A 57,671-nucleotide genomic window follows, 5' to 3' on the forward strand; every position below is an offset into this window, starting at 1 on the left:
CAGACAGCGCCGCCCGAACCCAGCGGCAGACAGCGCCGCCCGGGCAGCGCGGCCTCCGACGAGGCGCGCCGCACGGGCGGCGAAGGGGTCTCTCAGGCGGCCCTGCGGCGGGCCAGGATCTGCAGGAGCCGGCCGCCCACGACGAGCAGGACGCCGCCGCCGAGCATCAGGGCCACGTTGTTGCCGGTGACCGGGAGGCCGCCGCCGCTGGTGTTGCCGCCGCCGGTGCCACCGGTACCACCGCCGCCGTGGTGACCGTAGCCGTCATCGTCATCGTCGTCGCCGGGACCGTAGCCGCCGTCCGAGTCGTCGTCGGAGTCGTCGTCGCCGGGGGCGGTGGTGGAGCCGGCCGGCGCCTTCGGGGCCGCGGCGGCCGTCTCCAGGGTGCAGATGCCCAGGTCGATCAGCGAGGTCTGGTCGGCCGGGCCGGAGCCGCCGTGACCGTAGCCGCCGCTGGACTTCCACGTGTTGCGGGAGATGAGCTTCACGCGCACCGAGGCGGCCTTCGCGTAGACGCCCGTCGAGCTGAACTGCTTCTCGACCGACCCCAGCTCGACCCGCAGCACCACGACCCGGCTCGACCCCTGCGTGGAGGAGCTCTCGGTGGCCGCCGACGAGGGTGCACCGCCGCCGCCGAGCAGGCCACCCACGGCCGGCAGGCCGGGCAGCGAGCCGAGCAGGCCGGGCAGGTCGAGGCCCGGCACGACGGCGTCGGCACCGGAGACCGCGCCGCCGACCGTGCCGGAGACCGCGCTGGTGATGCCGGTCAGCAGGTCGATGAGCGACAGGCCGCCGAGGAGCGGGAGGCTCTCGGTGCGGGCCAGGTCGGCGGCGGCCTCGGTGCTCGCGGCGTCGACGGGCACGACCACGTCGACGTGGGAGCCGGCGGACGACACGCGGACCGGCGCCTGGCCGGGGATCGTGATCTCGAGGACCGGGGCGGTGTAGTCGACGGTCTTCTTGGCGCCGGCGAGGACGTGCAGCGTCGGCGGGCTGATCACCCGGACCCCGATGGCGGAGGGGCCGTTGTCCAGGAGCTTGAAGTCGGCGATGCCTCCGGTCGCGGCGGCGGTCGCGGCGGGGCGCCCGCCGGCCGAGCCGACACCGGTGACGGTGGCGCTCTCGACGGCGTTGATGCGCAGCAGCGCGCGGCCGTTACGGCCCGGCAGGACGGTGATCCCGGCGAGCGTCGCGGAGGAGGCGGCCCGCGGGCCGTCGGCGGTGGTGCAGCGGCCGGCGTTCTTCCACGAGGCCTGCGCGCGCAGGCCGCCGGTGCCCAGGCGCAGCGCGCCGAGGTCGACGCCGGCGACGTTCACCACGTCGGGCTGGTCGTTGGAGGGTGGCGCCTGCTGATACGCCCGGGGCCCGAGCACCCCGGCGGGCAGGTCGCCGCTGCTGCGCAGGTAGCGGGCGTCGGCGGCGGCGCGCAGGGTGCCTCCGGCGATGCCGGAGTGGGTGGTGGCGACCCGGAGCTCGGGCAGGACCACGCCGGACAGGCCGGTGGCGCGCAGGTCGACACGGCCCAGCGCAAGGGTGTTGCTGGCGGCGGTGGCACCGAAGCCCTCTGGGCAGGCCGCGTCGGCCGGTGCCGCCACCGCGGGTGCCGCTAACGCGACCGGGCTCAGCGCTCCGACGATCGCCGTTGCGGCGAGGGCGGCGAGGGTCCGGGCTGTTTTTGGGCGTGCGGAAGCAACAGGAGACGTCATGCTTGAGGTCCTCCGAGACCGGGAGTACGGGGGTAGCCCGCCGGGGGGCGTGCCACTGCTGCCCTCAACGAGCCCTTTCCGGCCGGAGTTACGGCCCACGTAGCGGGCTCATCCGCACTAGTAACGACGAAGTAGTTGGAATAGCTACGGGATCCCCTAAAAGAGCCAAATTGGACTTTAAAGGGCGATAGCCGCAGGCCATATAGAACTGCCAGTGATCCGCGTTACTGTGCACGCATGGGCATGCTGTGCGCGGTGAGTTTCAATCGCTACGGGCGGCTGTTCTACTTCGACCCCGGCGAGTTTCGCCCGGGAGTGGGCGACCGGGTGCTGGTGCCGACCGACGACGGGCCCGAGGTCGCGGAGTGCGTGTGGGCCGCGCAGTGGGTGAGCGAGGAGACCGAGGGCTTTCCGCGCCTGGTCGCCATGGCCGCCGACGACGACCTGCGCCGCGACGAGCTGCTGCGCAAGCGCAAGGCCGAGGCCAAGGTCGCCGCGAAGAAGCTGATCCGCGACCATGAGCTGCCGATGAAGGTCGTCGCGGTGGACCATGTGCTGGACGGCTCCGGTGGCCAGGGCGCGCGCACCACGATCTACTTCACCGCACCCCACCGGGTGGACTTCCGGTCGCTGGTCCGGGATCTGGGCGCCACGCTGCACTGCCGGGTGGAGCTGCGCCAGCTGTCGGCCCGGGACAGCGCCCGCGTGCAGGGCGGCATCGGCTCGTGCGGGCGGGACCTGTGCTGCGCGACGTTCCTCAACGACTTCGAGCCGGTCACCATCCGGATGGCGAAGGACCAGGACCTGCCGCTCAACCCGCTGCGCATCTCCGGCGCCTGTGGCCGGCTCATGTGCTGCCTGAAGTACGAACACCCGCTGTACCAGGCGTTCCAGGCCACCGCCCCGGCCGTCGGCACGCGGGTGACCACGCCCGAGGGCGAGGGCCGGGTCGTCGGGCACAGCGTGCCGCGCGACTCCGTCACCGTGCGGATGGACGCCGACGGGTCGCGCTGCTCATGCAGCCGCGCCTCGGTCTGCGGGTCCCGGCAGGCATACGAGGAGCGGTATTAGGCCACCGTCACGCTGACGGAGTGCCAGCCGGTCGCCCCGTCGGGGAACGGCGTGACCCGGTCCGGCGTCTGCACGGCGCCGGTCTTGTCGGTGGCCCGCACCCGCAGCAGGTGGTTGCCGGGCGTCGCGGCCCAGTCGAGGCGCCACTGCACCCAGGTGTCGTTCGTCGGTGAGGGAAGCATGGTGGCGGCCTGCCACGGCCCGTCGTCGACCCGCACCTCGACGGCGGCGATGCCGCGCCCCTGGGCCCACGCGACGCCGGCGACCTGGACCGGGCCGGCGGCCGGCCGGGCGAACGGCAACGGCCGGTCGATCCGGGACGCGGTCTTCACCGGCCCGCGGGCCGCCCAACCGCGCTGCACCCAGTACGCGTCATAAGAAGAGAACGTGGTCAGCTCGATTTCCGCCACCCATTTGCAGGCGCCGGCATAGCCGTAGAGACCGGGGGTAAGCATGCGCACGGGAAAGCCGTGGTCCAGCGGGAGCGGCTCGCCGTTCATACCGACGCACAGCATGGCGTCGCGCCCGTCAAGCACCACCGACAGCGGCGTGCCGATAGTCATGCCGTCCACGGACCGTGCCACCACCTGGTCGGCTCCCGGCCGCACCCGGGCCTCCCGCAGCAGGTCCGCCAGGTGCACGCCGAGCCATCGGGCCGTTCCCACGTATGGGCCGCCGACCTCGTTGGAGACGCAGTTGAGCGTGATGTCCCGCTCGATCAGCGGGCGGCTGAGCAGGTCGTCGAAGGACAGTTCGAGCGGCCGGTCGACCATGCCCTTGACCCGGAGCCGCCAGCCGCCCACGTCGACGCGGGGCACGGTGAGGGCGGTGTCGACGCGGTAGAAGTCGCGGTTCGCGGTGATGAGACCGGCCGGCAGCGGCGGCGCGGCGGAGGCCGGGGCGGGGAGCCGGATCGACTCGCGGGACCGGTCGGCGGCGCTGCGCCCGGCGGCGTGCAGGGCGGCGGCACCCACCCCGGCAACGGCCGCTCCGGCGCCGACGATGGCGGCGGTACCGATGAACGCGCGCCGATCGAGCAGCCGCGCCGGTCGCCGCTCATCGCCCTCGACGCCCCCGGCGGCCCCGACGGCCCCGACGGCCCCGACGCCCTCGACGGCCCCGACGGCGGCGGCGGCCGGCGCCGCAGCGGGAAAGCCGGCCAACCGGCGGAGCAGCAGCAGCAGCGCGCCGGCCGCGACGGCGCCACCGAGCAGGGACGGCAGGCCGTCCAGCAGCCCGGCGGCCGGGCGGCTGGCCGCGGCGGCCGCCCCGGCGAGCCCGAGGAGCGCGGCGCCGGCGAGTCCGTAGACCCGCCGGCGCAGCCCGAGCACGCCCACGATCGCGGCGAAGACGACCAGCCCGGCCGCGATCCCGGTCAGCAGGAGCGGCTTGTCGTTGGTGCCGAAGGTGCGCACCGCCCACTCCTTCACCGGCGTCGGGGTGGCGTCGATGATGACGCCGCCGACGCCGACGACCGGACCCGCGGCGGGGACGACCAGCGCGGCGAACAGCTCACCGGTGGCGATCCCCGCGCCGGCGGCGAGCACCCCCGAGAGGGCGGCCCGGATCCTCACGGGATCAGGCCTTCGGCATGAGGACGGTGTCCACGATGTACACGATGGCGTTGGCGGTCTGCACGTTGCCGCAGACGACCATCGACGCACCGTTGACGGTGAAGCTGGTGCCGCTGCCGGTGACGGTCAGATCGGTGCCCTGCACGGTCTTGTGGGTGCCGGCGAGCTGCGCGGGCGTGAGCTTCTCACCGATCACGTGGTAGGTCAGGATGCTGGTGAGGGTCTTGTTGTCGGCGAGGACCTTGGCCAGGTCGGCCTGCGGGATCTTGGCGAACGCCGCGTCGGTCGGCGCGAAGACGGTGCCGGCGGGCAGGGTGTTGAGCGTGTCGACCAGGTTGGCCTGCTTGGCGGCGGTGACCAGGGTCTTCAGCACCGGGTTGCCGGCGGCGGCGGTGCCCACGGGGACCTTCGCCATGGCGGTGAAGCTGCCCGCGTTGGCCGGGTCGGTCGGCACGGCGGCGCAGCCGGCGCCGAACGGCGCGTCGGCCATCGCGGCGGCGCTGGTGGGCGCGGCCATGGTCGTCGCCGCCCCGGTGGTCATCGCCGGAGCGGCCGTGTCTTTGTCGTCGGAGGATCCGCAGGCGGCGGTACCCGCCAGGACCAGCATCAGGGCGGCGGCGAGCGAAACAGCGCGCATGGTGATTTTTCCCTTCGTAAGCGGATGTACACCATGTCTTCGGAGCGCCCCCGGTGATCGGATTGGTGCGACTTTCGAGGAGGCCCCGGACGGGTGACGCGTCACCCGTCCGGGGCCGGACGATCCCTTATGCCGGGACGACGCCCCAGGCCAGCGCACCGCCGATGAACGCCGGCACGGTGGCGGCGTCCGCGAAGGACGTCCCCGCGCCACGGCTGTAGTCGTTGGCCTCGTTGACCGGCTGCCAGTCGGTGCGGCTGACCCGCAGCTGGATCTCGCCGCTGTTGCCGCCGGGCGCCACGCTGCCACCGGTGAAGGTGACCTCGATGTAGGCGTCGGCGCCGTTGGCCGCGGACGGCAGGTTCACCACGCGGGTGGCGAGGTTGCCGCAGCCGACGACGGCCCAGTCGCACCAGATGCTGTACGAGGCGCCGTCACGGGTGAAGTAGTAGCGGACCGCGACGGTGTTGAGGGCGAGCGCGGTGCTGCCGCCGTTGACGACCTGCAGCCCGGGCTTGATCTCCTGGTCGTTGGTCGGGACGCTGTTGTTGCGGTACTGCACCCGCACGACCCCGGTCGGGTTGGCGGCGGTCGTGCCGCTCACCGCGGCCGAGGCCGCCGAGACGTTGCCGGCCGCGTCGCGGGCCCGCACGGTGTAGCTGTAGGTGGTGTTCGCCGCCAGCCCGGTGTCCACATAGGACGTGCCGGCCGGGCTGCCGACCTTCGTGGTGCCGCGGTACACGTCGTAGCCGGCGACCGAGCCGCTGTTGTCGGTCGACGCCGCCCACGAGAGCGAGACGCTGCTGGTCGTGGTGCCGGTGACGGCCGGGGCGCCCGGGACCGACGGCGGGGTGGTGTCGACCGGCGTGCTGGTCGTGGTGGCGGTGCGGGCGGCCGAGGCCGCGGAGACGTTGCCGGCCGCGTCGAAGGCCCGCACGGTGTAGCTGTACGTGGTGCTCTGCGCGAGACCGGTGTCCGTGAAGGACGGGGTGGCCGAGGTGCCGACCTTGGTGGCGCCGCGGTAGATGTCGTAGCCGGCGACGGTGCCGCTGTTGTCCGTCGAGGCGGTCCAGGTCAGCGAGACGCTCGTGCCGGTGGTGCCGGCCACGGTGAGGCCCGCCGGCACCGACGGTGCGACGGTGTCCGAGGTGCCGCCGTAGCGGTCGTTGAGGCTCAGGCCGTTGGTGCCGAGCTTGACGTTGTGGTCGAGGCCGACGAACTTGTTCTGGTACGACCACAGCGCCGGCTTCAGCATCGCGTACTTGGCCTCGTCCCAGGTCTTCCAGTCGTCCAGCAGCAGGCCGCCGGTGTCGCCGGAGTTGGGGTTGAGCACCCAGAACGTCTGGCTGATGCGCTTCTCGATGATGGTGTCGCGCAGGGCGTACATCCACTTGTCCTGGCGGGCGTCCTGGCCGAGCCGGCCGCCCCACTCGCCGACGAGCAGCGGCGCGGTGTTGTCGTTGTGGATGTAGAGCCAGTTCGGCGTCCACACGTCGGTGGTCAGCGTCGCCTTGTCGAACGGCTTCTGGAACCACGGCTGCTCGTAGACGAGCGGGCCGTAGTCGTGCGGCGAGTAGACGAGGTGGTTGCCCAGGTTCACGGGGAAGTCGCGCACCCCGCGCAGGTTGCCGCCCCACCAGTTGCCGTAGTAGTCGGCCTCGGCGGTCGAGGACCAGTTGGTGCCGTTCTTCGGGAAGATCTCGATGCCCTCGCAGAGGATGAGCATGTTCGGGTTCTTCGCGAGGATCCGGTTGCCGGCGACCTGGCAGGTGTTCTTGAAGTTGTCCTGGTCCGTGGAGTTGTCCCACTTGGCCCGCGGCGACTCCGACCACTTGCCGTGCGGCTCGTTCTTGATGTCGGCCGCGACGAGGGTGTCGTCGTTCTTGTACCGGTCGATCACCCACTCCCACGCCTGGTAGAACAGCTCGGGCGTGATCGAGCCCTTCCACCACACCGGGTAGATGTGCCCGGAGTTGTCGGCCTCGGCGGAGTGCACGTCGAGCATCACCTTGATGCCGTTCTGCTTGCACAGCAGCAGGAAGTAGTCGAAGACCTGCAGCGTGGTCTTGCCCAGCAGCTCGGGGTTGGCGTACGTGTTCACGCCGCTGGGCACGGCGGCCTGGCCGGCCTTCCACTCCAGCAGCAGCTGGGTCGAGATCGGCACCCGGACGATGTTGATGCCGCGGTCGGCCATCGACTTGGTGATCTCGGTGATGTTGCCGCTCCACAGGCCGTGGAAGACCCGCTCGGTGGCGTTGAAGCCGAACCAGTTGGTGCCGGTCAGCCAGACCTCGTTGCCCTGGCTGTCGACGATCTTGTTGCCGGCGGTGTGCAGCCAGTCCGCGGTGTCGGCGGCGGCGGCCGGAGCCGACGAGACGAACGGCGCGAGCGGCACGAGCAGCACGGCCGCGGCGGCGGCCAGGAGTTTTCGATGCAGGCGAAAACGCATGCGCGGAGTCCTTCCAGATGGCGGTCCAGAATTACGGGAGCGCTCCCAAGCGGTGGCGGCGCGCATGGGAGCGCTCCCGGTGACGGGTAGCGTAAGCATGTCGACACCATCGCGAAACAATGGCGAACATCGTTGGCACCTTTGTCCCGCAGCGCGCCGGGACCGGCAGCTGGAGGTCCCGGCAATGACCACAGTCCTCATCGCCGACGACAACAGCGTGGTCCGGGCCGTCGTCCGCGAGATGCTGACCGGCGACCTCCAGGTGGTCGCCGAGGCGGCCAACGGCGCCGAGGCCCTCCGGCTCGCCCGGCTGCACCGCCCGGACGTGACCCTGCTGGACCACCGCATGCCGGTCCGCGACGGCCTGTCCGTCGTCGGGGCGATCAGCGTGCACAGCCGGGTGCTGATGCTGACCCGCAGCGCCGACGACCGCACGGTCCTGGACGCCGTGCGCTCCGGCGCGATCGGGTTCCTGGTGCACGGCCAGTTCGGCCCGGCGGAGCTGCTGCACGCGGTCCGCGCCGTCGCCGGCGGCGAGTCGCACCTGTCGCCGAGCGCCGCCAGGGTGCTGGTGTCCGCGGTGCGCGCGGCGCCGGCCCGGCTCGGGCTGTCCCAGCGGGAGGCCGAGGTGATGGACCTGATCGCCCGCGGACTGTCCAATGGGGACATCGCGGCGACCCTGGTCCTTTCATCGAAGACGGTGGAGAACCACGTGAACCGCATCTTCGCCAAGCTCGGCGTCACCAGCCGCACCGGCGCGATCCGGCGCTGGCGCACCTGAGCCGCGGCCACCGTGCACCCAAATCTGTTGGGTGCGGCCCGCGCTCAGCCTCGAAAGACGGCCCGGGAGCACCCAGCGGGAGTTTCGGGAAGCGTTGCCAACCGGGCCTGCCCGTGGTGTCGTGGCGGCATGCGGGTCCTGGTCATCAGCACCACCGGTAACAGCCTCGCCGAGCTGCTGCGCCCCTGCGCCGGCGGGCTCGACGTGCGCCCGTTGCTGCACGTGCTCAACGGCGGGCGGATCGACGCCGATCTCGTCGTGCTGCACACCCACGCACCGATCCGCGAGCTGACCGCGCTCGCCACGCTGCCGCCGCCACGGCCGCCGGTGCTGGTCGTGGCGCACGCGGTGGTGCCGGGCGACGTGGTGCCGATCCTGCGCTCCGGCGCGCGCAGCCTGCTGGTCGAGGGCCAGTACACCCGGGCGGACCTGCTGGACGCGGCCCGGGCCACCGCCGAAGGTCAGAGCAGGCTGTCACCGCTGCCGATGTCGATCGTGGTCGATCACGTGCAGCACCGCGCCGCCGACCGGTCGCCGGCGCTGCTGCACCAGCCGCTGACCCGCCGCGAGCACGAGATCATGGAGCTGATCGCGGCCGGCGAGCCCAACGCCGCGATCGCGACGCGCCTCGACCTGGCGGAGAAGACGGTCCGCAACCGGGTCAGCCAGATCTACCTGAAGCTGCGCGTCAACAACCGCACCGAGGCGATCGTGCAGTGGCTCAGCCGCACCGAACGCCGTTCAGGCTGAACGCCGTCGGTGCCGGGTTGGCGCCCTGCCAGGTGCCCTGCAGCCCGAACGTGAGCGTCGCGGCGGGCGCCAGCTTCGGCGTGACCCCACCGTCCTCGACGAGGACCGTCGCGCCCGACTGGGTGACGATCGCGCCCCAGTAGCTGGTGAGTTTCTGCCCGGCGGAGAACTCGAAGCGCAGCGACCACCCGTCGATCGCCTTCGTGCCCGTGTTGGTCAGGACCACGTCGGCGATGAAGCCGGGATCCCATTCATTGCGCTTCGAATAGCGCACTTTGCAGGCATTTGCTGCGTCGGTACCGGTAGACCCTCCGATGCCGGTGCCGCCTCCGGCGGCGGGTGCCGGGCCGGACGTGGCCACCGCGGGGCTTTTCGGCGGTTTCGGGCCGGCCGGTGCGGCGCTCGACGGCGCCGGTGACCCGCCGGGCGCGGTGGCGGGCGTCTGTGCGCCGGGCAGCGACGGGCCGGCACCGGCGGGCGGCGCGGCGATCCGGTCGCGGGGCGGATCGTCGGCGCCGCTGAACGGCAGGATCAGCGCCACCGGCAGGGCGGCGGCGACGGCACCGACGAGCAGCCGCAGCCGGCGCGACGGCGGCGCACCGACCGGCGCCGGCTCGGCCGGGACGACCGCGGTGACCCGGGTGCCGCCGCCGGGACGGGACCACACCGTCAGCGTCCCGCCGCACACCCGGGCCCGCTCGTCCATCCCGACCAGGCCGTGGCTGCCGGCGAGCTGCAGGTGGCTCAGGTCGCCGGGCACGGTGAAGCCGGCCCCGTCGTCGCGGACCTCCAGGGTCACCGTGCCCCCGGCGCGGGTCAGCGACACCGCGACCAGTTCGGCGCGGGCGTGCGCGGCGACGTTGCGCAGCGCCTCGCGCAGGATCCAGCACAGCTCGACACCCACCTCCGGCGCGATGTCGATCTTGGGTGCGGTGTCCCCGTCGGCGTTGTGCAGGATGACCCCGACGCCGCTGGTCACCGACCACTCCCGGGCGATCGCGGCGACCAGGTCCGACAGTGGCGCGTCGGCCGGGTTGGATCGCAGCTCATCGATGAGCACCCGGGCGTCGCGGGCCGCGTCGAGCGTGCCGTCGCGCAGCGTCGCCGCGAGCCGGCTGGCCCGGTCCGGCTCGGTGAGGGTGCCCGGCAGGGCCGCCGCGCCGAGCGCGATCGCGTCGAGGGTCTTGCTGAGCGAGTCGTGCATCTCCCGGGCCAGCCTGGCCCGCTCCGCCGCCGCGGCGGCGGCCCGGGCCTCGACCCGCAGCCGCTCGCCCCGCGCCGTCCACGCCCGCCGGACCCGCAGCGCGGCGACCGGCAGCAGCCCGGCCGCGGCGACGACCGCGAACACGGCGAGCCCGGCCCGGCCGGTCCCGGTCGCGGTCCCGGTCTCTGGGCGCAGCCACCACAGCAGCGCCGCCGCCGGCAGCCAGATCACCGCGGCGGCGGGACCGAGCAGGGTGCCCGCAAGGGCGGCGGCGGCCGCCAGGGGGATCACGGCGAGCGCTCCGGGCAGGCCGCCGTAACCCACCCCGGCGATGGTCGCTCCCGTGGCGGCGAGCAGCGACACGACCGCACGAAGACGCACAGAGTCACGCATGGTGCGACGAGTATCACCCGCGACGCCTCAGCCCGCTACTGTCCCGGCGGGCAGCTGGCGTTCGAGGTCACCGGCCGGCACCGGCCCGGAGAAGTAGCGTCCCTGCGCCTTCTCGCAGCCCAGCAGCGTCAGCTCACGCGCCTGCCCCTCGTCCTCGACGCCCTCGGCGACGGTGTCCAGGTGCAGCATCTGCCCGAGCCGCAGCACCGCCTGCGCGACCGCCGAGCCCTTCGAGGTGCCGTCGAGCTCGGCGACGAAGCAGCTGTCGAGCTTGAGCGCGTCGACGGGCAGGCGGGTCAGGTACCGCAGCGACGAGTGGCCGGTGCCGAAGTCGTCCAGGGCGATGCGGATCCCGGCCGTGCTCAGCGCCTCGAGCTGCCGCAGGTCGGGCTCGCCGGCGACCGCGCTCTCGGGCACCTCCAGCACCAGGTGCCCGGCGAAGAACCCGGCCCGCTCCAGGATCTCCAGCACCTGCCCGGTGAAGCCCTGGTTGTCCAGCTGCCGGGGCGAGATGTTGACGTTGAGCTGCAGCGAGGGCACCCGCCGCTGCCACGCCTTGGCCTGCGCGCAGGCCTGCTCCAGCACCCAGCGGCCCAGCTCCTCGATCAGCCCGGCGCGCTCGGCGAGCGGGACGAACAGCTCCGGTTCGAGCAGCCCGCGCCGCGGGTGCTCCCACCGCACGAGCGCCTCCACCCCGGTCACCTCGCGGCTCGGCAGCGCGACGATCGGCAGGTACAGCAGGCGCAGCTGTCCCTCCCCGATCGCGCCGCGCAGCTCGTGCTCCAGCGACAGCTCCGCCTCGCCGGTCAGGCTGCGGTCCCAGCACTGCCAGCGGGGGCCGCCGGTGCGCCGCTTCGCCTGATACATGGCCAGGTCGGCGCGGTGCAGCAGCTCGTCGGTGGTGCACTCGCCGGGGCCGGCGATCGCGACGCCGATGCTCGCCGACGCGCGCAGCGTCTGCTCGCCGAACGGGATCGGCTGCTCCGTCGCGGCCACGATCCGCTTGGCGACGGCGACGGCGTGGTCGACCCGGCCGATGTCGTGCAGGACCACCGCGAACTCGTCGCCGCCGAGCCGGCCGACCAGGTCGCCGCCGAGCACGCTGCGGCGCATCATCTCGCCGAACTCCACCAGCAACCGGTCCCCGGCCTCGTGCCCGAGGGTGTCGTTGACCTGCTTGAAGCCGTTCATGTCGATGAGCAGCACCGCGGTGCTGCGCGCGGTCCGCTCCCCGCGGGCGAGGGCCCGGGCGAGGACCTCGTGCACCCTGGAGCGGTTCGCCAGGCCGGTGAGCCCGTCGGTGACCGCCATCTCGCGGCTCTCCTGCTGGACGAGGCCCTGCCGCAGCACCACCAGGCCGGTGATGCCGAACGCGCCGACGACGAGCCCGGCCCACGGGTACGCCTGCTCCTGCCGCACGGCGGCCAGGATCATCAGCGCGTAGCCGACGCCGATCGCCGCGTACGGCAGCTTCCCCGCGAACCCGCGGCGGGTGGCGTGCGCCTCGGGCCGGTCCGCCACACCCCGGTGCGCCTGCCGGTTCTGCTCGACGGCGGCGACCGCGAGCAGGAAGTGCGTCGTGGTCCAGCAGACGAACTGCCAGGCCGTGCGCTCGACCTCGGCGGCGTGCGCCTGCATGTAGCCGAGGTAGCCGTCGCCGAGGGTGAACACGACCATGGCGACGGCCACGATGCCCAGCGGCCGGCGGGACGTGGGGTCCGCACCGCGCAGCAGCACCTTGGCGATGCCGAACAGCAGGGCGAGGTCGGCGGCGGGGTAGGCGGCCGCGGCGACGACGGTGCCGACCGACGCCCCCTTGGCCAGGATGTACGGGCCGACCACGAAGTACCACATCAGCATCGCCGCGCCGGCCAGGACCGTGGCCGCGTCCAGGACGTGCTTGTGGCGCTCCATGCGGGTCGCCGAGTGCAGCGGGAACGTCTGCACCGCGAACAGCAGCATCAGCACGAACGCCAGGTGCGCGGCGTCGCCCGGGGACGGGAACGGCCGCGGGCCGGTGACGGTGAAGATGCCCACCACGCTGAGCGCCAGCGCGTACCCGAACGACATGAACCGCCACGAGCGCCGGGTCCGCTCGGTGAGCCCGTCGTGCCGGGCGGCGCGGACGGCACCGAACAGCCCGGCGGCGCCGAAGACGAACATCCCGGCTCCGGCGGGCGCGTCGATCGGGACCCGCCCCGTGCTGACCGCGCCGGCGATGCCCGCGAGGGTGAGCCCGTACAGGCCGCCGAGCACCCAGAGCATGGCGGTCCACCGCCTCGTCCGCTGGTCGTCTACCACCGCGATGGCAACCCACTCCCCGAAACCGCTGCTCCTTGTCGATCGTCCTTTCGGCGGGGTACGGGTGCGGCTGAGCGAAACGGCCAGGTCTTCGGCCACGCCTTCCACATCAGCGCGGCCCTGACGCGTCAGCGCAGCCTTGACGCGTCAGCGCAGCCCCTGACGCCGAAGGCCGCCGGAAAGGTTCGGGTCCGATACAGGCCTGCGAATCTTCGCTGATGTCGATACGGTGATCGAGCACAGCACCTGACGGGGGAAGGAGGTGCTCGTGGATTCGCTTGCCCTGAAACAGGTTCCGGTCGTCGACCGGCCCGCTCCGCGCATCGTGCTGCTGGTCGCGGCGACTGCGGGCGTGGTCGCCCAGGGCGGTTTCTACCTACCGGGCCGAATCCTGGTGACCCTGCTGGTCGCGGCCGCGTGCCTGCTGGCCCTGCACGCCCACCGGGACCTCTTCGCCGGGCACGCCGCGGTCCTCGGCACCGCCGCCGCGGTCGCCGGCTGGGCGCTGGTGCGCGGTGCGACGAGCGGCGGGCTGCCGGTCGCCGCCGCCGTCACGGCGAGCCTCGCCACGCTGGTCGTCGCGCAGGCGGTGGTGCGCCGCACCGCACCGGCCGGCCGCGTCTGGATCGCGTCCGGCCTGGTCGCGCTCGGCACCCTCGTCGCCGTCACCGGCTGGGCCGGCGTCGCGTGGCGGATCGGGCGCTGGTCGGTGCTCGTCGAGTCGACGTTGTGGCGGGCCGCGTCCACGCTGACCTATTCGAACGCCGCCGCGGCGGTCCTCGCCGTCACCGCGCTGCTGGCGCTGGCGATGACGCTCACCGAGCCCGGGACCTGGCGGTGGCCCTGCGCCGTCTACCTGACGCAGGTCGGCCTGGCCGCGACGCTGAGCCGGGCCGGGGCGCTCGCGTTCGCCGCCGGTCTGGTCGTGTTCGCCGCCGCGGCCGGGGCCCGGGCCGTGCTCCGGCACGCCGTCCCGGCCGCGTTCGGCGCGGCGGTCGCCCTGGCGGCGCTGGTCCCGTCGTTCCCGGCCGGCGGCCGGCCCGAGCCGCTGCTCGCGGTCGGCGGCCTGTTGGCGGGCGGTGCCGTCGCCGTCCTGGTGCCGCGGCTGCACGGCCGGCCCCTGTTCGCCGCGGTGGCGGCAGCGGCGGCGGCCGTGATCGGCGGCGGCTGGCTGCTGGCCGGGGGCGGGCCACGCCCGGCGGCGCTGGACAAGCTGCTCGACCGGCGGGCGACGTTCGCGTCGCAGGGCCGCTCCGGCGCCACCGACTCGGCGCTGGACCTGGTCGCCGCGCACCCCGTCGTGGGCAGTGGGCCGGGCCAGGCGCGGTTCTTCTGGACCGACCACACCGGCCAGCTGGTGGTGAGCCGGTGGGTCCACAACGAATACCTGCAGTGGCTGGTCGACCTCGGCGCGACCGGTCTCGTCCTGCTGCTCGCGCTGTGCGCCGCACTGTTCGCGCTCATGCGGCGCGGCCGGCGCGACGTCGTGCCCGTCGCGCTCATGCGGGGCGGCCGGCAGGACGGCGTGCCCGCACCGCTGTGGGCGGGTGCCGCGGCCGCCGTCGCCGCGCTCGCGCTGCACAGCGCCTTTGACTTCCTGTGGGAGCTGGCGGTCGTCCCAGTGATCCTCGGTGCCCTGGTGGGCATCGCGGCGCCCTCCCACAACGAAGAGTCCGCACCACCACCCAACGGGGAGGAAACACCTTGAACATCAAGAAGTCGAAGCTCGGCGTGGCCGCGCTCGCGGTCGGCGGGGTGCTCGCGTTCGCCGTGCCGGCCGGCGCCGCGGTCAACCTGCAGTCGGAGTCGCCGGGCGCCCTGGCCATCAAGATCACCAAGAACGCGCAGATCAAGGCCAACGGCGCGGCCACGATCGTGACGCTGACCGTCACCTGCCCCACCAACTGGGTCTTCACCGCCGACGTGAGCGTCACCCAGACCGTCGGCAGCATCACCACCAGCGGCCGCGGCTACACCTACGAGGCGCCCTGCACCGGCGCGGCGCAGAAGGTGAAGATCCCGGTGACGGCGTCACCCGCGCCGTTCCAGCTCGGCGTCGCCTACGCCCTCGGCAACCTGTCGGCGCGCAACCTCTACAACTCCAACTACGCCTACGCGAACACCGGTCGCGAGATCGTCAACGTCCAGTCCTGACCGTCCCTGACCCGTCACCCGGCGCGCCGGCCTTCCAGGCCGGCGCGCTCGGCGTCACCCCAACCGTGCCTCGGTCCACCGCAGCTGGGCCCCGCCGCCGTCGGACGGCATGACGACACTTTCGACCGGGGCGGCATTGACAACGGTGGCTGAAACGTCGAACCTTCACTGCAGGAGAGCGCTTTCTGCTCATGTCCGCGCGGCACGACCCGCGCGGAACCGCCCCTGAGCAGGGAGAGCCAATGCAACCTGTCCCTCTGTTGTCGAGGATCCGGCGCGGTGTCGCCCGCCGGATCGGCACCTCGAGCATCGTCATCACGTTGGTCACCGGGTTGATCGTGGCCGGGTGGACCGGCCCCGCGCGGGCTGCGGCCCGGCCGCTGTCGCAGGGCCGGCCGGTCGCCGCCTCGTCGGTGGAGAACGCCGGCACCCCCGCCTCGGCCGCGGTCGACGGCAACGGCGGCACCCGCTGGTCGAGCGCGTTCAGCGACCCGCAGTGGCTGCGGGTCGACCTCGGGGCCCCGGCCGCACTCACCCAGGTGGTGCTGACCTGGCAGAACTCCTACGCCGAAGGCTTCGCCGTGCAGGTGTCCAACGACGCCGTCACGTGGACGGACGTCTACACCACGAGCACCGGCACCGGCGGCACCCAGACACTCGCGGTCACCGGCACCGGGCGATATGTGCGGATGTACGGCACCGCCCGGCACACCGCGTTCGGATACTCGCTGTGGGAGTTCCAGGTCTTCGGCTCCTACGTCCGGACCGGCTGCGGCGCGGCTGACCTGGCCCGCAACCGTCCGGCGACCGCGTCGTCGACGGAGAGCTCGAGCACCCCGGCGTCGGCCGCGGTCGACGGCAACCCGGCCACCCGCTGGTCGAGCGCGTTCAGCGATCCGCAGTGGATCCAGGTGGACCTCGGCACGTCCCGCGACGTGTGTCAGGTGGTGCTCAACTGGCAGACGTCATACGCCACCAGCTTCACTGTCCAGATCTCCGCCTCCGGCACCGGCGGATGGACGACCGTCTACTCCACCACCGCGGGCGCCGGCGGCATCCAGACGCTCCCCGTCACCGGCACGGGCCGGTACGTGCGCGTGAACGGCACCGTCCGGCGCACCGGTTACGGCTACTCGCTGTGGGAGCTGCAGGTGTTCGGGTCGGCGACACCACCGGTCCGCGGCATCTGGGAGGCCGAGAGCCTCGACGGGTCCGGCAACAACCCCGGCGCCGCGACCCTCGGCACCTCCGGCACCGAGTACCGCCGCGTCGGCGTGGCCCGCTACGCCGACGGGCACAGCCAGCCGGTGGCCGGGCCCAACGCCCGCCTCGTGTCGAACCGGGTGTTCAACGACACCAGCGTCAATGTGTTCTCGGAGCGCGGGGTGACGCAGTGGGGCAATGTGTGGGGCCAGTTCCTGGACCACACCATCGGCCTGCGGCAGGACAACGGCACCGCGGCGGACATCCCGTTCAACGCCGCGGACCCGATGGAGTCCTTCACCGACGACCTGGGTGTCATCCCGTTCACCCGCACCGCCGCGGCACCCGGCACCGGGGTCACCAACCCCCGCCAGCAGGTCAACACGGTCAGCTCTTACATCGACGCCTGGGCGGTGTACGGCGGCACCGACGCCCGGCTGGACTGGCTGCGCGACGGCTCGCAGGACGGCAACCCCGACAACAACAACGCCACGCTGCTGCTGCCCGGCGGCTATCTGCCGCGCCGGGACAGCCGCGGCAACCCGGGCGCCGCGCCGGCGATGCAGGTCGACGGGCGACTGCTCGGCAATCCGAACAAGGCCGTCGTCGCCGGTGACGTGCGGGCCAACGAGAACATCGCGCTGACCGCGACCCAGACCCTGTTCGCCCGCGAGCACAACCGGATCGTGGGGCTGCTGCCGGCGTCGCTGTCGCAGCAGGACAGGTTCCAGATCGCCCGCGCGGTCGTCATCGCGGAGCAGCAGTACATCACCTACACCGAGTTCCTGCCGGCGATGGGCGTCGCCCTGCCGGCGTACCAGGGCTACGACAGCGGCGTCGATCCTTCGGTCTCCAACGAGTTCGCGACCGTCGGGTACCGCGCGCACAGCCAGATCCATGGCGAGATCGAGGTCGACACGAACGCCGGCCGGTACACGGCGGCGACCCTCGCCGCGATCGAGGCGCAGGGAGCGGACGTGACGGTCGACGGCGCCGACGCCGAGATCGGGGTGCCGCTGAACGTGGCGTTCTTCAACCCGGACCTGGTGCCGATGCTCCAGCTCGGACCGCTGCTGCGGGGCATCGGCGCGGAGTCGGAGTACCGCAACGACGAGATGATCGACAACCAGCTGCGCAGCGTGCTGTTCCAGGTCCCGGTCGGCGGCAACCCGGCCTGCCTGGACGGACCCGGGCTGCCACAGTGTTTCGACGGGGTCGTCGACCTCGGCGCGATCGACCTGCAGCGCGGCCGCGACCACGGCATGCCGACCTACAACCAGATGCGGGCGGCCTACGGGCTGGCGGCGAAGACCTCGTTCACCGCGATCACCGGCGAGGCGACCGACGCCTTCCCGGCCGACCCGTTGCTGACCCCCGGCCACGAGATCGACGACCCCGACAGCCTCGACGTGGTCGCCTTGTTCGACATCGACGGCAACCCGACCACCGTCGAGGCCGACAACGCCACCCGGGTCGTGCGCCGCACGACGCTCGCCGCCCGCCTCAAGGCGATCTACGGCGGCGTGGGCAACCTCGACGCGTTCACCGGCATGCTCGCCGAGCGGCACCTGGCCGGCTCGGAGTTCGGCGAGCTGCAGCAGGCGATCTGGCGGGAGCAGTTCACCGCACTGCGCGACGGCGACCGCTTCTTCTACGCCAACGACCCGCTGCAGGCCGCCATCCGCGGCGAGTTCGGCATCGACTTCCACACGACGCTGAGCCAGCTGATCGCCCGCAACACCGACATCCCGCTGACCGATCTCGGGGCAAACGCTTTCCGCATCCCCGGAGCACCGGGAACCGTTGCGGCGACAGCACTCCAGGTCGGCGACGGCGGTGCCGGTACGCCACTGGACAAGACCAATTTGGCAACCTGTGGCAATGCCTACGTGATCGACAGACGCAGATGTTAGCCTCGCCGCAGAGAGCGCTCTCCCGCTCGAATCCGCCGCTCAACGGGGTTCAACCGCCCCGCACGCACACCCGCCGCCGGCCGTCCCGATGCCGCCACCGGGCCGGCCGGACCATCGCATGCTCGCATCCCCTGGAGACAGCATGACCACATCCCGGCGCGGGATCGCCCGCGCCTGCATCGTCCTGCTCGCGCTCACCGGCATCGGTCTCGGCGCCACCCACGCCGCCATGGCCGCCGACGTGCCCGACGCCCCCGAAGAACTCGAACTGGTCGCCGGCAGCGACCTGTCGATCACCATCGAATGGCCCGCCGTCACGGGCGCCACCAGCTACCGGATCTACCGCGGCACCGCGTCCGGCGCCGAGGGCAACACCCCGATCGCAACGACGACCGACACCGAGTACAAGGACAGCAACCTCAGCAGCACCCCGATCTACTTCTACCAAGTGACCGCGGTCAACGCGGCCGGCGAGTCCGCGCGCTCCGACGAGGACGCGTCCAAGACCCCACCGCCCATCGGCACCGGCGGCGACGTGCCCGGCGTGACCGTCGGCGCGGGCAAGGTCTACTACTGCAAGGACGCGCTGCTCGGTGGCTTCGACTGGTTCCAGACGCTGAGCGGCTGGTTCCCGTCGGTGCTGGGCTCCTCAGGCTCCGACGCACCCGGCGACCGGGTCGTCGACATGGCCTACGCGGAGGAGGGCACCATGACGTTCAACAACGTCGTCGTGCCCACCGCCGGCCTCTACACCGTCGACTGGCGCTACGCGTTCCAGGGCGGCCTGTTCCCGGGTGTCAACAACCGCCAGATGGGTCTCAAGGTCAACGGCGTGGTCATCACGTCGACCCAGAGCTTTCCCATCACCGGCAGTTTCGACGTGTACGGCCACTCCGCGCTGCAGGTCCGGCTCAACGCCGGCGTCAACTCGATCCAGCAGTTCGCGGTCTCCGACCACGGACTGTCCAGAGTGGACCTCATGACGGTCACCCCGGCCACCGCCTCGTCCCCGGCCGGACCCACCAACCTGCGGGCCACCGCGGGCGGCACCAGCGCGACGCTCAACTGGAACGCGAGCGCGAGCGGCAACCCGACCTCGTACCGCATCTACCGCGGTACGAAGTCCGACGGTGAGGTCACCACCCCGGTCGCCACCGTCGGCGGCGGCACGACCACGTTCACCGACACCGGCCTGCAGAACGGCAAGCTGTACTTCTACTTCGTCGACGCGGTCAACGCCGTCGGTGGCTCGCCGAACTCCAACGAGGTCTCCGTGACCCCGATGGCCGGCGGGACTCCCAGCGGCACGCCCAGCAACCCGCCCGGCCTGCTGTCACAGGGCCACCCGGCGACGGCGTCGTCGGTGGAGAACGGCGGCCTGGTCGCCGCCAACGCGGTCGACGGCAGCACCGCCACCCGCTGGTCCAGCGCCTTCAGCGACCCGCAGTGGCTGCGGGTCGACCTCGGCGCGTCCCACCCGATCAACCGCGTCGTGCTCAACTGGCAGAACGCCTACGGCAAGGCGTTCGAGGTCCAGACGTCCCTCGACGGCACGAACTGGACGACGGTGTACTCCACGACGACCGGCGCCGGCGGTGTGCAGAGCCTCGCCGTCACCGGCACCGGCCGGTACGTGCGCATGTACGGCACCCAACGGGGCACCCAGTACGGCTACTCGCTGCTGGAGTTCCAGGTCTACGGCACGTGACGACCCGGTGGGGTGTCGGCCCGCAGCGGCCGGCACCCCACCGGCCTGAGGTCGAACGTTCCGGCCACATCGATCACACCGGCGGGAGCGGTCAGCGGGCGGCGTGCCGGCGGGCGGCCCGGATCTGGCGTTCCAACAGGACGAGGGGCTCCAGCACGTTGATCGGGCGGGCGCGGTCACGAAGCACGGGCGGCTCCACCTGGGTGTTCAGGTTGTCGAAGTCGCGGAAGTCGAAGATCCCGCTGCGGTTGAGCCGGAAGCCGATCGCCGAGGTCACGAAGAACGTGACGCGATCGGGATGGAAGTAGGTCCACAACGTCTCCCTGATCAGCTGCATGTTGCCGGGCAGGCTCTTGCACATCCAGGTGAAGAGCTCCTCCGTCCGGCTCGGCGGGACGGCGGGCAGGCGGGCGCCGTCGCGCTCCTGACTGATCAGCGAGGTTTCCCGGACCAGCTGCCGGAGGAACCGGTCGTCGTCGAACTTCGTGACGCAGACCGCGATGTGCTGCGGCAGCTTCCCGTCGCGTGCCTGACCGAGTTGCTGCATCCGCCGGTACAACATGTGCACCTGGGCGTGCAGGTGCTGCGAGCCGCTGTAAGGGCGGGCCTCGCGCGCCGGATCGAGCAGGTAGACCAGGCCGTCGGAGCGGGCCAGGTGCTCCAGGACCGCGGGGTTCTCCCGGTACAGCCCGTCCGGTTGCTCCCAGCACTCCAACACGAACTCGACCTGCTCACGGTCGCCGCCGGCCCGGCGCGGGAACCGGGTCCGCCCGGCGGCGGGCGGCGTCCTGTTGAACACACATCGCACCGGCGCGGCCAGCATGTCCCTGCTGGGGAACCGGCCGGCATCGCGGAGCAGCTCAGCACCCCGGCTCATGTAGTCCGCGGACCGCTGGTCGTTGGCCACCAGGGACCACCGGTCCGCCGCGGCCTCGGCCGCGATCGGCAGGGAGACCAGATAGGTGCTCTTGCCCGAGCCGTCCGGACCGAGCAGCGCGAGTTGCACCGGATCGGTCGGCGCGGGACTGTCGGGCAGCAGCACGACCGGCACGGCCCCGGCCGCCGCCGGAACAGGGCCCGGCGGGGTCCGCGAAAGGACGGCCGGCACCCGAAACGGTGCCAGCAGCAGGTCCAGGTCGTGCCTTTCGTGGCAGACCCGGCACTCGTGGGAGCGCTCGGCACGGTCCCGGGCCGCGCTGAGCTGATCGACGGGGAACCGGCCGGTGCACCGGCGCCCGGCGGCCGGGGCGGTGGGGCAGACCACGAACATCTGGTACGCCGACCCGGGCCAGTGCCGGGCGAGCAGATCCTCGATCTCGCTGCGCAGCTGCAGCGCGGTGCGATCGGGTTGGTCGTCCCAGACCTCGACGACGAGCCGGTCGGAGCCGTGCATCGTCACCGCGGCGAGGGTGCCCGGGCGGCGGGCCACGTCCTGCAGTCGCACGCCGATACGCGACGGCAGCACCGTCGCGTCGTCGCGGTGGCGGACGGCGAGGAACCCCACCATGTCCCGGATCGACGCCCGGCACTGCACGCGAAACTCGGTCAGCCGCGGCAGGACGGAGAGATCCGGCGGGCTGTCCTTCGGCAGGAGGTCGTCGACGAGGTCGAACCGCAGGCTGTCGGCCAGCGGCCGGATGAGCTCCAGCCGGTGCAGCAGCGCGATCAGGTACGGATGGTCGGGCTCCGGGAACCTCGGCGCCGTCCAGATCTGGCCCAGCCGCCGGCGGTCCAGGACACCGCCGGCATACCGGGTGTCCGCGTCCGCGGCCAGCCGCCCGGCGGCGTCCGACAACCAGACCGGTTCCAGCAGCACGGTGTCCTTGAACGCGCCGTCCGGGACGCGCAGCAGCAGATCGACGTCCTCCATCAGGTCGACGACCCGGTCGCTCTCCCCGGGCGGGACGCCGGCGGCGGCACAGTGCTCGCGGACCTTGCCCATGGACATGTGCGGCAGGTCCTCGCGCAGGGCGAGCAGCCGGGAGCGGGCGGCGAGCCACGACTCCGGGACCCGCCGGTGGATCCGCGGCAGCTGGGCGGCGACGGCCGCGATCCGGTCCCGGAGCTCCGGCACGCCCCAGCCGGTCACCTCGTTCACCTTGTGCAGCGGGATGCCCAGCTCGCCGGCGAGGTCCTGGATCTCCGGTCCGAAGGGATCCGGCAGGTCCGCCGCGGTGTGGGTGGCCACGACGATGAGGTGGGCGGTCCCGGGGCGCCGGATCCGGTCCACGGTCTCCAGCAGGTCGCCGTAGGGCAGCGGGACGCTGCCGTCGAACACGTACACGACGACCGCCTCGCGCGCCGGGGCGAGGAACCGGTCGAACTCGGTGACGTTGAGCACCAGCTCGGCCTGCGTGCCGGGCGCCCGTAGCCGCCACCGGTACCGGCTGCCGTGCGTGGCGTCCGGCTGCCCGGGCGGGGCACCGTCGGCCATCAGCCGCATGCCGAGGGTGGTCTTGCCCGAGCGCCGGTCACCGACCAGCATCGCGGCGCCCTCACCGAGCGGGGTCCCGATGACGTCACCGGTGACGCTCTCCGGGCGGACCCGGGTGATCTCGTCGCCGTCCTCCGGGTATGTCGCGTCGCCGTGTTCGTCCGGGACCAGCAGCGAGCCGCCCAGCGAGGCGGGCGCCCGCCGCAGCACGACCTTGAGGTCGTACTCCTCCTGCCTCGAGATCATGTTCTTGAGCAGCGGCCGTACCCCGGCGGCGAAGTCATAGGCGACGGCGTCCGGATCCTCGTCCGGCCGCTGCGGGGTGACCCGTTCGAGCAGGCCGGACAGGAACACCTCGGCCAGGTGCGCGGTCGTGACGTGCGGGAGCGTCCGCTGGATGAGCCGCATCACCGGCAGCGTCAGCTGCACCATGGCCAGGCGGGCGGCCAGGTCGATCGCCGGCTGGCTGGCGAACCGGAACCGGTCGAGGAGCGCCTCGACGCTGACCGGTGGCGGTGCCTGCGGCGTTTCGGGCCCGGGTCCGACCGGCGTGATCAGGGTCGCGCCGGCCACCGTGCCGCCGGAGGTCAGCATGGTGGCCCAGGCGCTGAGGGAGCCGTGGTCCAGGCCCAGCACCGGGACGTCGAGGCTGCGGAAGCCGTCGAACGCCCCGAACGGATCGTCGTCGCAGGGCCGCGCGGCGACCGCGCCGTCGCGGCGATCGGTGCCGCTCCACCACACGTCGCGGGTGGCGAGCGCGCCGCGGCCCCAGAGCCGCTCCGGAAGGAGGTCCAGCACCGCGACCGGGCCGGCGACCCGCCACCGCTCGAGCACCTCCGCGATCGGCCGGCCCAGCCAGCCCCCGTCCACGCCGTCGGTGACGACCAGCATCAGCCGGCGCCCGTCCGGCCTGATCATCTCCTGCGGCCGGTACACCTGGACGTCACCGGAGGGCCGGCGGCCGTAGCGCTGCAGCCGGCCGGTGCGGACGTCCATGGACCAGGCCCGCACGTCGCGGAACGCGCCGTTGCGGGCGGTGACCCTGATCAGCTCGTCGACGGCCTCGCGCCACACCGCCATCGACGGCGACGCGTCGACCACGATCGACAGCTCCAGCCAGCGCTCCGCGACCGGCACGAGCACGGGCACGATCCGCCGGGCGTCGGCGGACTGATGCGCCGTCTGCGACTCGTCGAGGACGGTCCGCCCGCGCACGGGCACGCTGCGCCGGAGTGGCCGCAGCGCCCGGTCGAGCGACAGCGCCTCCGGCAGCGGCGGCGACTCGACCGGCGTCACCACGCTGGCGGGCGCCGCGCCGCGCCGTTCCCCGGGCCCGGCGTACTCGACCGGGATCGCGGGTGGTGGTTCGGGCACCTTGACCGTCGTGTCGGCCGGCGGCTCCCGCTCCGACCCGCCGCTGGGATCGACCGGATCTTCGGTCGCGCCGGGGACCGGCAGCGGCGGCGGCTCGCGGCGCTGCGCCTCGAGCCACAGCAGATCGGCGATCTCCCTGCCCTGGAGACCGTGCGGCCCGACCCGGTCCTCGATGCCCGGGAGCAGCGCCGCGATCCGGTCCATGCGGGTCCGCCCCGCACCGGCCGGCGCCTCGGTCATGCCGGTGGCGTCCGGTTCGCCCGGCCGGGCTCCGTGCCCATCTTGGTCGTCAGGGTCTCCCGCAGGCTGTCGAACTGCGCCGAGCTCCAGTCGATCCCGGGGGTTCGTCCCAGGTACAGCACGTTGAGCAGCTGGTCGATGGCCAGCCGCTGCTCGTCCTGCTGCAGGCCGAGGAACCAGTCGATGCGGTCCTGGGCCGTCTCGTCGACCTCGCCCAGGTGCGCCTCGACGATGGCGGCCAGCCGATCCGCCGACGGCGCCTCCAGCCGCACCCTGAGGCACCGGCGTTGGAACGCCCACGGGAACTCGCGCTCGTTGTTGCTGGTCATCACCACGATCGGGAAGACCCTGGTGCTGACCCGGCCGTCGATCACCTCGCGCTTCTCGTTCGTGTCGGCCGTGTACACCTCGAACCTGCGGGTGCCGTCCTTGCCGTCCACGAGCCGGTCCGGGGAGGCGCGCTCCAGCTCGGGGATGACGAAGGTGCCCTCCTCGAAGACGTTCAACAGGTCGTTGGGCAGGTCCACATCGCACTTGTCCAGCTCGTCGATGAGCAGCACGCGCGGCTTGTCGCCCTCCTCGGACAGCAGGGCGGTGCCGAGCGGACCGAGCCGGATGTAGTCGCCGATGGGCCGGCCGGCCCTGAAGGTCGCGTCGCGGCGCTCCTCGTCGGGGTGCTCCACCCTGGTGTCCTGCAGCCGGCCGATCGCGTCGTACTGGTAGAGCCCCTCGGCGAGCGTGGACCGGCTGGTGATCGGCCAGTGCAGGACGTCACGGAGGCCGAGCTCGTGCGCGATGCTGTAGGCGAGGGTGGACTTGCCCGAGCCTGGCGTGCCGGAGACGAGCAACGGGCGCCGGAGGAAGATCGCCGCGTTGACCGCCTCGACGGTCGACTGGTCCGGCCGGAACGTCGCCGTGCGGTGCTCGCCGATGTGCCGCGAGATCGCGCCGGCGCCGTCGGCGGAGAAGTTCCGCCACGGCGGTGGCTTCGGCAGCCGGTCGATCCCGTCGTGCGGCGTGCCACCGCCGGTGTAGATGGGCCAGGCCGGTTTCGCGTGGTTCACTGCGGCGTCCCCCTGTGACGTTGCGACGGCGGCTGGAGCGGACCCTCGGGTTCGGGCGGCTGGTTCGGGTCGTCCCACACCAGCACCATCGATCGCTGTGAATCATTATCGGCCGCCGCCCGGATCCGGTACTTGCGCACCGCACCGGGCAGTCCGTCGAGGCTGCCGGCCATGCCCGTCTCGCGCACGAGCGCTTCCAGCGGCGCCGGATCGGACCTGTCACGCAGCCAGAGCACCACGGGGACGCCCGCCGCGATCGCCGAGTGCACGCCACCGCCGCTGCTGTCGCGGGCGTGGTTGAACGGATAGGCCAGGCAGAGGCAGCTCACGTCCTCGCGGTCCCTCAGCATGCTGGCCAGCTGCTTGGCGTCGGCCGGCTCGTTGATGTACGCGGCGCCGGGCGGCCGCCGGTGCCCGTCCCGGACCAGCCAGATCGCCGATGCGGTGCGGTCGCGGTTCGCCGCGTCGAACCGGGCCCAGCGGGTCAGCACGCTTTCCCACACGACACCGTCGATCACCCGCTCGAGCGGCCGCACGACGACCGGATGCTGCTCACCGATGGGTGTGCGGTACACCTCGTTCGCCGTCCAGCCCTCGACGGGGTGATCGAGCAGTGTCCACGGCAGCACGAACTCCACGGTCATCGCCGCGGCATCGTCGCGGGGCAGTTTCTGCGCGAGCTGCCCCAGCAGCTTCTGCCCGCAGCACATCGGGTAGCGCGGCCCGCAGTGGGGACCGTGCTCCCGCGACTGGCGCCCCATCACCTTGCCGCTGGACGTCCGGAACCAGCCGTCGAGGCTGACCGGCGCGCCGCTCCTGCGGGTCTGCGCGACGCGGATGACCAGCCGGAGCCGCTTGCCGATCAGCCGGGTCCACGGCTGGTCAGGCAGGCCACCGAACGGTTCCGCGGCCCGCTCCGCCCACCGGCGCAGCGGCTCTCCCCGCGCGTCGAGGCAGGCGCTGAGCGCACCGATGACCAGCAGCACCGGCGGCGTGCTGCGGTCACCGACGTAGCGCAACGGCTCCAGACTGCGCACCAGGCTCGCCAGGTCCGCGATCGGGCCGGGCGGGGTCAACCTGTAGGGGCTCAACACCTGTTCCAGCACGTCCGCGACCTGCGTCAGGTCGACGTGCCGCTGCAGCGGCATCAGCAACTGGTCGAGCTCGTGGATCTGCGCGTCGTCGAACACGAACGCCAGGCCGATCCGCTCGACGGCGTCCCTGAGCCGCTCGACACTGTCCCCTTCCTCGCCGAGCAGCTTGATCATGACGTCCAGCACCACGCCCGGCATCCGCCGCGGCGTGCCGGTCTTCTCCACGCAGGAGTCGACCAACGACCGGCAGCGCGCCTCCCGGTCCCCGGTCCGGGCCGGCGGCTCGACGACGATGCCGAGCTGTTCGGTGAGCAGCAGCGTGAACTCCCGGAACGTCAGCGGGTGCGCCAGCTCCGGGACGCCGGCGAGCGCCCTCGCCAGATCGGCGCTGCCGTCGGCCGTGTCGTGCATGTCAGCGCTCCGACCCGGCCGGGCCGAGCAGCCTGAACCTGGTCACCGCGACCCGCACCTGGGACACCGTGGGATCGTCGGGGCGCAGCGCCTCGAGCGCGCCGACGAACCGCGCCCACGGGTCCAGCGAGGTGTGGTCCTCGAAGAGGCGGAGCAGGCCGAAGATCTCGGGCCGGGCGGCGTTGCCCCAGCCCGCCTGCTGCTGGCGCAGCGCGGGCGGCAGCTCCCCGTAGACCAGGCTCCGGAACTGCGGGTCCAGCATCCCCGGCACGGCCAGGATGGCGTTGACGACCTGGGCCTTGTCGGCGGGCGACAGCGCCGGCCTGAGCCCGGGCGCCGAGGTGTCGTCGGCGGGTTTCCGGGACTCCGACCGGCCGGGACCGGGCTGGGCCGGCACCGGTCCGGACGCCGGTGGGTGGGCCCGCAGGTCGACCTCCGCCAGCGCCTTGAGCAGGTGACCGCGCAGCGCCACGTAGACCCGCTCGCCGGCGTGCTGCGGCCGGACCACCGACGAATGGTCGCCCGGGAACGCACCGATCTCCCCGAACTCCGCCCACGCCGACACGCCCTTGACGACGTTGTCCGACATTCCGGAGTATGTCGAGAACGGAATCCTGGGGCTGCCCACGGGATCGTCGTTCCGGCGCGCAATGTACTGCTGGATGACGCGCCGCGCGTCCTTGTTCTCCCGGTTGAACGGCCGGAGCTCGCGCTCCTGCGGGTGCCGCCAGAAAAAGGCATATTTGCGCATCGCGAGAGCGAGTTCAGAGCCGTCGTTCGGACAGGCGATCATCATGACGCCGCGGATCCGCGCCAGCAGATCGGTCTCGGCGCTGGCCCGGGCGATCATTCGCTGGGCGACAAGACCACCCTGACTGTGCGTCACGAGGAAGAGATGGTCATATGCCGCGAGATCGGACCGCAGGAAGGTGCGCAGGCTTTCCGCAAGGTCGTAGAAGTCCGGAATCCGCCGCAGCGGATTGAGCTGGAAGCGTGGCGAGGGATAGTCACAGAGCGCGGTGCGGACCCGGCCCAGATCCCGGTCGGCGGCGATGAGCCGGGTCATGTTGTCCCAGGTCGCGTTCGACGAGAAAAGGCCATGCACCAACACGACGGCCATCTGATCCAATGCAGCACCAGCTTCGATGTTCGGATGGTCAATGCAGTGAAGAAAAACGTAGCGTGCCGGCCCGATCACCACATCGACTGATCGTCCGACTGAAGACTGCGGATCGGTGAACCCTTCCGGGCCTCCACGGCATTGTGAGAATCATTCCCGGATCACCGTCCGGATTCCGCCGACTCGGCCGCGCCCGCGCCCCGACGTTTTGCCGACACACCGTCACCCGTTCCACCGATGCCTTTGTCGGATGTCGATGCTTCGGGCATCGGTGCGGCATCGTCGAGCATGCGGACCATGCGCGCGTGCATCCCGGCGACCACCGGCCCGAACGCGTCGAGATACGGCAGGAACGTCACCTCCAGCCCGCGGAACTGGCCGGTGACGATCGCGTCGAACAGGGCGCCCGCGAACGCGGCGGTCTTCTCCCGCCCCGGCTCGACGCAGAGCCGGGTCAGCAGGTCCACCACCGCGAACTCCCGCCCCGGCACGAGCCACGGCACGAGCAGCTCGAACAGGGAGTCCGCCGGCGCCCGGGCCGCCAGCAGTCCGCGCAGCCCGACGGCGAGAGCCTCGGCGGATGCGCCGCCGCGGCTCAGGTCGGCGAGCGCGCGGTACTCCTCGATCCACGACGCCAGGAACGGATCCCACTGCGGCCCCAGCTTGAGCCGCTCCCCCGGATGCCGGGCGAGGAAGACGCTGAGGAACCCGCCCACCACCGGCCGCAGGTCCGGGTCGTCGATCGCGTCGACGATGCGGACCATGCGTCCCGCGCCGCCGGCGGTCGACGGCCGGTCCGGCCGGGGGGCCAACAGGTCCACCAGCCCGGCGCGCAGCCGGTCCGCGGCCGGTCTCAGCTCCTCGGAACGCCAACCGTCACGCAGCGCCGCGAGGTACTCCGGGCGCAGCTCCTCCTCCGCGAGCAGCGTCGTGGCCCGGGCGCCGAGGACCAGGAGCAGCAGGTCGATCCGCGCCAGGTGCGGCGCCTCGATGTGATGCCACCTGTCGCGCACCACCACCAGCGTGTGCGCCAGCGCGGCCCGCCGCCCGTCGTCCGCCGCGACGTCGACCGCCCGGATCGTGAGCGCGCGCCGCACGATCGGGAACGCGGCCGGCAGGGTACCGCGGCCGGCGGCGATCGCCAGGACCACGGATATCCCGTCCGGCCAGTGCCGCAGCAGCTCGTCGCCGTCGCGCTCGGTCGCGCCCCGGGTCAGCCCCAGCACGGCCACGACGACCGGCCGCGCCCAGTGCGGCTCGGCGCTGAGCTGGGCCTGCCACAGCGCGAGCACCGGCAGCAACCGGTCGCCGCCGCTCGGCTCGGCGAGCACCCCGATCATCTTCGCGCCCGCCGCCGGCCGGGCCAGGAACCGCCGGTGCAGCACCGGATCCCCGGGATCCGTCGCGGCGGGCGCCTCGGTCAGCAGGTCGATGAACGCGCGGACGCCGGACTCCTCCGGCCGCGCGGTGACCCGGCCCGCCACCCGGTGCAGCAGATCCTGCGCCGCGGCCGCGCCACTGCCCGCGGCCACCTCGAACAGGGTGCGCACCGCACCGGGCTGCCGGGCCGACAGCAGCGTGGTGGCGTGGTCGGCGACCTCGTCCGCCACCTCGTCGGTCCAGTGGGCGGCGAGCACCTGCCCGGCGCCGGCCGATGCCGGTTTCCCGGCGAGCACCGTGCGGACGAGGAATCTCCGGAGGTCCCGCCGGGCGGCGCCCGACTCCAGGCCGTCCCAACCGGCGCGCTGCAGGACCTGGCGCACCCGGTCCGGCTCGCCGTGTCCGGCCCGGACCTGCGCCAGCACCGCGGACTCCTGGGCCAGCTGTTCCAGATTCGCGGCGGCCGCCGCCGCGCTGCCGGCCAGAGGGTCGCGCTGGCTGTCCAGGTGCAGCAGGAGCCTGCCGATCGGCAGCCCGGTGGCGGCCATCCGGGCCAGCAGTCGCGCGTAGGACCGCCCGGCAGAGGTCTGCGGCTGGGGCGGGGTCCGCTCGTCGACCCGCACCTCCACCTGGCCCGTCGCCCGCTCGACGAAGGCCATGCCCGGCTGGGACTTCGCCTGATGGCTGGCCCAGGTCGACGCGCTCACGCCCACGCGCGCGCCGCGCGGCAGCAGCGCGTTGACCGCGTCGAAGATCGCGATCCGCTCGGCGACCTTGGGCGGTTTGCCGGCCGCGGCCGTGAAGGCCACCCGCTGACCCTCGAGGACCAGGGCGGCCACACCGGCGACCCACTCCAGCGTGAGCCGCTCGATCAGGGCCACGGCGGCCGACGGTCCGGTGATCGGCAGCCGGAGGCGCACCGGCCGGCCGTCGCCGCTGCCGGGCGGCGCCGGGTCGGATCGTTTCCAGCCCAGCTGCCGCAGCGCCGCCACCAGGTCGGTGTACGACGCCGCGGCCGTCTCGTCGACGCCCTCGTCGACGACCAGCACGCGGCTCGACACGATCGGCCGGCCCACGGCGTCCACGTCGTCGGTCCAGGCGGTCTCCACCAGCACGTGCGCCGGACGGCCGTCGACGCCGCCGGCGAAACCCAGCCACGGCAGGGAGCCCGGGCCGTCCGGCCGGCGGTCCGGCTGGCCGTTGCGCAACTGCTTGACGTAGTGCTCGGCGACCGCGTGGTCCAGGCTGCCGCCGAGCACGCCGTACTCGCCGGACGCGCCCGGCTGCTTGCTGTACAACGCCCAGCCGGCGGTGACCGTCTTCTCCACGGAGGCTCCCACCGGCTATGGGATGTGCTCGAAGTTCACGCCGTTGATGAGGACGGTCCCCCGGGACGGCAGGGTGCTCTCGTTCTCGTGCCCGGCCCTGCGGTAGCGGATGACGTACTCCAGGCCGTCGACGTTCATCGTGTCGCGGCGCACCCGCTGCGCCACCACCTGGGCCTCGCCCTGCATGTCCTGCCCGGCCAGTCTGGTCCGGCGGCCGCGCAGCGCGAACCGCCCCTGCTCCCGGCCGGTGATCGGCTCGACGACGAGGAGGGTGCCGGACTGCAGTGGACGCCGCCGCCGGATCATGACGGCGGTCACGAGGATCATCAGGGCCGCCAGCGCCACGATCGAGCCCTGGGCGTACCAGGTGCCGACCTGGGCCTCGACCCCGACCGGGGTCATGGGCTCACCGATCGCGGCCGGCACCTCCAGCGCGATCTCGGGTGCCAGCGGTTGGGTCCACTGCGACGAGACCGCGCCCCGCACCGACAGTTGCACGTCCGCGGTCCGCGTCGCGTGGAACGGCACCAGCCCCGCCCCGGGCTTCCACGACAGCCGCAGGTCGAAGCTCACGCTCTGGCCGGGATCAAGGTTCAGCTCGGGTGGCAGCGCACCGGCGAGCGCCGGGCCCCCGGTCGCGTCGACCGTCAACGCGCTCACGGTGAGCGGCACCTTCGTCGCCCCGGACGTCAGGGTGAGCTTCACCGGCAGGTCCCCGCCGCCGAGGTCGGCCTTTGCCGGGACCTCCCACCGCGCGGTCACCCCCTTGCCCTTGTCGGCCGCGAGGGCGAGCGCCGCCTTCTCCAGCCGGGTCGTCGTCTTGCTCCGGTCGAGGTATTCGCCGATGTCCACGATGGACCGGGGATTGAGGGTGTCGGTCGACTTGATGACCTTGCCCAGGAACGCCGCCCCGGTCGCGCCGTCGGTCAACGGCAACGCGTATCCCTTGACCGACTTGGCCTTCAGCTTCGCGGCCCGCTCGGCGAGCGCCTTCCAGGCCGGAGCCTCGGGATCGGGCGGATACACCGACCCGGCCGGCGCGTACTGCTGGCCGTCGGTCATCAGCACCACCGAAGCCACCGGCGCGAAGCCGGGCCGCTCCAGTTCCTCGATGGCCCGCTGGATGGCGGCGCCGATGTCCGTGCCGCCGCCACCCGCGGTCGCGGGCAGGTCCCGCATCATGCGGTCCGGATCCCCGCCGGGCCCGACGTACCGGTCCACGGCCGCGGCGTCAAAGGTGACGATGGCGACGTGATCGGCCGCGGTCATGCCCTTCAGGAAGGTGTACAGCGTGTCGCGAACCCCCGGATACAGCCCGCTCATCGAAGCCGATATGTCCACCAGCACGACGTAGTCCGCGGGCACCTGGTCGACCCGCAACGCCGCCAGGATCTGCCCCCGGTCCGGCGCCGCCGCCGCCGGCGCACCCACCAGCACGGCCAACGCCACCACCAGCGCGCCGACGGCGGCGCCCCAGCCCCGAGAACCTGCGAACCGTCGCGCGCTCATCGACGCACCTCCGAGTGAATGGCCACGATCTGCTGGATGTCCGAAGCACCGCTGAACCTGCTCAAGATCCTCGCTATGACGCCGTCTCCCTTCCTCGCGTACTTGTTGAGGGAGGAGACGGCCGAGGTGTAGTGCTCCAACTCGCGGAGGAAGACCGATTGGGAGAGCCCGCGGTAGTAGGCGCCGGTCTTGATGATGTCGATCAGCAGCAGGGCGAACCTCCTGCTGGCCTCATCGTGAGGGTTGCGCTGCAGGTAGATGAGGAGGTGCATCGCATGCTGCTCCCGGCCCTGCGACAGCCACGGCATGAGTGCCTCCAGCGGGGTCCCCAGGTGGACGGGCTGCACCGAGAGCAGCTCACCGATGGCTCCCGCGATCTCACGGGGCGGGGCGATCTCCCGGGACAACTTCGCCAGCTTGCGATGCTCCTGAAACCCTCGGAGGTGGCCGGTCCAGGAGGAGTCGAGATCCTGCAGTCCGTCCGGCTTCATGGCCAGGAAGCTGCTGACATATGGCCCGGCCAGTTCGCGGAGCCGCTCATCCTGCACCGCGTTGGTGAGATGGACCAGCAGTTGCAGGTCGGTCGCCGGCGGCACCCGGGTCGGGTCCGGCACGCAAATGGTCATGAACGCCATCCGTAACCGTTCGTGCACGGCCTCGACGGCGCCGAAGCGCCAACCTGCGCCCAGCGCCTGCAGGTACGGGCGCGTCAGACCGTTCAACTGCACCAGTCCGGGCATCTGCCCACCGAGGATGAGCAGGATGAGGTCCAGCCGGGCGGCATTCGCGTCGTCGATCTTCCCCCAGCTCGCCCCGATGTCCATGAACCTGTTCCGGAGCTCGGCCGTGCGCTGCTCGTCCTGAGCGACGACGACTTCGACCGCACGCGTCACCGAAGCCGGCCACACACTCTCGAACACCACTGCCAGCGTCTTGGCCCGCGACGCGATGCGGAGCACGGTCCCGAGTCCACGGGGCCAGAGCCGATGCAGCTCGTCCCCGTCCTCTCGCGTGACATTGCCCTGGCTGCCGAGCGCGGCCGCCACGATCGGCCGCGCCCAGTGCGGGCGGTCGCCGAGCTGACCGCGCCAGATCCGCATCACCGGCGAGAGGCGGTCAGAACCCGCGGAGGACAACTGGATGACGAGCCACGCGCCGGCCCGCGAGCGATCCAGGAACAGGCGGTGGATCTCCGGATCGCCGGCATCGATCCGGCCCGGAGCGGCGGTCAGCAACTGCGTGAACGCCGCGATGATCGAGTCGGACGCCACGGCGGTCACCGCATCCGCGATCCTGCGCAGAAGGTGCTGGGCGTTGCCCTGGCCCCCGACGGCAGCAAGCTCGAAGAGCTGGTCCTGCCCGTTCACCACGCCCTGCCGCAGCAGGTCGTACGACCGGTCGACGAGCCATTGGTCCACCAGCTCGGCCCAGTGGTTGCCGAGGATCTTCCGGGCGTGGACGGAGCCGGCCCGTCCCGAGACGGCGGTCTCGCACAGGTAGGTGACGTAGACCCGCCGCATGTCGTCGGACTCCAGGCCGCCCCAGCCGAACGTGTTCAGCACCTCTTCGACGCCGGGCAGGCACTCGATGCGGCGAATGATGTCGCGCTGCACGGCCGCGGGCAGGTCCATCCGCTCCAGGCAGGCGAGGATGTCCGTCGGGGTGCGCACGAGGCGCGGATCCGACACGCCCCAGAGATGGCGGACGATCTGGTCGGCGGAGCGCCCCTTGCTCTTGAGGCTCGCGACGAGCCGGACGTACGCCAGCCCGTCCATGGTCTGCGGGACGGGCGGGACCCGGTGGTCGACGGGGACCTCGACCTGGCCCTCGGCCGCCCGCTCGGCGAAGGTCATGGACACCTTGTGGGCCACGCGATGGCTGGCCCACGTGGACGCGCTCAGGTTCGCCCGGCAGGCGTAGGGCAGCATCGCGGCGACCGCGTCGAAGATCCGGACCCGCTCCACCAGGTCGGGATAGTTCCCACCGGATGCGGTGAACACGACGCGCTGCCCTTCCAGCAGCAGGGCGGCCACCGATCCGGTCCACTCCGGCGTGTACCGCCGCACCAGTGCCACCAGATCGCCCGGATCCACCGGCGGGATCGCCAGCGACAGCGATCCGTCGGCCGCCCGGGGCGGGCCGCCGGTGATGTCGACCCACCCCAGGTCGACGTAGGACGCCGCGAGCGCCTGGTAGGTCACGCCCTCGACCGCGGTCCGCTCCCAGTCCGTGACCAGCAGCCGGGTCGGGGTGATCGGCTGTTTCGTGCCGTCCCGGAAGTCGCTCCACTCGACGGCGGTGAGCGCCGGCGCCGGCTGCCCGCCGAGGCCGCCGATGAACCCGAACCACGGCAGCGAGTCGGGCCGGTCATCGGGCTTCCGGTCGGTGTGGCCGGCCAGCAGCGCACGGATGTACGCCTCCGCGGTGCCCTCGTCCAGGCTCGCGGCCAGCATGCTGTAGTCCAGCTTCTGGTCCGGCACCTTGCTGAACAGCGCCCAGTGCGCGGGCGTCTCGCGCTGAGGGGTTGACGACTCCAGCGCCCGTTGCGTGCGGCCGAACATTCGCCCTCCCGCTATCGACGGTCGGCGCGGATGCGCCGCTCAAGGAAGATCAGTGGTTCCAACACGTTGATCGGGCGGGGCCGATCACGGATCATGACCATCCCGTCCGGGCGCTCCGCGACGTTGGTGAAGTCCCGGAAGTCGAAGATCTGGTTCTGGTTGAGCCGGAACCCGATGGACGACGTGGCGAAGTATTCGATCTTGTCCTCGTGGAAGTACGCGCGGAGCGCCTCCTGGACCATCCCGGCGCCGCCACCCAGGACCCGCGCGCACACCCAGTCGAAGAACTCGCGGGCGCGCTCCTGCGGAACCCGGGGCAGGCGGTGCCCGTCCGGGTCCTGAGTGACCAGGCCGGTCGAGCCGACCAGGTGGCGGAAGAACGTCGGGTCGTCGAACTTGGTGATGCAGACCGCGACGCTGTGCGGCAGCTTGCCGTTGACGAGCTGGCCGGTGCTCGCCAGGCGGGAGGTCAGCATCTGCAGCGCGCCGTAGAAGTACTGGAAACTGACCTCGCCGACCGCGGCGTCGATGACGGGGTCCATCAGGTAGATGAGGCCGTTGGCGTTGGCCAGGTGATCGAGGGCCGTCTCGTCGACGCGACCGGTGGCGTAGAACGAGCCCGGCGGATCGAACAGCTCCAGCGTGAACTCGACGGCGCTGTTGGCGTTGCGGCGCCCGGCCAGACCCGACCTGCGCAGGAACGAGCCGAACCCGGACGGTGGCGGGGTGCCGTGAAACGACCAGCTGATGGGTTCGATGACCCGGTTCGCCCGCGGAAACCCGCGCTCGATCGCGAGCCGGTGCACGCTCTCGTTGAGGTAGCGGGCCGCCTCCTCGTCGGTGCCGGCCACCAGCCAGGTGCCGTGCCGGCCCTGCATCGCGGCCAGGGGTAAGGAGGCCAGGTAGGTGCTCTTGCCGGACCGGCCCGACCCCCACATCCCGATGCGGACCGTGCTGTCCTCGCGGGCGGCGCCCCGCCCGGGGATGGGCAGCGGCGCGGGCTCGGACATGGGCCGGGTGGGCAGGCCCGGCGGCGGGTCGGCCGGGACCGACGGGATCGTGATCTGGTACGAGGACGGCGGCTGGGTGTCGCGGGCCGGTGGTTGTTGCGGCACCACCGGCGGAGACGTGGTCCGGGCCCCGGATCCGTAGACGGCGGTGCCGGCGGACGGTGCCGGCTGGCCGTATCCGTTGCCGTTGCCGGGTGGCGGCAGCGCGAACGGGTTCGAGGGCGTCGTGGCCTCGGTGGGTGCGGCCATGGTGAACGGGTTGCCCCGGCCGGGCGCGGGTGAGGGCGAGCTGGGCGTGGGGTCGTCGGCGTACGGGTCGTTCGGTGGGACGGTCATGGCGATGACTCCTCGTCGGTTCGGTCAGACGCCCAGGCTTTGGCGCAGTGCGGCGGCGGCCAGGTCGACGCCGATGCGTTCGGCCACCTCGAGGACCCATCGGCCGGCGCTGGCCAGGTGGCCACGCATGCCGGCGTCATCACCACGGCGGGCGGCCTCACCGGCCTGGCGGACCCGTTCGATCGACTCCCGCTCATGTGCGTTGCGCGGGCCGGCACCGAGCACCTCGATCAGATCGTTCAGCTGGTCGGCCAGGCGGCGCAGCTCGGTGGTGTCGGCGTGCTGGTGCTGGACCTGCTGCACGGGACCGACCGTGTTGCCGCTGCCGAGAGCACCGGCGACGTTCACCGGGCCGTTGAAAGTGTTTGTGTCGCCCGACATGGCGTCTCCCTGGATCGTGGCATCGGCGTTCGCGCTGGTGATGACGTTGATGTTGCTCAGGTGGGTGCGGTGCAAGGACTCCCGCAGTCCGTTGATCTCGGTGCGGAAGCGGCGGTCGCGGTCGAGCCGGCGCAGGGCGGCCTGCAGCAGCAGCTCCTGGCTGGCGATGTCGGGCCGCTGGGCCATCACCCCGACGTGCAGGTTGCGCAGGCCGAGGCGGGCCATGCTCTCCCAGTGCCGGCGCGCGGTGAGGATGGCCTTCTGCGCGTCGTCCCAGTCCGCGTGGTCCATCGCGATCTCGGCGGTGGCGAGGTTGACCCAGCCCTGGACGTACTCCATCTCCATCTGGCGGATCGCGATCATGTTGCGGTTCGGGCCGCTGCTCCTGGCCGCCAGGATCGAGGTCTCGTAGGCCTGCGCCGCCGCGGTGCCCTGCTCGATCGTCTCGACGAAGCGGCCGGCCTGCGCCGACATCAGCATGTTGTTGACCGCGTCGATGGTCATGACGTCGACGAGCGTCGCGTTCAGCGCACGGATCATCTCGGCGAGGATCGCCTGGCCCTGCTGGTCGACGTCCTCGACCTCCTGGACGTCCGCCAGCAGCTCCTCGTACACGACCCGCACCGCGTCGAGCTGGTCGCGCGCGCCGCGGTAGTTGCCGATCCGGGTCTCCTGCAACGACCGGTAGAGCGCGATGGTGGCGGCCGCGATCCTGGCCCGCAACTCGCCGAGCCACGCCAGCGGCGAACCGCTGGCGTCCAGGTCGGCGTAGTGGTCGACGGACTCCTCGATCAGCTCGATCGCCGCGTCGAGATTGCCGGCGAGGCGGGCCTCCTCGGCCTCGTTGGTGAGCTTCACGCCCTCCAGCAGCTTGATCAGGCCGTCGGCCCCGTCCCGCCACAACGTCAGCTGGTCGACCTGGCCGGGGTCGGCGCCGCGGCCGCGCTCCCGCTCGGCGAGCCGGATCATCGTCCGGTTCAGCTCGATGACCCGGTCGATCAGCTCGTTGGCGGCCTCGTGCTCGCAGTTGATCGACCGTGCCTGCGACTCGGCCAGCAGCATGTTCTCCAGCGCCGTCTCGGCCTGCCCGTACGCGTCGAACTCGTCGACGCCGAAGGCCTCCAGGCTCTCGTAGACGGCGATCTCGTCGGCGAGCTCGACCGCGGAACGCTCCCGCACGGTGTTCGGGTCGACGGTCAGGTCCGGTGTCGTCATTCGCGGTCACCGCCGTAGCCGACCGGCGCCGGGCTGGGCGCCGGCAGGGTGAAGCCGGACCCCGGGTAGACCTGGACGCCGAACGGCGGCGAGGACGCCGTGCGATGGATGAAGATCCGCGTCCCGGGGGGCGGGTTGTTGGCGAGGATCCACCGGTTGAGCGGGACGCGGATCCACTGCTCGAGCAGCGGATCGCGGATCGGGCGGGCGCCCAGCGACGCGCCGGTGTGCATGACACGCTCGACGATCGCGCGGTCGATCGCCGCCTGGTCGAAGATGAGCTCGTAACCGCGGGCCGCCGCGGAGGCGATGATCTGCCGCAGGAACTTGTCGGTGATGCTGCGGATGACGTGCTCCCGCAGGATGTCGAAGACCACCACGCCGCTGCCGAGCCGGCCCAGCAGCTCCGGCCGGCCCAGCTGGTCGGTGAAGAACTCGGTGACCGCGCCGGAGAAGTGCTCCTGGACGAACGGGTAGGGCGGGACGCCACCGGGGTGCGCGCGGTGCAGCGTGGCCGCGCCCTGGTTGGAGGTGAAGATGACGATCGAGTGGGAGAAGTAGGCGGTCCGCCCGTGCCCGTCGGTCAGCCGGCCGTCGTCGATGATCTGCAAGAACTTGTCGAAGATCTTCGGGTGCGCCTTCTCGATCTCGTCGAACAGGATCACGCTGAACGGCCGCTCGTGCACCCAGTTGGTCAGCACGCCGCCCTGCTCATGGCCGACGAAACCGGGTGGGGCGCCGGTGAGCCGCTCGCTCGCGTGCTCCTGGCTGAACTCGCTCATGTCGAAGCGGCGCAGCGCCGACTCGTCCTCGAACACCAGCTCCGCCAGCGCCTTGGCCAGCTCCGTCTTGCCGACGCCGGTCGGCCCGACGAAGAAGAACACGCCCTTGGGCCGGCTGCTGCTCTCGGCGTCGCCGGCCACGAAGTCGACCCCGACGCGCGCGTTGACCAGCGCGTCGGCAACCGCCTGGATCGCCGCCGGCTGCCCCATCACCCGGCTGTTGAGCACCTGCTCGGCCTGGCGGACCTTGTCCAGGTCCAGCTGCTCCCAAGGGTCGTCGCGGACGCCGAAGCGGTGCCGGGCGACCAGGCGCCGCGGCGCGCTCGGACCGATGCCGCTCAGCTGCGAGGTGACCTCGAGCGACTGCAGGTCGCGCACCGTCATGCCGTCGGTCAGGTTGGCGAGCGTGTCGACCGCCCGGCGCTGCGCCTCCGGGGTCAACAGGTCGGCGCTGTGGAACCGGCCGATCTGCCGGAGCAGCAGGTCCGCCCGCTCCAGGGGGCCGGGCCGGTCGGCCAGCACCGCCGACACGGCGGGGTGCTCGGTGAGCCAGGACGGCAGGTCGTTGAGGTCGCGGGCGATCAGCACCATCACGTTGCGCAGCGTGGGCTCGGCGAGCTTGCCGGGGACCTCGGCCGCCTCCTCGATGATGCGCCGCAGATGGGCGACGTTGACCCGATGGTTCTCGTCGAGCTGCCCGCTCGCCCCCACGATCAGGTCGGCCGAGTCGATGATGACCGCACTCGGGGTGTGTGCCTGCGACAGCAGCGTGCGGATCACGCTGAGGGCGTCCGGGGTGCTGCGCGGGTTGACCGGCCGGGTGTTGTTCATCGCCTGGCGCAGGTCCCGGTCGGCCTGCTGGACCCGGCCGCTGCGGCTGTCGGCGGCGGGCTGGGGACCGGCCGCCGGCCCCGCCGACGCGAACGGGTTCCAGCCCTGCTGGCCCGGCCCACCGGCCGGCGCGGCCGGCGCGTCATGACGGTCGGGCGCCGGCCCGCTCTCCGCGGCGCCGCCGGCGGCGATGGCGCGCTCCGCGTCCGCCCGGGTGCGGTCGTCACCGTAGGTCAGCCCGTCGACGATGCTGTACCGGCCGATCACCCGGTATCCGGAGATGCCGAGCAGGCGCGGCAGCACCTCGACGAGCGGCAGGTAGTTGTGGTTCCAGCGGACCAGGTCGTCGATGTTGCCGTGCACCACGAGATGCCGCCGGCGCTGCAGCTCGTGGTTGGCCCGCACCAGCCAGCGGGCGGCCCGCAGGGAGTCGTCGGTCACGAGGCCCCCCGGGCGATGTTGGGTTGCTGGGCGACGGTCGCCGCCGAACCGGGCGGACGCCGGTCCGGGTCGTCGTCGTCCCACCGCACCGCGCCGGGTTCGAAGCCGTCCCGGCGCACCTCGTCGCTCAGCCGGTCGATGATGTCCAGCAGCGGCGCGCAGGATCGGCCGGGCGCACCACTGACGACCTCCCCGCTCATCGCCTCGGTGGTGTAGAGCACCTCGGTCCGGTGCTCGGCGTTGTCCCGCACCATGACCGCGAAGGCCTGCCCGGCCGGGCTGTAGGCGCGCAGCTCCAGCGAGCCGTCCGTCTGCTCCCGGAAGCTGTCCCGGTCGACCTGCAGTCCGGTGTCCGGCAGGGCCGCGACGATGGAGCGCAGCACCTCCCGCCGCTCGATCACCCGGTCGGTGAGCGCGTCGAGCTCCCGCTCCGCGGCGGCGAGCCGGGCCTGGGCCTCCTCGTTCGAGGCGACGACACGGTCGAGGTCACCGTCGCGCAGGACCCGGTCGAGCGCGTCGACCGCCGCGACGGCCGGTCCCCCACCGGTGAGCGGGATCCGCAACTGTGCGGCCTCCGCTTCCAGCACCGCGAGCCGGTCGTGCGCCGCAGCCACCAGGGCGGCGGCCTGGGCCTGCCGGGCCTCGTAGGCGCCGCGGCGCTGCAGCACGCGGTCGAGATGCTCCCGGGCCGCGTCGGCCGCCGCGTCGGCCCGGGCGATCGCGGCGTCCGTGTCGCTCCCGGTCATCCGGCTGGCGCGCTCGAGCAGCTGAGCGATCTCGTCATGCCCGTCCCGGTCGTAGTGGACGCGCACGTCCTGCGGCACCTCGGCGACGAGTGCGGCGACCGCGGCGATGCGGTCCGCCACCCGCTGCTGGCGCCGGCGCACGAGCAGGAACCGCATGCCGGCCAGCGCCCGCTCCCCCCGGTCGATGCCTTCCGCCGTGCGGCCCAGCTCCGCGCTGGTGCCGGCCTGGTCGACCCCCGAGGCGACCCGGCCGAGATCGGCGATCAGCTCGTCCACCGGCTCGGTGTCGCCGAACTGCACGGCCTCGACGTGCAGTTCGCGGACCCGCCCGGTCAGCTCGGCCAGCCGGGCACGGGCCTGCTCCTTCGCCCGCACCAGGGCCATCGCCCTGCGCCGCTCCTCTTCCTGGCGCCGCCGTTGCTCCCGCTCGGCGCGTTCCCGCTCGGCCTGCTGCCGCCGGAGCTCGTTGCGGCGGATCTCGCTGTACTTGGGTGAACCGCTCATGGGCTGAGTTCCTCCGGACGGTTGGCGGCCTGGACCGGAACCAGACCGAGGTGGTGTTCGAGCCGCCCTCTCAGACCCGCGACGGGCGGCACGCCCAGCCAGCGCACCGTGGCGTCGGTGCCGACCTCGAACTGCAGACCGGCGCTGCGGTCGGCCTGCTCGCGCACCTCGGCGTGCCGTTCGGTGAGCAGGTGGAGGCGCTGGTTCGCCGAGCCCCGCCAGAGCAGGTCGGCCTGCCGCGCGACCAGGTAGGGACCGTCCACGAGGATGTCCAGCAGCGCCAGCAGGCGGTGCTGCTCGGAGGTGCCGTGCGCCCGCAGGTGTTCGATCGTGTAGCCGGTGTAGCTCATCACCGACAGGTCGCGGCGTCCGCGAACCTCCTCGACCAGATCGGCGAGCGGACCGGCCTGGGCGAACGGTTCGCCGCCGCTGAGGGTGAGCCCGGCGGCGTCCGAGTCGGCGATCCGCCCGGCCAGCTGCCGCACCGCGACCTCCTGGCCGCCCCGGAACGGGATCCACTGTGGACTGACACAGTCCCGGCAGCCGATCCCGCAGCCCTGCACCCAGACGACGAACCGCGTGCCCGGGCCGAGGACGTCGCAGGCGGCGTGCGTCTCGGCGACCCGCAGGAACCCGCTCACACCGTCCTCCAGCGCTTGACCTGCGGTGTCGTCAGGTTCCTGGGCATGACCCGCGCGGCCGGCTCAGCCGACTCGGCGGGCTCGGCCACGCTGACCGGTTCGCCGGTCTCCTCCGCGCCGGCGCCGCCCGGGTAGTGATCACCGAGGCCGGAGTCGCGCCGATGGCACCACACGCAGACGACGAAGCCGTCGTGGTACAGGTGACTGCGGTTGAACCGGCAGCCCATCAGGCTGCCGTACGCCTCGGACAGGCCCGCCGCCCACTCGGCCGCCGTCGGGCGCCGGCCGGGGTCGCCATGTCCGTCGATGAATGCCCGGCGGGCCAACGTCCGGATCACCGGTGGCAGCAGCAGCTCGGTGAGCGCACCGGCGATCGGCACGAACCGCTCCGGGCTGAACAGCCGGCACCGGCCGGCCCGGATGTTGCCCTCGACGCCGTCGTCCCCCGCGTCGGCCGGCACACCCTCGAACGGGTGGTCGCCTTCCATGAGCAGCTGGCAGACCAGGGCGGCCAGGCCGAACCGGTCGTGCGCGGCGGGGAGCACGTCCAGCGGTCCCCCCGCCCATGCGCGCAGCGACTCCGGCGGGGCGTATTCAGGGGTGAGGTGATCGGCCGCGAACCATTCCCCGGTCAGCGGATCGGTGAACTGCACGCTGTCGCAGTCGATGAGCACGACCCTGCCGCTGCGCTCGACCAGAAGATTGCTGGCGCTGACATCGCCGACCACGACGTTGATCCGGTGCAGGTCGACGAAGAGGCGCGCGATGCTCAGCGCCACCCTCAGGTTCAGCGCCCAGGTCGGCCGGTCGAACGCCACGCCACGCTGGGCCGGGTCGAACAGGGCGTGCAGCGACACGCCGTCGATCCGGCGCAGTCCCACCGCCCGGATCCGGCCGGTCTGATCGGTGAGCGGCCACTTCGGCCAGGCGACGTGATAGTCGGTGGTGCCGCGCCAGTCAACGGGTGACAGCCGCAGCAGGCCGTCCACCCGCCGGTCCTGCTCCGGCGAGACCCGGCGGAACCGCTTGATGCAGTACTGCCGGTCGCCCGGCCGGCCGATCACGATGCCCTGTGCGCCCGAGCCGATGGTCTCGGCGTCGGCGAGCGACACGGACTCGGTCGGGCTCAGGTACAGCATCACGTGCGCACCGCCAACAGCATCGTCTTGTCGTCGCGGGACGTGGCGGCGAACTCCTCCGACTGCAGTTGGTCGCTGAGGATGCCGGCGTCGTGCCGATCGGCCCCGAACGCCGTGAAGTACCGCTCGAACTCGGCCGGTGCCAGCAACCGCCGCCCGCCGCCCGGCGCGAGGTCCGCGGCCAGCAGCGCCTCGATCAACCCGTCGGTGCACAGCGCCACCCCGCCCACCGCCGGGTCGTGCACCAGGCAGACCTGCACCGCCTCCCGGCGCGCGGCGGAGGTGAGGAACACCGCCGCGCCGTCGTCGGGCCCGGCGTCGTCCGGTCGCATCACCAGGTGCGCGCCGCCCCGGTCGCGGACGATCACACCGAATCCGTCGCCGAGACTGGCGAACAGGTAGTCCGGCGGATGCGCGACGACGCAGGTGATCGTCGTGGCGTAGTCGGCACGGACGGCGAACCCGCCGGCCAGACCGTCGATGCGCTGGTCGAACAGGCGCAACAGGGAAGCGACGTACCGCGCGGCGGTCGCCATCCACACCTCGCTGCCGGCCGGGGCGACGGTGAAGAGGTCGGCGGCCACGTCGCAGGCACTCTCGACGGCCAGGCGGGAGCCGGTCGACGCGCGCGAGCTGGAGCCGGCTCCGTCTGCCACCGCCAGGACGAAACCGTCGCCGAGCCGGCGATAGGCGAGCGCGTCCTGGTTCTCCGCGCCCGTCGCGAGGTGATCGGGGCCCGCGACGGACGCCGGCACGATCCGCCAACCCGGCGGGAAGGGCTCGGCGGTCACGTCAGGGCGCCTTCTGGATGGACAGCCACTCGCGCATCTGTTGCATCTCGTCGATGTCCGACCGGACCTGGTCGTGGACGGTGCCCGGATCGGTCGAACGGCCGACGGTCATGATCCGCTGGATGCTGCGCCGCACCGCGGCCAGCACGGTGGTGAAGTTGTCGCCCTGCACGTCGAAGGCGCCCTTGGGGGCGAGCTCGCGCAGGACGTTCATGTCCGCGCCACGCACCCCGAACGCGTAGAACAGCAACCGGTGGTCGTCTTCCTCCTTGCGCAGCAGCGGCTCCAGGTCACGCCACCGGTCACTGCGCTTGCCGGCCTCGTCGGTGGGCGCGCCGTCGGTGAGCAGATAGACGATCGGGCGGTACGCCATCTGGATGCCCGACTGCCGCAACGCCTCCCGGCGCTGCTCCACCACCTGCAGCGCCCGCTGCACCGCCGCGACCATCGGTGAGTAGCCCGAGGCACGCAGCGGCGGCGGGTTGAACTCGTTGACCGGCACGAACGGCGAAGCGAGCGGTTCACGACCGTGCCCGGACGGGTCGACGACCGTGACCCCACCGGCGCCGAACGTCACGAGCGCGAGCTCACCGATTCGGCGCAGGTTGCTGTCGGCCTGCAGCTCTTCCCGCCACTGGCGCAGCGCCCGGTTGAGGTCACCGATAGCGTCCTGGTGCGCCATGGACGACGACGTGTCGACCACGAGTGTGATCAACAATCTGGTCTTCGCGGCCTGCACTCCCGGTAACGGCGAATTCATGACAACACACCGTCCATCGACACGCCGGAGACGTGCGGCCTGACCACGAGTCCGGATCCGTCCACCTGCATCACCGCGCATTCCGTCCCTGGTGTCAGATCCACAACGAGCGCATCCTGGGCAGCCGCCCAAAAGACGCATGCACCGTGTTCGACATAGCCACCGGCCTCGGTGAAATGCGTACGCACCCGGACCCGAGCACCCACCGCCGGCAGCACCCCGTCGAATATGAAATCGTCTTCACTTCTCCTGCCGGCGGGACGGCGTATCAGCACCAACAGCCCGGTCGCCGCAACACACAGCGCCGCGGCCGCCCCCGCCAGCGGCACATTGAACGCCGTCGCGCCGGCGCGGAGCAGACCCACGCCGAACGCCGCGGCCACCGGCGCGGAAGCCGCCACCAGCAGCCAAAACGGCGATGTCAGCGGCCGGGGCAGCTGTTGTCGATCCTGCGACGAAGGCATGGCCGTTCCCCCTGAGCGGCGATCTCCGGCGAAGTCCAGCAGCCATTCGCGCGGCCTGCATGCACCTCCTCCACCTGCAAAAGAATGATGCCGATCGACGTTGGCGAGCGTAATGACCCGCACGTTCAGCTGCCTTGTGATTTTCGGGGACAGGCACTCGGCTGAACGGCCATGGCCGCACCAGTGCGGCGCGATCGGATTAGTCCGACCAGCCAGAATCGCAAGTCCCGCGTGTCCAGAATTTCGGATACCGGCCACAACGACCGGCTGCCACCCGGAAACGTGCGGCTCGTGCCGAGATCGCGAGAAATCGCGGTTTCAACATTTGGCGCACCGGCGGCACAGCCGGAATGCGTCAACCGTTCAGTCGAGCCGGCCGACCGGTCGGACCGACGCGCGACAATTCCCGGTCATCACCCCGTTCGGAATCGACCGGACATTGACGCCGACCAGAGTGTTGACGACGCGGTGCCGATGCCCTTCAGGTCGGATCGGGCGCGGATGCCGCTGGCAGTGAGACCGTCACCTTGAGTCCGCCCTCAGGCCGGGGCTGGGCGATGACCGTGCCGCCATGGACGGCACAGATGGACGCGACGATGGCCAGACCGAGCCCGAACCCGTCGCTGCCGGATCGGTCGTGGAGCCGCCGGAACGGTTGGAGCAGCCCGTCGACGGCGTCGGGGGCGATGACCGGTCCGGTGTTGGCGACCGTCAGCGTGGCGTTGCCGTCCACTATGGACGTCGTGACCCGGATGGTGCCGACGGGGGTGTTGTAGCGCACGGCGTTGTCGACGAGGTTGATGATGAGGCGTTCCAGCAGCAAGGGGTCGCCGGTGGTCGCGGCCGGCTGCAGGGAATCGTGTTGTCGCAGGTCGCCGAGGTCGACGGAGTCGAGCACCTCCTCGGCGACCGCGGCCAGATCGACCGGCTCGCGGACGGTGAGTCCGTATTCGTTGCGGGTCAGGGTCATCAGGGCGTTGATCAGCGCGTCGGCCTGGTCGACCGCCGCGCGGATGTCGCGGCCCATCTGGATGAGATCGTCCGGGGCGGGCGCCGGCTTGCCCAGGACCACATCGACGGTGGTGCGCATGTCGGTCATCGGGCCGCGCAGCTCGTGGCTGGCGTTGGCGATGAAGCGGCGCTGGCTGTCGAACGCGGTGGTGAGCCGGGCCAGCATCTCGTTGAAGGTGTCGGCCATCTCGTGGAGCTCGTCGCGGGGTCCGTGCAGGAAGACACGCGCGGACAGGTCGCGCTCCGACGCCGTCCGGGCGGCCACGGTGAGCATGCGAACGGGGCGCAGCACCCGTCGGGCGATCATCCAGCCGCCGGCGGCGGCCAGGGCGGCGACCACGGCGAGCGTGGTGAGGGAATACCCGAGCAGGTGGGTCAGCGTCTGGTCGCGCTGGCGCCGCGCGCCGAGATTGACGCCCACATCGAATGCCGGGTCGGTGCTCCCGTCGAACGCCGGGTCGGTCAGCTTCTTGACGGCCGACAGGCAGCCGTTGCGGCGCTCGGCATCGATGTCGTCGCGCTGCAGGTCGTGGCCGCAGCCGGCCAGATACGCCCGCTGCTGCGGCGAGATCGAGGACGAGTCCACGACCGGGAGCAGGGTGGCCACGAGCGCATAAGTGATCATGACGAGGGCGGCACCGCAGATCACGAAGAGCCCGGTGCACAGCAGGGTGATGCGACCGCGGATGGTCAGGCGTGGTCCGCTCATATCCGGTAGCCCTTACCCACGACGGTGTCGATCAGCGGCGGCGGGCCGAGCTTGCGGCGCAGCCGGGTCATCGTCACCGTGATGATCCTGCTGAACGGGTCGGTGTTGACGTCCCATACGTGCTCCAGCAGCTCCTCAGCGCTGACGACGGCCCCGTTCGCCGCGAGCAGCAGCTCCAGCACACCGAACTCCTTGCGGGTCAGCGACAGCGTGTGATCGCCGCGGCTGGCGCGGTGACGGGCCCGGTCCACGGTGAGGTCGCCGTGTCGCATGAGCGGCGGCGTGGACGGCGCTCGGCGCCCGAGCGTCCGGACGCGGGCGATCAGCTCGCGGAAGGCGAACGGCTTGCCGAGATAGTCGTCGGCACCGAGCTCCAGACCGTCGACCCGATCGTCGACCGTGGTGGCCGCGGTGAGCATCAGGATCCGGGCTCCGCCCTCGACCCCGGCCAGCGTCCGGCACACCTGGTCGCCGTGCACGACCGGCAGATCACGGTCGAGCACGATCACATCGAACTGGTGGTATTCGGCCGCGGCCAACGCCGCCGCGCCGTCGTTGGCGACGTCCACGGCCATGCCCGCGTCGCGCAGTCCTTCGGCGATGCGATCCGCGAGGGTCCGACGGTCCTCGACGACCAACACGCGCATGGTCGGATTGTGCTCCCTCGGGTGCTACATCGGTGCAACATCCGCACTTGCACTGTTGCAACCGCCGGCGGCGTAGACCTCACGGCATGAGACGGATGGTCCTCCTCCCGGTCCTGCTGTTCGCGCTCGTCGCGGCGGGTGCCTGCGCCAAGAACCCGGGCGACGGCTCGAGCGGGACCGACGACCCCAATGCCATGGTCAGGTTCGCTCAGTGCATGCGTGGGCACGGCCAGAACGTGCCTGACCCGGACGGGGGCAGCGACACCTACGCCGTCACCCCACCCAGCGGTGGACCGGACGCCGCCTGGGACGCCGCGATGGACGCCTGCCGGCACCATCTGCCGGCCGGCGGGGCGCCCGGGGGAATGAGCGCCGAGGAGCTCGATGCGCAGGGCCGATATGCCAGGTGCATGCGGGACCACGGCATCGAGATGAGCGACCCCGATCCCAACACCGGCCGGAGCCAGATCGGCGGCCGGCTGGCCGGCGCCAACCGTGACCGGCTCCGCGCCGACCCGGGCTATCAGGCGGCCGCGGAGGCGTGCAGGGACAAGCTGCCGAAGGAGCGGGGATGAACCGGACCACCCGCGCCGCGGTCGTGACCGGCGCGTTCGTGGTGGTCGGCGGTGTCGCGGCCGCGGCCGCGTTCGGCATCGGGGGCAGGAGTCCCGGTGGAGCCTCCGGCACCGGCCTGCCCCCCGCCACCACGCCGGTCACGCGGACCACGTTGACACAGACCCAGCAGGTGGCTGGCACCTTGTCGTACGGCGCATCGGTGATGGTCACCGCGGGCGGCTCGGGCAGGATCACCTGGCTGCCGGAGCTGGGCACGAGGATCAACCGCGGCCAGGCCGTCTACAAGAGCGACAACCGCCCGGTGCCGCTGTTCTACGGCAGCCTGCCGCCGTACCGGGTGCTGCGGTCCGGCAGTTCCGGGCCGGACGTCCAGCTCGTCGAGGAGAACCTCGCCGCCCTCGGGTACACCGGCATCACCGTCGACACGCGGTACTCCTCGGCGACCGCGACCGCGGTGCGCAGGTGGCAGAAGGACAACGGCCTGGCACAGACGGGTGTCTTCGACCCGGCCGGCGTGGTCCTCGCGCCGGCCGCCATCCGTGTCGCCTCGCTCTCCGCGCACCTCGGCGACCCGGCGAACGGCCCGTTGCTGGCCTACACCGGCACCACCCGGATCGTGACCGTCGCACTCGACGTGGGCCTGCAGCACCTGGTCAAGCCGAGCCTCAGCGCGACCATCACGCTGCCCGACGCGCAGGTCGTCAAGGGTGCGGTCGAGACGATCGGGACCGTGGCGACCCCCGGGGACCCGGGCAGACCGGCCACGATCCCCGTGACGGTCACGGTCGGTGACCAGACGAGGCTCGGCACCCTCGATCAGGCGCCGGTCACTGTGGCGCTGGTCTCGGCGTCGGTCAAGGACGTGCTGACGGTGCCGGTCGCCGCGCTGTTGGCGCTTCCCGGCGGCGGCTACGGCGTCGAGGTCGTGTCCGGCGGCACCAGGCGGAACGTCCCGGTGCAGCTCGGCATGTTCGGCGACGGCAGGGTGCAGATCGCCGGCGAGGGCATCGACGTCGGCACGTCGGTCGGGATCCCGTCTTGATCACCCTCGACCGGGTCCGCAAGACCTACTCCGGCGGCGTGGAGGCGCTGCGTGCGGTGTCCCTGACGATCGACGACGGTGAGCTCGTCGCCATCGTCGGCCCGTCCGGCTCGGGGAAGTCCACGATGCTGCACATGATCGGCGCGCTGGACCGGCCGACCAGTGGCTCGGTGTCGATCGCCGGCCTGGAGCTGGGCAGCCTGACCGACCAGCAGCTCTCGGCGTTGCGAGCGCACGTCATCGGGTTCGTCTTCCAGCAGTTCCACCTCGCGGCCGGGGTCCCGGTGCTGGACAACGTGGCCGACGGGCTGCTCTACAGCGGCGTCCCGCTGCGTGCGCGGCGACGGCGGGCCGCCGCGGCACTGGAGCAGGTGGGGATGGATCACCGCATGACCCACCGCCCACACGAGCTGTCCGGCGGCGAGCGGCAGCGGGTGGCGATCGCCCGGGCCGTGGTCGGCGATCCGCGGCTGCTGCTCGCCGACGAGCCGACCGGCAACCTCGACTCCGAGTCGGGGGCCGGGGTGCTGCAGCTGCTGCGCGACCTGCACAGCGGCGGGACCACGGTCGTGGTGATCACACACGACCGGGACGTTGCGGCGAGCCTGAGCCGGCGGATCGAGATGCGTGACGGGCGGGTGGTGTCATGAAGGCCGCGCACAGCATCGAGCGGCTGACGACGCCGGACCGGCTCCGCGCCGCCGACGTGCTGCGAGTCGGCTCCGCCGGTCTGCGCACCCGCCCGATGCGGGCGTTCCTGTCCGCGCTGGGCATCGCGATCGGCATCGCGGCGATGCTCTCCGTGGTCGGTCTCGCCGCCTCCAGCAGCGAGAACATCAACCGGCAGCTCGACAGGTTCGGCACCAACCTGCTGCGGGTCAGCCCGGGCGAGACGGTGTTGGGTGAGGCGGTCAACCTGCCACCCGACGCGAGCGCGATGATCGGCCGGATCGACGCCGTCACGTCGGTGTCGACGACCGGAACGGTGCGCGACGCGCACGTCTACCGCAGCGACCGCGTTCCGGCGGCCCTGACCGGCAGCATCTCGGTGCTGGCCGCGCGAACCGACCTGCTCGGCACCGTCGGTGCCGACGTGATGAGCGGCACCTGGCTCAACGAGGCCACCGCCCGGTATCCGGCGGTGGTGCTCGGGTCGCGGGCCGCCGGCCGCCTCGGGATCGGTGCGGCCGGCCCCGACGTTCAGGTCTGGCTCGCCAACCGGTGGTTCACCGTGATCGGCCTGCTCGGTCCGGTCCCGCTCGCGCCGGAGCTCGACACGGCAGCGCTCGTAGGCTGGCCGCTGGCCACCTCCGACCTGCACTTCGACGGTTCCGCCACGACCGTGTACACCCGCACTCGCGACGACGCGGTGGCCGCGGTGTCGAAGATCCTGGCCGCGACCGCCGATCCGCGGCACCCCGACGAGGTGAAGGTGTCCCGGCCCTCGGACGTCCTGCTGGCGCGGGCGACCACCGATGCGGCCCTGCGCGCGCTGCTCATCGGGCTCGGGGGAGTGTCGCTGCTCGTCGGCGGGATCGGCGTCGCCAACACGATGATCATCTCAGTGCTCGAACGCCGGGCGGAAATCGGGCTGCGCCGCTCCCTCGGCGCCACCCGCGGGCAGGTCCGCGTCCAATTTCTCGCCGAGTCGCTGCTGCTGTCCGCGCTCGGCGGGGTCGGCGGTGCCCTGCTCGGCGTCCTCGTCACCGTCGGGTTCGCGACGGCCAACGACTGGCCGGCGGTCGTCCCGGCGTGGGCCAGCGGCGGAGGCATCGTCGCGACGCTCATCATCGGCACGTGCGCCGGCGTGTACCCGGCCTGGCGGGCCGCCCGCCTGTCGCCGACCGAGGCGCTCGCCACGCCATGATGGTGTTGCGCCGAACGACAACCGGCAGGAAGCCTCGCCCCCGAGCATCCGGAAGCGGCATCCGTGTGGTTGACGGCAGGAGCCGGCCATGACGGAGCGCCAAGATCATCGGACGCCGCCAGCCGGCTGGACCCGGGACGGAAGACGCCCCCCACCAGTGGTGGGGGGCGTCCGCGTTGCCGAGCCGCCTAACGGAATCGAACCGTTGACCTATTCATTACGAGTGAATCGCTCTGCCGACTGAGCTAAGGCGGCAACGATGACCAAGTGTACGGCACGCCTCGGGGGCGCGCGCGAGGGGTTTGCCGAGTAACGTCCGGCGCGTGATCCCCGACGATCTGCCGGCCGCCCCCGGCGAGCTCACCGCCCAGCCCGGCGAGCCACTCCTGCCGATGCCCGAGGCGGACGGGCCGGTCATCCAGGTCGGCGACCGGCCGAACGCGCTGGATCCCGACCAGATGGGGTTCACCCCGCGGCGGGCCGTGCCGTGGTTGAGTCCGGTGCTGCTGAGCGGGACCGCGGTGCGGGTCGTGCTGGCCGACCTGTTCGGGGCCTACCTGGACAAGCGGGAGCTGCAGGACTCGATGCCGGACCGGATCATGCGGGAGGCGCCGGGCTTCACGGGTGAGCTGGGTGCCGCGGAGGACGAGATCGTCGAGATCCCCGACGGGGAGCTGTGGGTCGACTACTGCGCCGACACGGGCGACGGGTTCAACGCCACGTACTCCATCGCGTACCTGCTGGCGCAGCGCTCGCTGAGCGTCGAGGGGCACGAGCTGCCGCGTGGCGAGGTGCTCGTGCTCGGCGGGGACCAGGTCTATCCGACGGCGAGCGGGCAGCAGTACGAGGACCGGTTCAAGGGTCCGTTCCGCGCCGCGTTCCCCGACCCGCCCGAGGACGAGCCGCGGCCGCGGATGTACGCGGTGCCCGGCAACCATGACTGGTATGACGGGCTGACCGCGTTCCTGCGGCTGTTCGTCCGTGGCGGCGAGGGCAAGATCGGCGGCTGGCAGACCCGCCAGTCGCGGTCCTACTTCGCGATCCAGCTGCCCAACCGGTGGTGGATCCTGGGCACGGACGTGCAGGCGGGCGCGTACATCGACGATCCGCAGCTGCGGTACTTCAACCGGGTCGCGGCGCGGCTCGGCCCCGGCGACAAGGTCATCATCTGCCCGCCGTCGCCGAGCTGGGTGGAGGCGCAGGAGGACCGCAAGGCGTATGACAGCCTCGACTACTTCGTGCGGACCGTGATCACGCCGACGGGTGCCGACGTGAAGCTGATGTTGTCGGGCGACCTGCACCACTACGCCCGGTACGAGGGGGCCGACCGGCAGCTGATCACGTGCGGTGGCGGCGGCGCGTACCTGTACCCGACACACGAGCTGCCGCAGCGGCTCGAGGTGCCGCCCCGGCGTTCGCTGGTGCGCAACGCCAGCCCGTCGCAGTGGTTCGACTTCAAGGCGGCCTACCCGAGCAGGGCCCGGTCGCGCGGGCTCTCGCTGGGGGTCTTCTGGCGGGTGCCGTGGCGAAACCCCATGTTCCTCGGGCTGCTCGGCGTGCTGCAGACCCTGACGATGCTCGCCTTCGTCAACGCCGCCGACCGCGTCATCTCCGGCACCGAGCAGCGCCTGGTCACCATTCCCGCGATCATGATGGTGCTGATCGACGTGCTCAGCGCGTACTTCCTCGCCATGCCGGGCGTCGCCGGGAAACGCAGACCCAGGCACTGGATCCTCGGCCTCGGGCACGGCGCCGCGTTCGTCGGCATCGCCGTGCTCGGCACCTGGGCCTGGCTGAACCTGCCGTTCGTCGACCAGGCCTGGCCGTTGCCGCTGCTGATCGCGATCGTGCTGTACTTCCCGCTGTCGTGCGTCGCCGCCGGTGAGCTGTTCGCGCTGTACCTGCTGATCGCCTCGAAGTTCGGGGTCAACCTCAACGAGCTGTTCGCCGGTCAGGGCATCACCGGCTACAAGGGCTTCCTGCGACTGCGGTTCGGCGCCGACGGCACCCTGACGATCTACCCGATCGGCGTGGACCGCACCGCCCGCCGCTGGCAGGCGCAGCCGGCGGGCTCCTGGTTCGCGCCCCGCAAGCCGCTGAAACTGCGCCTCATGGAGCCTCCGGTCGAGATCCGCTAGAGCCGCCGGCCCCGCGAGACGGCCGGCAGGTAGGTGCAGCGCAGGCCGGTGCGCACGGTGTGGCGCAGGTGGCCGCCGATGACCTCGTCGGCGGCGGCGACGCGGGTGAGCGCGCGCCGGATCGCCTTGCCGACGGAGATCCGGGCGCGCTCCGCCTCGTCGGCGAAGCGGCGCGGCCGGCCGGCCAGCCCGGCCGCGGCCGTGAGCTCTTCGATGAGCCAGGCGCGTTCCTCCCTGGCCCGCTCGGCGCGGGCCAGGTCGTTGCGCGCGTCGCTCTCCTCGATGGCGGCGTCCAGTTCGGTCAGTCGTCGCCGGTACGCGTCGCGGGCCACGTCGTCGAGCACCGGCTGGGCGGTCGCCGGTGGGTTCACGGCGCGCACGGGCCCGGCGGCGAGGTCGGCGGCCGGGATCTCGTAGCCGGGGTTGGCGATGAGCTCGGCCAGGTATGCCATGCCCCGGCTGTCCTCCAGCAGCACCGTGCCCGGGCCGAGGCGAAGCTCCCAGTAGAGGCCGCGACGCCGGCACGTCAGCACGGTGTCGAGCAGCACGCTGTCGAGTTGGAATCCCATGCGTCCACGGTCGCGCGCGGTGCTGCCGTGCCCCTGACGCGGCGCTGACGCGGCAGCGGCGGCCCGGGTCACCGAGCCGCCGCGCACCACCCGATCGCGAGGTCAGAAGATGTCCCAGACCTTGCCGGCGGCCCAGCTCACGCCGCGCCAGGCGGAGGTGGCCATCCCGCCCACGGTCCGGCCGGTCGACTCGGTCACCGCCCAGCCCGCCGCGGCGACCCCGCCGATCGGCGAGTGTCCGCCGGTGATCCAGTGGACCGGGTCGAGGAACTCGCCGACCGCCGCCGCGTGATCGTTGATCTCGTCGCGGTTGGCGTGGTACGTCCGCGCCACCGTGTACGCCGCGGTGGGGGCGAAGGTGACCGGGTTGCTGAAGCCGGCCGAGACCCCGGCGGTCTCGGCGACCTTCTTCGCCGCCGAGCCGTACTGGTGGGCCGACAGGTCGTCGAGGACCGAGTGGGCCACGTCGAGCAGGCCCAGCGCGCCGAGGACGCCCACGACGGTGCCTCCGGTGCGCAGGAGCCCGGGCGCCTTCGCGCGGACGCCGGCCGGATCCACCGCCTTCGGACCGCCGCCCGACCTCGCCGGCTCAGGGGCGCTCGGCGCGGGCTCGGCGGCGGGCGCCGCCTTCTGGGCGCCGCCGCCACCCCCGCCGCCTTTCGGGCCACCACCGCCACCACGGCGACCGCCACCACCACCACCGATGCGGGGTCCCCACAGCGCGTTTCGGCCGGCCAGGAGCCTGGACAGCAGTACCTCCCGCCAGGGCGTCTGCCGGAAGTTTCCCTTCGAACCGTCCTGGAACGACCGTCGCACCCGTTCCTCGAGCATGCCCCGTTCCTGGTTCAGGTCGGCGGCGCGGCGCAACTTCTCCTGGATGACCTCGAACCGCTCCTGGGCGGCGCCGCCGGGACGCCCGTGCAGGAGCCGGTCGGCCACCTCGCTGTTCGCGTCGATCAGGTCGTGCCGGAGCTGCCGCACGCCGCCCGGATTTTCCCGGGCGAACTGCTCGGACGCGTCGGCGTTGGCGTTGGCGTTGTCGATGAGGGTGCGCTGCGCGTTGGTCAGGCCGTCCGGGCTCAGGCCCGTCGGATCGACCAGGGCGAGCGGGTTCGACGCCGCGTACTCGTACGGGCTCTGCTCCGGTGTCCGGGCCGCCAGGGGATCCACGCTCGCCCACCGGGCCAGCCACGGCATCAGGTAGCGGGCCTGGTGATATGCCAGACCGCTCTCCTCGTCGCGTTCCTTGCCGGTGTACCGGTACCGCTTGCGCGCGTAGCTGCCGAAGCTGGTCTCCCCATAGGGCGTGAACTCCTCCCGGTTGGTGAGGTCCCCGGCCGCGTCGACGACCGCGGTCGAGCTGCCCAGGTGGTCGCCGAGCTGGAACGCCGTGGCCGGGCCCCGGTCATCGGGGTGGGCCGCGCCGATCCGGACGATCGCGATGCGTTTCTGGTCGTCGGACACGTGGACGTGGTTGTTCGCGCCGCCGGCCCAGCGGTGCTCCTCGAACATGGCGTCGACGTAGTGCGTCACCTCCACCGCGCCGCCCTGCCGCCGGACCAGCTTCTTCACCCGGGCACCGGTGGCGTCGTAGAGGTACTGGGCATGCACCGACGGCTCGGCGCCCGGGGTGGCGGTGCCGAAGGCGGCCAGCCGGCCCGCGTGGTCCCAGTCGAAGCGCCGCGAGCCGGTCTCGGCGACCAGGTTGCCACCGGCGTCGAAGGCGTAGTCGTAGCCGGTGGCGCCGATCGTCATGCGGGCGAGCGCGTTGCCGCCGGGTGCGGTCGTGAAGGTCCGGGTGAAGCCGCCGGCCGCGGCGTGCGCCAGGCTCAGCAGGTTGCCGAGCTCGTCGTAGCCGTACGTCTCCGTGTAGGCCTGCGCTCTGGTGGCGTCGGTGCCGCGCGGCAGTCCGAGCCACGGGTCACCGGTCGGCGGCGCCTGCTGCTCCCGCCCGGTCGCGGTCAGCAGCCGGTAGAGCGGGTCGTAGGAGAACCGCCGGCGCAGCGCCTGACCGGTGCCGATCAGGTTGCGCAGGATCGGGTCCGCGACCGTGAGCGCGTCCGGGTTGCCCGGGATCCCGCTGCCGGGCGTCAGGTCGTCGATACCGAGCAGGTTGCCGGCCAGGTCGTAGGCGTAGGTCTGGTCCTGGAGCACCTCGCCGCCGGGGCGGTAGCCGTCGCCGTCGGGGGTGAAGTGCTCGGTGCGCAGCCGGGCCAGCCGGGTGGTCAGCGGCTCGTACGCGTATCGGGTCAGCACCCCGTTGCCGTAGGCGAGCAGCGTCCGGTTGCCCTTCGCGTCGTAGCTGATCCGCTGGACGAAGACCGTGTCGTCGAGGCGCACCTGGTCCAGCGCGCCGGACCGGTTGTACACCGGGGTCAGCACCCGCCGCCGGCCCTCCACATCGGTCGGCAGGATGTGCCGGACGAGCCGGTTCACCGCGTCGTGCCGGTTGCTGGTCGCGTAGTCGCGCGGCTCCAGCAGCTCGGCGTCCCGGTCCGGCTGCGACTGCCCGGCCCGTGGCGCCCAGTCCGGCGCGAACGGGCGCACCTTCCAGCCGTCCCGGGCGGCGGCCTCGTAGGTGGCGAGGATCGGCGCGTCGGCGATGACCCGGCGGACCGATTCGGTCACGTTGCCCTTGAAGTCGGCCGCGCCGACCGTCACCAGGCCCGCCTCGTCGTGGTGCCGCACCGCCCGGCCGAGCAGGTTGTGCGCGCGGGCGGCGGCGCGTTCGGCCGGCGGCTGGCTCGGCGTGCCGGCGTCGCCGTACTCGAAGCGCTGCCGCAGCGTGACGGGGCCGTCGCCGTCGTCGCGGGCCCACATCCGCACCGGCCGGCGCAGGGGATCGTAGGAGGTCAGCCGGATCGCGTCGCGGCCGTCCCGGCCCTCGATCGGCGCTCCGTCCGCGTCCGGCACGGTGACGTGCCGCCCGGCGTCGAGGCTGTCGGCCCGCCACCGCCGGCCCAGCAGGTCGACGGTGAACCGGAACGCCTCGCGGCCGAGTGGGTCCACGGTGGCCAGCAGCCTGCCCCTGATGTCGTAGCTGCTGCGGGTGACCAGCGCGGCGCCGCCCGGCCCGGCGCCGAGGCGGGACACCGCGCGCACGGCCCGGCCCAGCGCGTCGACCTCGACGCCGGCCGGCGTGTTCCAGTGCGCCCGGTAGCCCTCGGCCGCCTCGGGGTGGGTGCGGCCGGCGTTGTCGTTCGCGTCGTAGGTGTAGGCCTCCCAGGGGCTGCCGACGAACGTGTCCGGGTCGGCGAGGTCCGCCGGGACGCCGATCACCACGCGGCGCTCGCTGCCGTCCGGGTTGACCGTGCGGACCTGCCGCCCGCAGGGGTCGTAGAAGAGCCGCACGAGGTTGCCCAGCTGCCCCTCCACCGGCTCGGTGTAGTCGAAACCGTTCGCGAAGAACGGCTCGTACCGGCGGATCACCCGGCCCTTGTGGTCGTAGACCTGCCAGCCGCTGACCACCACGGCGTCGCCGGCGGACCTGACCGGCAGCACCGGGGCGGCCGGGTCGTCGGGCAGGACCCCGCCGCCGGACGTCGGGTCGCCGAACAGTGTGTCCTCGGTCTGCGTCCGGGTCTGCACGGTGCGGCCGAAGCCGTCGGAGTACTGCACGGAGACGAGCACGTCGTCGCGGTGCGCGGGATCGACCTCGGTGTCGGTGTCGTGGTGCAGGCGCTGGACGGTGCGGACCGACACCGGCGTGCCGCGCTCGGCGAACGCGGCCAGGTCGTACACCGTGCGCAGACCCGGTTCGGTGCCGTCGCCCTCGCCGTCCTTGCCCCGGTGGAACTGGGCGGTGACCAGGCCGGCGGGTGAGAACGTCACCGAGCCGGTCGCGCCGTTGGGGTCGGTGACCGCCCGCGGGCGCAGCAGCCGCAGGTCGTGCCCGGCCGTCGTCACCAGCCCGGCGGGGTCGGTGGACGCCACCACCAGCAGGTCGTGCTCGTCGTGCTCGACGCCGCTGCGGTTGCCGAGCGGATCGAGGGAGTCGAGCTTGAGCCCGCGCGGCACGCGGCCCGGGTCGTGCACGTCGTAGCGGTGCCGGCCGACGATCACGTAGTAGCCGTCCGGGTCGGTGCGGTGCACGTATCCGGCCAGCGGTGGCAGGTCGTCGCGGAACTGCCGCGGGTATTGCGGGGTCCAGGCCGGCGCGCCGGTGGGGTCCAGGTAGGGCGGCCGGAGGTCCGGGCCGAACACGGTGTCGAGGAACGTGTCCGGGAAGGCCAGCGACTCGACCCGGGTCGGCGCGCCGTGGTCGCCGAGCGTGCCGAGCGGGAGACCGGTGTAGGCGTCGCCGTCGTAGAACGTCCGGACGTCGGCGACGACCCGGGTGGCCACCGGCCCGGCCGAATCCAGCCCTGAGTCCAGCCCCGGGTCGAGCACCGAGTCCCGCAGCTGGGGCAGCGACAGGCCGCCCGGGGCGACCTCGACGGTCGTGGTCCGGGCCACCCGGTCCACCAGGTAGACCTCGTCGTCGTCGCGGGTGGCGTACCCGATGGTGGTCGCGGTGGCGAGGAAGGGCTCGGCGCCGGTCGCCATCGGGTCGCGGCCGCGCGGCACGGCCACGTCGAGCCGCGCGGTCGGCAGCCCGTGGGCGTTGGGCGCGGCGTGCAGCACGAAGCGGGTCAGCGGCTCGTCGCCGCGCTCCCACGCGGTGTTGCGGGAGGCGATCGGAAACGGGAAGAAGATCCTCGGGTGCTCCTGGC

The 57,671-nt window shown here is 72.4% G+C and carries 38 protein-coding genes, 1 tRNA gene and 1 pseudogene (1 of these 40 running past the window's edge); 12 read left to right on the top strand and 28 right to left on the bottom strand.

The genetic code is table 11. The features are described from left to right. Positions 1-92: 92 nt before the first annotated feature. The gene (locus Dsi01nite_RS42780; protein ID WP_203852159.1) at positions 93-1,706 is read right to left on the bottom strand and encodes a hypothetical protein; all 1,614 of its coding nucleotides are present in this window, start codon (positions 1,704-1,706) and stop codon (positions 93-95) included. A gap of 237 nt (positions 1,707-1,943) precedes the next feature. On the opposite strand from Dsi01nite_RS42780, the gene Dsi01nite_RS42785 reads away from it, so the two are divergent. Beyond that, positions 1,944-2,777, top strand: coding sequence for a PSP1 domain-containing protein (locus Dsi01nite_RS42785; RefSeq protein ID WP_203852160.1), 834 nt, complete (start codon positions 1,944-1,946; stop codon positions 2,775-2,777). Here the strand turns inward: Dsi01nite_RS42785 and Dsi01nite_RS42790 are convergent. The 4 genes and pseudogenes from Dsi01nite_RS42790 to Dsi01nite_RS42800 form a co-directional block, all read right to left on the bottom strand. Next, positions 2,774-4,351: a molybdopterin-dependent oxidoreductase gene (locus Dsi01nite_RS42790; protein WP_203852161.1), complete on the bottom strand. Its 1,578-nt coding sequence runs from the start codon at positions 4,349-4,351 to the stop codon at positions 2,774-2,776. The genes Dsi01nite_RS42785 and Dsi01nite_RS42790 overlap by 4 nt on opposite strands. Positions 4,352-4,355: 4 nt before the next feature. Then, the gene (locus Dsi01nite_RS42795; protein WP_203852162.1) at positions 4,356-4,988 is read right to left on the bottom strand and encodes a fasciclin domain-containing protein; all 633 of its coding nucleotides are present in this window, start codon (positions 4,986-4,988) and stop codon (positions 4,356-4,358) included. Positions 4,989-5,115: 127 nt separating this feature from the next. Next, positions 5,116-5,592, bottom strand: a complete 477-nt coding sequence (locus tag Dsi01nite_RS59235; protein ID WP_239136597.1) for a cellulose binding domain-containing protein — start codon at positions 5,590-5,592, stop codon at positions 5,116-5,118. Further along, positions 5,566-7,437 (bottom strand): annotated as a pseudogene (locus tag Dsi01nite_RS42800) (cellulase family glycosylhydrolase); the annotation flags it as partial. The pseudogene Dsi01nite_RS42800 and the gene Dsi01nite_RS59235, both read right to left, overlap by 27 nt. 184 nt (positions 7,438-7,621) lie before the next feature. Here Dsi01nite_RS42800 and Dsi01nite_RS42805 point away from each other — a divergent pair. Together Dsi01nite_RS42805 and Dsi01nite_RS42810 are read left to right on the top strand one after the other, a co-directional pair. Further along, positions 7,622-8,218 carry a response regulator gene (locus Dsi01nite_RS42805; protein ID WP_203852164.1) on the top strand — a complete coding sequence of 199 codons (597 nt, stop codon included), beginning with the start codon at positions 7,622-7,624 and terminating at the stop codon, positions 8,216-8,218. 129 nt (positions 8,219-8,347) lie between these two features. Continuing rightward, positions 8,348-8,968 (top strand): LuxR C-terminal-related transcriptional regulator, encoded by a 621-nt coding sequence (locus Dsi01nite_RS42810; RefSeq protein WP_203852165.1) that lies wholly within the window; start codon positions 8,348-8,350, stop codon positions 8,966-8,968. On the opposite strand, the gene Dsi01nite_RS42815 is transcribed toward Dsi01nite_RS42810, so the two are convergent. Then, positions 8,940-10,553 carry a cellulose binding domain-containing protein gene (locus Dsi01nite_RS42815; protein ID WP_203852166.1) on the bottom strand — a complete coding sequence of 538 codons (1,614 nt, stop codon included), beginning with the start codon at positions 10,551-10,553 and terminating at the stop codon, positions 8,940-8,942. The genes Dsi01nite_RS42810 and Dsi01nite_RS42815 overlap by 29 nt on opposite strands. A 39-nt stretch (positions 10,554-10,592) precedes the next feature. Then, a complete protein-coding gene (locus Dsi01nite_RS42820) occupies positions 10,593-12,830 on the bottom strand; it encodes a putative bifunctional diguanylate cyclase/phosphodiesterase (RefSeq protein ID WP_203852167.1) in 2,238 nt (745 codons plus the stop codon). Between the two features lie 304 nt (positions 12,831-13,134). Here Dsi01nite_RS42820 and Dsi01nite_RS42825 point away from each other — a divergent pair, with 304 nt between their 5' ends. From Dsi01nite_RS42825 to Dsi01nite_RS42840, 4 genes are all read left to right on the top strand, one after another. Further along, positions 13,135-14,574, top strand: a complete 1,440-nt coding sequence (locus Dsi01nite_RS42825) for an O-antigen ligase family protein (RefSeq protein ID WP_203852168.1) — start codon at positions 13,135-13,137, stop codon at positions 14,572-14,574. Beyond that, a complete protein-coding gene (locus Dsi01nite_RS42830) occupies positions 14,571-15,020 on the top strand; it encodes a hypothetical protein (RefSeq protein WP_203852169.1) in 450 nt (149 codons plus the stop codon). The genes Dsi01nite_RS42825 and Dsi01nite_RS42830 overlap by 4 nt, the downstream gene beginning before the upstream one ends. 242 nt (positions 15,021-15,262) lie before the next feature. Further along, complete coding sequence (locus tag Dsi01nite_RS42835; protein WP_239136595.1) at positions 15,263-18,136, top strand: peroxidase family protein; 2,874 nt, start codon at positions 15,263-15,265, stop codon at positions 18,134-18,136. Between the two features lie 142 nt (positions 18,137-18,278). Next, positions 18,279-19,844, top strand: coding sequence for a discoidin domain-containing protein (locus Dsi01nite_RS42840; RefSeq protein WP_203852170.1), 1,566 nt, complete (start codon positions 18,279-18,281; stop codon positions 19,842-19,844). 91 nt (positions 19,845-19,935) lie between these two features. Here Dsi01nite_RS42840 and Dsi01nite_RS42845 read toward each other — a convergent pair whose 3' ends face one another. From Dsi01nite_RS42845 to Dsi01nite_RS42930, 18 genes are all read right to left on the bottom strand, one after another. Further along, positions 19,936-23,892: an SAV_2336 N-terminal domain-related protein gene (locus tag Dsi01nite_RS42845; protein WP_203852171.1), complete on the bottom strand. Its 3,957-nt coding sequence runs from the start codon at positions 23,890-23,892 to the stop codon at positions 19,936-19,938. Next, positions 23,889-24,956, bottom strand: a complete 1,068-nt coding sequence (locus tag Dsi01nite_RS42850) for an AAA family ATPase (RefSeq protein WP_203852172.1) — start codon at positions 24,954-24,956, stop codon at positions 23,889-23,891. Before Dsi01nite_RS42850 ends, Dsi01nite_RS42845 begins: the two co-directional genes overlap by 4 nt. Then, the gene (locus Dsi01nite_RS42855) at positions 24,953-26,461 is read right to left on the bottom strand and encodes a VMAP-C domain-containing protein (protein WP_203852173.1); all 1,509 of its coding nucleotides are present in this window, start codon (positions 26,459-26,461) and stop codon (positions 24,953-24,955) included. Before Dsi01nite_RS42855 ends, Dsi01nite_RS42850 begins: the two co-directional genes overlap by 4 nt. 1 nt (position 26,462) lies before the next feature. Next, positions 26,463-27,662, bottom strand: a complete 1,200-nt coding sequence (locus tag Dsi01nite_RS42860; protein ID WP_203852174.1) for an alpha/beta fold hydrolase — start codon at positions 27,660-27,662, stop codon at positions 26,463-26,465. Between the two features lie 80 nt (positions 27,663-27,742). Further along, the gene (locus Dsi01nite_RS42865; protein WP_203852175.1) at positions 27,743-30,289 is read right to left on the bottom strand and encodes a hypothetical protein; all 2,547 of its coding nucleotides are present in this window, start codon (positions 30,287-30,289) and stop codon (positions 27,743-27,745) included. A gap of 15 nt (positions 30,290-30,304) precedes the next feature. Further along, positions 30,305-31,798 (bottom strand): vWA domain-containing protein, encoded by a 1,494-nt coding sequence (locus Dsi01nite_RS42870; protein ID WP_203852176.1) that lies wholly within the window; start codon positions 31,796-31,798, stop codon positions 30,305-30,307. Then, complete coding sequence (locus Dsi01nite_RS42875) at positions 31,795-34,359, bottom strand: hypothetical protein (RefSeq protein ID WP_203852177.1); 2,565 nt, start codon at positions 34,357-34,359, stop codon at positions 31,795-31,797. Before Dsi01nite_RS42875 ends, Dsi01nite_RS42870 begins: the two co-directional genes overlap by 4 nt. 11 nt (positions 34,360-34,370) lie before the next feature. Then, the gene (locus Dsi01nite_RS42880) at positions 34,371-35,705 is read right to left on the bottom strand and encodes a hypothetical protein (protein WP_203852178.1); all 1,335 of its coding nucleotides are present in this window, start codon (positions 35,703-35,705) and stop codon (positions 34,371-34,373) included. A 24-nt stretch (positions 35,706-35,729) separates the two neighbouring features. After that, positions 35,730-37,301, bottom strand: coding sequence for a hypothetical protein (locus Dsi01nite_RS42885; RefSeq protein WP_203852179.1), 1,572 nt, complete (start codon positions 37,299-37,301; stop codon positions 35,730-35,732). Next, a complete protein-coding gene (locus tag Dsi01nite_RS42890) occupies positions 37,298-39,355 on the bottom strand; it encodes an AAA family ATPase (RefSeq protein ID WP_203852180.1) in 2,058 nt (685 codons plus the stop codon). The genes Dsi01nite_RS42885 and Dsi01nite_RS42890 overlap by 4 nt, the downstream gene beginning before the upstream one ends. Further along, positions 39,352-40,605, bottom strand: a complete 1,254-nt coding sequence (locus tag Dsi01nite_RS42895; protein ID WP_203852181.1) for a hypothetical protein — start codon at positions 40,603-40,605, stop codon at positions 39,352-39,354. Before Dsi01nite_RS42895 ends, Dsi01nite_RS42890 begins: the two co-directional genes overlap by 4 nt. Further along, positions 40,602-41,246 carry a 4Fe-4S single cluster domain-containing protein gene (locus tag Dsi01nite_RS42900; RefSeq protein WP_203852182.1) on the bottom strand — a complete coding sequence of 215 codons (645 nt, stop codon included), beginning with the start codon at positions 41,244-41,246 and terminating at the stop codon, positions 40,602-40,604. Before Dsi01nite_RS42900 ends, Dsi01nite_RS42895 begins: the two co-directional genes overlap by 4 nt. Further along, positions 41,243-42,388: a hypothetical protein gene (locus Dsi01nite_RS42905; RefSeq protein ID WP_203852183.1), complete on the bottom strand. Its 1,146-nt coding sequence runs from the start codon at positions 42,386-42,388 to the stop codon at positions 41,243-41,245. The genes Dsi01nite_RS42900 and Dsi01nite_RS42905 overlap by 4 nt, the downstream gene beginning before the upstream one ends. Next, positions 42,385-43,176: a protein phosphatase 2C domain-containing protein gene (locus tag Dsi01nite_RS42910; RefSeq protein WP_203852184.1), complete on the bottom strand. Its 792-nt coding sequence runs from the start codon at positions 43,174-43,176 to the stop codon at positions 42,385-42,387. Before Dsi01nite_RS42910 ends, Dsi01nite_RS42905 begins: the two co-directional genes overlap by 4 nt. A 1-nt stretch (position 43,177) precedes the next feature. Beyond that, positions 43,178-43,936 carry a vWA domain-containing protein gene (locus tag Dsi01nite_RS42915; protein ID WP_203852185.1) on the bottom strand — a complete coding sequence of 253 codons (759 nt, stop codon included), beginning with the start codon at positions 43,934-43,936 and terminating at the stop codon, positions 43,178-43,180. Further along, positions 43,933-44,523, bottom strand: coding sequence for a hypothetical protein (locus tag Dsi01nite_RS42920; RefSeq protein ID WP_203852186.1), 591 nt, complete (start codon positions 44,521-44,523; stop codon positions 43,933-43,935). The genes Dsi01nite_RS42915 and Dsi01nite_RS42920 overlap by 4 nt, the downstream gene beginning before the upstream one ends. Positions 44,524-44,881: 358 nt before the next feature. Beyond that, positions 44,882-46,120, bottom strand: coding sequence for a HAMP domain-containing sensor histidine kinase (locus tag Dsi01nite_RS42925; protein WP_203852187.1), 1,239 nt, complete (start codon positions 46,118-46,120; stop codon positions 44,882-44,884). Next, entirely contained in the window at positions 46,117-46,767 is a 651-nt protein-coding gene (locus tag Dsi01nite_RS42930) for a response regulator transcription factor (protein WP_203852188.1), read from the bottom strand. Before Dsi01nite_RS42930 ends, Dsi01nite_RS42925 begins: the two co-directional genes overlap by 4 nt. Positions 46,768-46,853: 86 nt before the next feature. On the opposite strand from Dsi01nite_RS42930, the gene Dsi01nite_RS42935 reads away from it, so the two are divergent. The 4 genes from Dsi01nite_RS42935 to Dsi01nite_RS42950 are packed head-to-tail and all read left to right on the top strand — an operon-like array spanning position 46,854 to position 50,252. Further along, positions 46,854-47,342, top strand: a complete 489-nt coding sequence (locus Dsi01nite_RS42935; RefSeq protein ID WP_203852189.1) for a hypothetical protein — start codon at positions 46,854-46,856, stop codon at positions 47,340-47,342. Beyond that, on the top strand, positions 47,339-48,385 hold the full coding sequence (locus Dsi01nite_RS42940) for a peptidoglycan-binding protein (RefSeq protein ID WP_203852190.1): 1,047 nt from the start codon (positions 47,339-47,341) through the stop codon (positions 48,383-48,385). Before Dsi01nite_RS42935 ends, Dsi01nite_RS42940 begins: the two co-directional genes overlap by 4 nt. Then, on the top strand, positions 48,382-49,035 hold the full coding sequence (locus Dsi01nite_RS42945; protein ID WP_203852191.1) for an ABC transporter ATP-binding protein: 654 nt from the start codon (positions 48,382-48,384) through the stop codon (positions 49,033-49,035). The genes Dsi01nite_RS42940 and Dsi01nite_RS42945 overlap by 4 nt, the downstream gene beginning before the upstream one ends. After that, positions 49,032-50,252 carry an ABC transporter permease gene (locus Dsi01nite_RS42950; protein ID WP_203852192.1) on the top strand — a complete coding sequence of 407 codons (1,221 nt, stop codon included), beginning with the start codon at positions 49,032-49,034 and terminating at the stop codon, positions 50,250-50,252. The genes Dsi01nite_RS42945 and Dsi01nite_RS42950 overlap by 4 nt, the downstream gene beginning before the upstream one ends. Before the next feature lie 182 nt (positions 50,253-50,434). Here Dsi01nite_RS42950 and Dsi01nite_RS42955 read toward each other — a convergent pair. After that, a tRNA-Thr gene (locus tag Dsi01nite_RS42955) sits at positions 50,435-50,507 on the bottom strand. Positions 50,508-50,578: 71 nt separating this feature from the next. Here Dsi01nite_RS42955 and Dsi01nite_RS42960 point away from each other — a divergent pair. Then, entirely contained in the window at positions 50,579-52,390 is a 1,812-nt protein-coding gene (locus Dsi01nite_RS42960; RefSeq protein WP_373318933.1) for a metallophosphoesterase, read from the top strand. Here Dsi01nite_RS42960 and Dsi01nite_RS42965 read toward each other — a convergent pair. Further along, entirely contained in the window at positions 52,387-52,959 is a 573-nt protein-coding gene (locus Dsi01nite_RS42965; protein ID WP_203852193.1) for a hypothetical protein, read from the bottom strand. The genes Dsi01nite_RS42960 and Dsi01nite_RS42965 overlap by 4 nt on opposite strands. Positions 52,960-53,061: 102 nt before the next feature. Beyond that, positions 53,062-57,671: the 3' portion of a SpvB/TcaC N-terminal domain-containing protein gene (locus tag Dsi01nite_RS42970; protein ID WP_203852194.1), read on the bottom strand. The gene runs 2,458 nt beyond the window's last position; the window shows 4,610 of its 7,068 coding nt (coding positions 2,459-7,068); the start codon falls outside the window, past its right edge; it ends in the stop codon at positions 53,062-53,064.

Origin of the sequence: Dactylosporangium siamense (assembly GCF_016862795.1) — a bacterium.
GTDB lineage: Bacteria > Actinomycetota > Actinomycetes > Mycobacteriales > Micromonosporaceae > Dactylosporangium > Dactylosporangium siamense.

What these genes read in the sequence shown, in the direction of transcription:
- Dsi01nite_RS42780 (WP_203852159.1), bottom strand. Translation starts at nt 1,706, where the DNA reads ATGACGTCTCCTGTTGCTTCCGCACGCCCAAAAACAGCCCGGACCCTC.
- Dsi01nite_RS42785 (WP_203852160.1), top strand. Translation starts at nt 1,944, where the DNA reads ATGGGCATGCTGTGCGCGGTGAGTTTCAATCGCTACGGGCGGCTGTTC.
- Dsi01nite_RS42795 (WP_203852162.1), bottom strand. Translation starts at nt 4,988, where the DNA reads ATGCGCGCTGTTTCGCTCGCCGCCGCCCTGATGCTGGTCCTGGCGGGT.
- Dsi01nite_RS42805 (WP_203852164.1), top strand. Translation starts at nt 7,622, where the DNA reads ATGACCACAGTCCTCATCGCCGACGACAACAGCGTGGTCCGGGCCGTC.
- Dsi01nite_RS42810 (WP_203852165.1), top strand. Translation starts at nt 8,348, where the DNA reads ATGCGGGTCCTGGTCATCAGCACCACCGGTAACAGCCTCGCCGAGCTG.
- Dsi01nite_RS42820 (WP_203852167.1), bottom strand. Translation starts at nt 12,830, where the DNA reads ATGCTCTGGGTGCTCGGCGGCCTGTACGGGCTCACCCTCGCGGGCATC.
- Dsi01nite_RS42835 (WP_239136595.1), top strand. Translation starts at nt 15,263, where the DNA reads ATGCAACCTGTCCCTCTGTTGTCGAGGATCCGGCGCGGTGTCGCCCGC.
- Dsi01nite_RS42840 (WP_203852170.1), top strand. Translation starts at nt 18,279, where the DNA reads ATGACCACATCCCGGCGCGGGATCGCCCGCGCCTGCATCGTCCTGCTC.
- Dsi01nite_RS42845 (WP_203852171.1), bottom strand. Translation starts at nt 23,892, where the DNA reads ATGACCGAGGCGCCGGCCGGTGCGGGGCGGACCCGCATGGACCGGATC.
- Dsi01nite_RS42855 (WP_203852173.1), bottom strand. Translation starts at nt 26,461, where the DNA reads ATGCACGACACGGCCGACGGCAGCGCCGATCTGGCGAGGGCGCTCGCC.
- Dsi01nite_RS42870 (WP_203852176.1), bottom strand. Translation starts at nt 31,798, where the DNA reads ATGAGCGCGCGACGGTTCGCAGGTTCTCGGGGCTGGGGCGCCGCCGTC.
- Dsi01nite_RS42875 (WP_203852177.1), bottom strand. Translation starts at nt 34,359, where the DNA reads ATGTTCGGCCGCACGCAACGGGCGCTGGAGTCGTCAACCCCTCAGCGC.
- Dsi01nite_RS42880 (WP_203852178.1), bottom strand. Translation starts at nt 35,705, where the DNA reads ATGACCGTCCCACCGAACGACCCGTACGCCGACGACCCCACGCCCAGC.
- Dsi01nite_RS42885 (WP_203852179.1), bottom strand. Translation starts at nt 37,301, where the DNA reads ATGACGACACCGGACCTGACCGTCGACCCGAACACCGTGCGGGAGCGT.
- Dsi01nite_RS42895 (WP_203852181.1), bottom strand. Translation starts at nt 40,605, where the DNA reads ATGAGCGGTTCACCCAAGTACAGCGAGATCCGCCGCAACGAGCTCCGG.
- Dsi01nite_RS42915 (WP_203852185.1), bottom strand. Translation starts at nt 43,936, where the DNA reads ATGAATTCGCCGTTACCGGGAGTGCAGGCCGCGAAGACCAGATTGTTG.
- Dsi01nite_RS42925 (WP_203852187.1), bottom strand. Translation starts at nt 46,120, where the DNA reads ATGAGCGGACCACGCCTGACCATCCGCGGTCGCATCACCCTGCTGTGC.
- Dsi01nite_RS42930 (WP_203852188.1), bottom strand. Translation starts at nt 46,767, where the DNA reads ATGCGCGTGTTGGTCGTCGAGGACCGTCGGACCCTCGCGGATCGCATC.
- Dsi01nite_RS42935 (WP_203852189.1), top strand. Translation starts at nt 46,854, where the DNA reads ATGAGACGGATGGTCCTCCTCCCGGTCCTGCTGTTCGCGCTCGTCGCG.
- Dsi01nite_RS42940 (WP_203852190.1), top strand. Translation starts at nt 47,339, where the DNA reads ATGAACCGGACCACCCGCGCCGCGGTCGTGACCGGCGCGTTCGTGGTG.
- Dsi01nite_RS42950 (WP_203852192.1), top strand. Translation starts at nt 49,032, where the DNA reads ATGAAGGCCGCGCACAGCATCGAGCGGCTGACGACGCCGGACCGGCTC.
- Dsi01nite_RS42965 (WP_203852193.1), bottom strand. Translation starts at nt 52,959, where the DNA reads ATGGGATTCCAACTCGACAGCGTGCTGCTCGACACCGTGCTGACGTGC.